This window comes from Methylobacterium sp. Leaf94, from assembly GCF_001426045.1.
Classification (GTDB): domain Bacteria; phylum Pseudomonadota; class Alphaproteobacteria; order Rhizobiales; family Beijerinckiaceae; genus Methylobacterium.
Genome location: NZ_LMRM01000004.1, coordinates 1 through 55441 on the forward strand (window position 1 = coordinate 1; position 55441 = coordinate 55441).

54 protein-coding genes and 1 tRNA gene (1 of these 55 cut by a window edge) are annotated in these 55441 nt (G+C 69.7%); 28 read left to right on the forward strand and 27 right to left on the reverse strand.

Going from position 1 to position 55441, the window contains the following annotated elements; genetic code table 11:
- Positions 1-461, forward strand: a 461-nt coding sequence (locus ASG63_RS03500; RefSeq protein ID WP_443189772.1) for an outer membrane protein, incomplete at its 5' end; no start/stop codon positions are given.
- Positions 462-659: 198 nt separating this feature from the next.
- Here the strand turns inward: ASG63_RS03500 and trxA are convergent.
- Entirely contained in the window at positions 660-980 is a 321-nt protein-coding gene (trxA, locus tag ASG63_RS03505; RefSeq protein ID WP_055956782.1) for a thioredoxin, read from the reverse strand.
- A gap of 331 nt (positions 981-1311) precedes the next feature.
- Here trxA and ASG63_RS03510 point away from each other — a divergent pair, with 331 nt between their 5' ends.
- Entirely contained in the window at positions 1312-2595 is a 1284-nt protein-coding gene (locus ASG63_RS03510; RefSeq protein ID WP_056212138.1) for a PQQ-dependent sugar dehydrogenase, read from the forward strand.
- A gap of 44 nt (positions 2596-2639) precedes the next feature.
- Here ASG63_RS03510 and ASG63_RS03515 read toward each other — a convergent pair whose 3' ends face one another.
- The 4 genes from ASG63_RS03515 to rpmB form a co-directional block, all read right to left on the reverse strand.
- Positions 2640-3203: a TetR/AcrR family transcriptional regulator gene (locus ASG63_RS03515; protein ID WP_056212140.1), complete on the reverse strand. Its 564-nt coding sequence runs from the start codon at positions 3201-3203 to the stop codon at positions 2640-2642.
- A gap of 10 nt (positions 3204-3213) precedes the next feature.
- The gene (locus ASG63_RS03520) at positions 3214-3687 is read right to left on the reverse strand and encodes a nuclear transport factor 2 family protein (RefSeq protein ID WP_056212347.1); all 474 of its coding nucleotides are present in this window, start codon (positions 3685-3687) and stop codon (positions 3214-3216) included.
- A 72-nt stretch (positions 3688-3759) separates the two neighbouring features.
- Positions 3760-4689: an AEC family transporter gene (locus tag ASG63_RS03525; protein WP_056212142.1), complete on the reverse strand. Its 930-nt coding sequence runs from the start codon at positions 4687-4689 to the stop codon at positions 3760-3762.
- A gap of 136 nt (positions 4690-4825) precedes the next feature.
- Positions 4826-5131 carry a 50S ribosomal protein L28 gene (rpmB, locus tag ASG63_RS03530; RefSeq protein WP_055956796.1) on the reverse strand — a complete coding sequence of 102 codons (306 nt, stop codon included), beginning with the start codon at positions 5129-5131 and terminating at the stop codon, positions 4826-4828.
- Between the two features lie 317 nt (positions 5132-5448).
- Between rpmB and ASG63_RS03535 the strand changes: the two genes are divergently transcribed.
- From ASG63_RS03535 to ASG63_RS03590, 12 genes are all read left to right on the forward strand, one after another.
- Entirely contained in the window at positions 5449-6366 is a 918-nt protein-coding gene (locus ASG63_RS03535) for a DUF3108 domain-containing protein (protein WP_056212144.1), read from the forward strand.
- A gap of 410 nt (positions 6367-6776) precedes the next feature.
- Positions 6777-10202 (forward strand): helicase-related protein, encoded by a 3426-nt coding sequence (locus ASG63_RS03540; RefSeq protein WP_056212146.1) that lies wholly within the window; start codon positions 6777-6779, stop codon positions 10200-10202.
- A 6-nt stretch (positions 10203-10208) separates the two neighbouring features.
- The gene (locus ASG63_RS03545; protein ID WP_056212148.1) at positions 10209-10484 is read left to right on the forward strand and encodes an RNA-binding S4 domain-containing protein; all 276 of its coding nucleotides are present in this window, start codon (positions 10209-10211) and stop codon (positions 10482-10484) included.
- A 234-nt stretch (positions 10485-10718) separates the two neighbouring features.
- The gene (fdxA, locus tag ASG63_RS03550) at positions 10719-11057 is read left to right on the forward strand and encodes a ferredoxin FdxA (RefSeq protein ID WP_056212150.1); all 339 of its coding nucleotides are present in this window, start codon (positions 10719-10721) and stop codon (positions 11055-11057) included.
- A 435-nt stretch (positions 11058-11492) separates the two neighbouring features.
- A complete protein-coding gene (locus ASG63_RS03555) occupies positions 11493-12083 on the forward strand; it encodes a CarD family transcriptional regulator (RefSeq protein WP_056212152.1) in 591 nt (196 codons plus the stop codon).
- A gap of 255 nt (positions 12084-12338) precedes the next feature.
- Positions 12339-13211 (forward strand): RNA polymerase factor sigma-32, encoded by an 873-nt coding sequence (locus ASG63_RS03560; RefSeq protein WP_055956812.1) that lies wholly within the window; start codon positions 12339-12341, stop codon positions 13209-13211.
- A gap of 51 nt (positions 13212-13262) precedes the next feature.
- Positions 13263-14132 carry a 4'-phosphopantetheinyl transferase family protein gene (locus ASG63_RS03565; protein ID WP_156394059.1) on the forward strand — a complete coding sequence of 290 codons (870 nt, stop codon included), beginning with the start codon at positions 13263-13265 and terminating at the stop codon, positions 14130-14132.
- A 97-nt stretch (positions 14133-14229) separates the two neighbouring features.
- Positions 14230-14306: transfer RNA gene (locus ASG63_RS03570), tRNA-Pro, on the forward strand.
- Between the two features lie 487 nt (positions 14307-14793).
- Positions 14794-16761: a glycosyltransferase gene (locus ASG63_RS03575; RefSeq protein WP_244479805.1), complete on the forward strand. Its 1968-nt coding sequence runs from the start codon at positions 14794-14796 to the stop codon at positions 16759-16761.
- On the forward strand, positions 16758-17864 hold the full coding sequence (locus ASG63_RS03580) for a glycosyltransferase (RefSeq protein WP_056212156.1): 1107 nt from the start codon (positions 16758-16760) through the stop codon (positions 17862-17864). Before ASG63_RS03575 ends, ASG63_RS03580 begins: the two co-directional genes overlap by 4 nt.
- A 313-nt stretch (positions 17865-18177) precedes the next feature.
- The gene (locus ASG63_RS03585; RefSeq protein WP_056212158.1) at positions 18178-19659 is read left to right on the forward strand and encodes a GumC family protein; all 1482 of its coding nucleotides are present in this window, start codon (positions 18178-18180) and stop codon (positions 19657-19659) included.
- A gap of 144 nt (positions 19660-19803) precedes the next feature.
- On the forward strand, positions 19804-20616 hold the full coding sequence (locus tag ASG63_RS03590; RefSeq protein WP_244479806.1) for a WecB/TagA/CpsF family glycosyltransferase: 813 nt from the start codon (positions 19804-19806) through the stop codon (positions 20614-20616).
- 15 nt (positions 20617-20631) lie between these two features.
- On the opposite strand, the gene ASG63_RS03595 is transcribed toward ASG63_RS03590, so the two are convergent.
- The 5 genes from ASG63_RS03595 to ASG63_RS03615 all read right to left on the reverse strand — a co-directional run bounded on the left by ASG63_RS03595 (position 20632) and on the right by ASG63_RS03615 (position 24496).
- Positions 20632-21204, reverse strand: a complete 573-nt coding sequence (locus ASG63_RS03595) for an NUDIX domain-containing protein (protein WP_056212160.1) — start codon at positions 21202-21204, stop codon at positions 20632-20634.
- Positions 21205-21275: 71 nt separating this feature from the next.
- Entirely contained in the window at positions 21276-21563 is a 288-nt protein-coding gene (locus ASG63_RS03600; RefSeq protein WP_056212162.1) for a sulfurtransferase TusA family protein, read from the reverse strand.
- Positions 21564-21705: 142 nt separating this feature from the next.
- On the reverse strand, positions 21706-22092 hold the full coding sequence (locus tag ASG63_RS03605) for a hypothetical protein (RefSeq protein WP_056212164.1): 387 nt from the start codon (positions 22090-22092) through the stop codon (positions 21706-21708).
- A gap of 155 nt (positions 22093-22247) precedes the next feature.
- On the reverse strand, positions 22248-23615 hold the full coding sequence (locus tag ASG63_RS03610; protein WP_056212166.1) for a glutamate--cysteine ligase: 1368 nt from the start codon (positions 23613-23615) through the stop codon (positions 22248-22250).
- Positions 23616-23743: 128 nt separating this feature from the next.
- On the reverse strand, positions 23744-24496 hold the full coding sequence (locus ASG63_RS03615) for a 16S rRNA (uracil(1498)-N(3))-methyltransferase (protein ID WP_056212168.1): 753 nt from the start codon (positions 24494-24496) through the stop codon (positions 23744-23746).
- A gap of 285 nt (positions 24497-24781) precedes the next feature.
- Here ASG63_RS03615 and ASG63_RS03620 point away from each other — a divergent pair, with 285 nt between their 5' ends.
- Positions 24782-25246 (forward strand): hypothetical protein, encoded by a 465-nt coding sequence (locus tag ASG63_RS03620; protein ID WP_056212170.1) that lies wholly within the window; start codon positions 24782-24784, stop codon positions 25244-25246.
- Between the two features lie 51 nt (positions 25247-25297).
- Positions 25298-26251 carry a 4-hydroxybenzoate octaprenyltransferase gene (gene ubiA, locus ASG63_RS03625; RefSeq protein ID WP_056212172.1) on the forward strand — a complete coding sequence of 318 codons (954 nt, stop codon included), beginning with the start codon at positions 25298-25300 and terminating at the stop codon, positions 26249-26251.
- 27 nt (positions 26252-26278) lie between these two features.
- Here the strand turns inward: ubiA and ASG63_RS03630 are convergent, their stop codons facing one another.
- Entirely contained in the window at positions 26279-26776 is a 498-nt protein-coding gene (locus tag ASG63_RS03630) for a DUF6101 family protein (RefSeq protein WP_443189773.1), read from the reverse strand.
- A gap of 316 nt (positions 26777-27092) precedes the next feature.
- On the opposite strand from ASG63_RS03630, the gene ASG63_RS03635 reads away from it, so the two are divergent.
- Positions 27093-27920, forward strand: coding sequence for a 3'(2'),5'-bisphosphate nucleotidase CysQ (locus ASG63_RS03635; protein WP_056212174.1), 828 nt, complete (start codon positions 27093-27095; stop codon positions 27918-27920).
- 132 nt (positions 27921-28052) lie between these two features.
- Here ASG63_RS03635 and ASG63_RS03640 read toward each other — a convergent pair whose 3' ends face one another.
- Both ASG63_RS03640 and ASG63_RS03645 read right to left on the reverse strand, forming a co-directional pair.
- The gene (locus tag ASG63_RS03640) at positions 28053-28283 is read right to left on the reverse strand and encodes a hypothetical protein (protein ID WP_056212176.1); all 231 of its coding nucleotides are present in this window, start codon (positions 28281-28283) and stop codon (positions 28053-28055) included.
- A gap of 208 nt (positions 28284-28491) precedes the next feature.
- Entirely contained in the window at positions 28492-28701 is a 210-nt protein-coding gene (locus ASG63_RS03645; protein WP_055956856.1) for a cold-shock protein, read from the reverse strand.
- A gap of 289 nt (positions 28702-28990) precedes the next feature.
- On the opposite strand from ASG63_RS03645, the gene ASG63_RS03650 reads away from it, so the two are divergent.
- Positions 28991-29380: a hypothetical protein gene (locus ASG63_RS03650; protein WP_056212179.1), complete on the forward strand. Its 390-nt coding sequence runs from the start codon at positions 28991-28993 to the stop codon at positions 29378-29380.
- A gap of 5 nt (positions 29381-29385) precedes the next feature.
- On the opposite strand, the gene ASG63_RS03655 is transcribed toward ASG63_RS03650, so the two are convergent.
- Entirely contained in the window at positions 29386-29604 is a 219-nt protein-coding gene (locus ASG63_RS03655) for a hypothetical protein (protein WP_055957152.1), read from the reverse strand.
- Positions 29605-29772: 168 nt separating this feature from the next.
- Between ASG63_RS03655 and ASG63_RS03660 the strand changes: the two genes are divergently transcribed.
- Positions 29773-30348, forward strand: a complete 576-nt coding sequence (locus ASG63_RS03660) for a type 1 glutamine amidotransferase domain-containing protein (RefSeq protein WP_056212181.1) — start codon at positions 29773-29775, stop codon at positions 30346-30348.
- 94 nt (positions 30349-30442) lie between these two features.
- Here ASG63_RS03660 and ASG63_RS03665 read toward each other — a convergent pair whose 3' ends face one another.
- The 6 genes from ASG63_RS03665 to ASG63_RS03690 all read right to left on the reverse strand — a co-directional run bounded on the left by ASG63_RS03665 (position 30443) and on the right by ASG63_RS03690 (position 36712).
- The gene (locus ASG63_RS03665) at positions 30443-30739 is read right to left on the reverse strand and encodes a hypothetical protein (RefSeq protein ID WP_056212182.1); all 297 of its coding nucleotides are present in this window, start codon (positions 30737-30739) and stop codon (positions 30443-30445) included.
- Positions 30740-31108: 369 nt separating this feature from the next.
- Complete coding sequence (locus ASG63_RS03670; protein ID WP_056212184.1) at positions 31109-31960, reverse strand: NAD(P)-dependent oxidoreductase; 852 nt, start codon at positions 31958-31960, stop codon at positions 31109-31111.
- A 113-nt stretch (positions 31961-32073) separates the two neighbouring features.
- Positions 32074-33276: a pyridoxal phosphate-dependent aminotransferase gene (locus ASG63_RS03675; protein WP_056212186.1), complete on the reverse strand. Its 1203-nt coding sequence runs from the start codon at positions 33274-33276 to the stop codon at positions 32074-32076.
- A gap of 253 nt (positions 33277-33529) precedes the next feature.
- Positions 33530-34930 carry a sulfate adenylyltransferase subunit CysN gene (cysN, locus tag ASG63_RS03680; protein ID WP_056212188.1) on the reverse strand — a complete coding sequence of 467 codons (1401 nt, stop codon included), beginning with the start codon at positions 34928-34930 and terminating at the stop codon, positions 33530-33532.
- 1 nt (position 34931) lies between these two features.
- Positions 34932-35888, reverse strand: coding sequence for a sulfate adenylyltransferase subunit CysD (gene cysD / locus ASG63_RS03685; RefSeq protein WP_056212190.1), 957 nt, complete (start codon positions 35886-35888; stop codon positions 34932-34934).
- Complete coding sequence (locus tag ASG63_RS03690; RefSeq protein ID WP_056212193.1) at positions 35885-36712, reverse strand: phosphoadenylyl-sulfate reductase; 828 nt, start codon at positions 36710-36712, stop codon at positions 35885-35887. The genes cysD and ASG63_RS03690 overlap by 4 nt, the downstream gene beginning before the upstream one ends.
- Before the next feature lie 266 nt (positions 36713-36978).
- Here ASG63_RS03690 and ASG63_RS03695 point away from each other — a divergent pair, with 266 nt between their 5' ends.
- The 5 genes from ASG63_RS03695 to ASG63_RS03715 all read left to right on the forward strand — a co-directional run bounded on the left by ASG63_RS03695 (position 36979) and on the right by ASG63_RS03715 (position 42487).
- Complete coding sequence (locus ASG63_RS03695; protein ID WP_056212195.1) at positions 36979-37485, forward strand: Lrp/AsnC family transcriptional regulator; 507 nt, start codon at positions 36979-36981, stop codon at positions 37483-37485.
- 109 nt (positions 37486-37594) lie between these two features.
- The gene (locus tag ASG63_RS03700) at positions 37595-39370 is read left to right on the forward strand and encodes a diflavin oxidoreductase (RefSeq protein ID WP_056212197.1); all 1776 of its coding nucleotides are present in this window, start codon (positions 37595-37597) and stop codon (positions 39368-39370) included.
- Between the two features lie 129 nt (positions 39371-39499).
- Positions 39500-41305: an NADPH-dependent assimilatory sulfite reductase hemoprotein subunit gene (locus ASG63_RS03705; RefSeq protein WP_056212199.1), complete on the forward strand. Its 1806-nt coding sequence runs from the start codon at positions 39500-39502 to the stop codon at positions 41303-41305.
- 218 nt (positions 41306-41523) lie between these two features.
- On the forward strand, positions 41524-41721 hold the full coding sequence (locus ASG63_RS03710) for a hypothetical protein (RefSeq protein ID WP_055956893.1): 198 nt from the start codon (positions 41524-41526) through the stop codon (positions 41719-41721).
- 142 nt (positions 41722-41863) lie between these two features.
- Positions 41864-42487, forward strand: a complete 624-nt coding sequence (locus ASG63_RS03715) for a TetR family transcriptional regulator (RefSeq protein WP_056212201.1) — start codon at positions 41864-41866, stop codon at positions 42485-42487.
- Between the two features lie 4 nt (positions 42488-42491).
- On the opposite strand, the gene pyrF is transcribed toward ASG63_RS03715, so the two are convergent.
- The 4 genes from pyrF to ASG63_RS03735 form a co-directional block, all read right to left on the reverse strand.
- Positions 42492-43187, reverse strand: a complete 696-nt coding sequence (pyrF, locus tag ASG63_RS03720) for an orotidine-5'-phosphate decarboxylase (RefSeq protein ID WP_056212203.1) — start codon at positions 43185-43187, stop codon at positions 42492-42494.
- A 79-nt stretch (positions 43188-43266) separates the two neighbouring features.
- Positions 43267-43911, reverse strand: a complete 645-nt coding sequence (locus ASG63_RS03725) for a uracil-DNA glycosylase family protein (protein ID WP_056212205.1) — start codon at positions 43909-43911, stop codon at positions 43267-43269.
- Between the two features lie 61 nt (positions 43912-43972).
- Positions 43973-46180 (reverse strand): xanthine dehydrogenase family protein molybdopterin-binding subunit, encoded by a 2208-nt coding sequence (locus ASG63_RS03730; protein ID WP_056212206.1) that lies wholly within the window; start codon positions 46178-46180, stop codon positions 43973-43975.
- Positions 46181-46247: 67 nt separating this feature from the next.
- Positions 46248-46703, reverse strand: coding sequence for a (2Fe-2S)-binding protein (locus ASG63_RS03735; protein WP_056212209.1), 456 nt, complete (start codon positions 46701-46703; stop codon positions 46248-46250).
- A gap of 292 nt (positions 46704-46995) precedes the next feature.
- Here ASG63_RS03735 and ASG63_RS03740 point away from each other — a divergent pair, with 292 nt between their 5' ends.
- Positions 46996-48531 carry a sensor histidine kinase gene (locus tag ASG63_RS03740; protein ID WP_056212210.1) on the forward strand — a complete coding sequence of 512 codons (1536 nt, stop codon included), beginning with the start codon at positions 46996-46998 and terminating at the stop codon, positions 48529-48531.
- A 5-nt stretch (positions 48532-48536) separates the two neighbouring features.
- On the opposite strand, the gene cobT is transcribed toward ASG63_RS03740, so the two are convergent.
- The gene (gene cobT / locus ASG63_RS03745; protein ID WP_056212212.1) at positions 48537-49574 is read right to left on the reverse strand and encodes a nicotinate-nucleotide--dimethylbenzimidazole phosphoribosyltransferase; all 1038 of its coding nucleotides are present in this window, start codon (positions 49572-49574) and stop codon (positions 48537-48539) included.
- Positions 49575-49676: 102 nt separating this feature from the next.
- On the opposite strand from cobT, the gene cobS reads away from it, so the two are divergent.
- From cobS to ASG63_RS03760, 3 genes are read left to right on the forward strand one after another with little or no spacing between them, the layout of a single operon-like run.
- The gene (cobS, locus tag ASG63_RS03750) at positions 49677-50495 is read left to right on the forward strand and encodes an adenosylcobinamide-GDP ribazoletransferase (RefSeq protein ID WP_056212214.1); all 819 of its coding nucleotides are present in this window, start codon (positions 49677-49679) and stop codon (positions 50493-50495) included.
- 51 nt (positions 50496-50546) lie between these two features.
- Complete coding sequence (locus ASG63_RS03755; protein ID WP_056212216.1) at positions 50547-50762, forward strand: DUF1289 domain-containing protein; 216 nt, start codon at positions 50547-50549, stop codon at positions 50760-50762.
- On the forward strand, positions 50759-51448 hold the full coding sequence (locus tag ASG63_RS03760; protein WP_056212218.1) for a retropepsin-like aspartic protease family protein: 690 nt from the start codon (positions 50759-50761) through the stop codon (positions 51446-51448). The genes ASG63_RS03755 and ASG63_RS03760 overlap by 4 nt, the downstream gene beginning before the upstream one ends.
- A gap of 78 nt (positions 51449-51526) precedes the next feature.
- Here ASG63_RS03760 and ASG63_RS03765 read toward each other — a convergent pair whose 3' ends face one another.
- A complete protein-coding gene (locus ASG63_RS03765) occupies positions 51527-54628 on the reverse strand; it encodes an autotransporter family protein (protein WP_244479807.1) in 3102 nt (1033 codons plus the stop codon).
- A gap of 305 nt (positions 54629-54933) precedes the next feature.
- On the reverse strand, positions 54934-55441 hold the 3' portion of the coding sequence (gene dusA / locus ASG63_RS03770; RefSeq protein WP_082501535.1) for a tRNA dihydrouridine(20/20a) synthase DusA. Its footprint extends 521 nt past the window's final position; 508 of the gene's 1029 nt are visible here — the last part of the coding sequence; the start codon falls outside the window, past its right edge; it ends in the stop codon at positions 54934-54936.

The following is a 55441-nucleotide window of genomic DNA, read 5'->3' on the forward strand; positions in this document are numbered from 1 at the left end:
TGGCCGCCCAGCAGGTSTTCAACCCGGCCGGCGTCTCGGGCCTCGACTACTTCGGCACCGTCCGCGGTCGCCTCGGCTACGCCTTCGACCGCACCCTCGTGTACGGCACCGGCGGCTTCGCCTACGGTTCGGGCGGCGGTCGCGACTTCGGTCTGACCAACCGCAGCCGTGACGACTTCCAGACCGGCTGGGCTGCCGGCGGCGGTATCGAGTACGCGCTCCCCACCGACTCGTTCCTGAACTTCTTCCGCTCTTCGGCCGTGACGCTGAAGATCGAAGGTCTGTACGTGAACCTCGACCAGGGCAACCGCAACAACGGTGTCTTCGCCGTCAACAATGCCGGCCAGGAAGTCAGCGTCACCAGCCCGGGCGTCGTGCTCGTCAGCAGCGGCCGCCAGGTGCGCGACACCGAGTTCGCCGTCGTCCGCGCCGGCCTGAACTACAAGTTCGGCTCGTACTAAGCCGACACTTCGGGTCTCGAGACGGAGAAGCCCGGCCGCAAGGCCGGGCTTCTTTCGTTTGGGGCTTCACCCTGTGAGGCGCTCGCGCGGATGCGGGACTCCCGCCCGCGAAACGAAAAAGCCCGGCTTCGCGCCGGGCCCTTTGCATTTCAGGACCACGCCGCAGCCGCCGAGTCGGCGACCAGGCGAGCCAAGGGCTCAGGCGCTGGCCTGGATCCAGCGGGACAGATCGCCCTTCGGTGCTGCGCCGACCTTCTGGCTCGCGAGCTGGCCGTCCTTGAAGATCAGCAGTGTCGGGATCGAGCGGATGCCGTACTGGGCGGCGATTCCCGGGTTCTCGTCGACGTTGACCTTCGCGATCTTCACTTTGCCCTGGAGATCCGCCGAGATCTCCTCAAGAGCCGGGCCGATCTGGCGGCAGGGGCCGCACCACTCGGCCCAGAAATCCACTACGACCGGCTCCGCGGACTGGAGAACGTCCTGCTCGAAGCTCGCGTCGGTCACTTTCACCGTCGCCATGGGGAAACTTCCTTTCCGGTTCCGCGCCTGCGGACCCACCTCTTCGCCGTCATCGCGCCGCGAGACTGTGCGCTGTCGACCAGACTTGGCGATGGCGCGGGGAACGGTCAAGGCATCCCGCACCGTAAGCAGGGCTGACCTCCATCCGGAACGGGGATTGTCCACGGCCCCCACGCCAGCCCACGCCCAAGCGATCCGCACCGTCCCAACCCTCGTCAAAGCGTGTCCGTCGCCCCATGTCCCTCTCGTCCCTGCCCCGGCGGGCCGATCGGCCGGCCGACGGGGCTCGATCCGAAGCCGGTCCCGGGACCGGCATGGAGGAACATCCGACGTGAAGCGCACCCCGTATCGCCTGCTCGCCACCGCAGCCCTCCTCAGCCTCGGCACAGCCGTCCATGGGCAGGAGCCGGCAGGGACCGAACCCAGGCAGCCCCGGGTGGGCGGCGATGCCTTTGCGGCACCCACCAGCCCGGCGACCGGCAACAGCCCGGCGGAGACGGAAGCACCGAACGCGCCTTACAAACCCCTCCTGCCGAACCAGACCCGGGCCCCGAAGCCCGAGGTCGCCACCAAGGTGAAGACCGAGGTGGTGGCCAAGGGCCTCGACAGCCCCTGGGCGATGGAGTTCCTACCGGACGGCCGGATGCTCGTGACCGAGAAGGCTGGCAAGCTGCGGATCGTCGCCAAGGACGGCACGCCCGGTCCGGCGATTCCGGGGGTGCCGAAGGTCGACGCGCGGGGTCAGGGCGGTCTGCTGGACGTCGCCCTCAGCCCGAGCTTCCCGGCCGACCGGCGGATCTATCTCAGCTATTCGGAGCCGCGTGAGAAGGGCAACGGCACCAGCGTGCTTCGCGCCAAGCTGATCGAGGAGAACGGCGTCGCCCGTCTCGACGAGGTCAAGGTGATCTTCCGGCAGATGCCGAGCTATGACGGCGACAAGCATTTCGGCTCGCGCCTCGTGTTCGCGCCCGACGGCAAGCTGTTCGTCACGGTGGGCGAGCGCTCCGACAAGGCCACCCGTGTCCAGGCGCAGGATCTCACCAGCGGGCTCGGCAAGGTGTTCCGCATCGACACCGACGGGAATGCGCCCAAGGACAACCCGTTCTCGGGCGGCGAGAAGGCCAAGCCCGAGATCTGGTCCTATGGACATCGGAACGTCCAGGCGGCCGCCCTCGACCCGCAGGGCCGGCTCTGGACCGCCGAGCATGGCCCGAAGGGCGGCGACGAGCTCAACCGGCCTCGCCCGGGCGTGAATTACGGCTGGCCCGAAGTCACCTACGGCCTGGAATACAGCGGCGAGAAGATCGGCGAGGGTAGGACTCAGGCAGGCGGGACCGCGCAACCGGTCTATTACTGGGATCCGGTGATCGGGCCCTCGGGGATGGCCCTCTATACCGGTGACGCCTTCCCGGACTGGAAGGATGCCTTCCTCATCGGTGGCCTCGTCAGCGAGGGCCTCGTCGTGGTGAAGCTCGACGGCGACAAGGTCGTGACCGAAGAGCGTATTCCCCTGCAGGCCCGCATTCGGGATGTCCGGGTCGGCAGCGAGGGTGCGGTCTACGCCGTCACCGAGGGAGCGGACGGCAAGATCCTGAAGCTGACTCCCGGCAGCTGAGCCCCCCATCTCAGCCCGGCGGCCCGGCGGCATGGCCGCCGGCCTCAAGGTGACGGGATCAGGCGGAACCGCACCCGCTCCAGGGTCCGCCCGAAAGCCGCGAACTCGTCCAGGGCGCGCGCCAGGACAAGCCCTCCTTGGATCGCCGCGATGGCCTCCTCGGCGAGGTCGGCCGCCGCCTCCGGGCCGTGTCCGCTCCGCCGCAACGCAGCGGCCAGGGCATCGCGCCAGGCCGCGAAGTATCCGGCGATGCGCGCGCCGAACCGATCCCGTCCCCCCGTCAGGGCGAAGGCCCCGACGAGGCAGGCCCGGCCGCCGGAGCGAAAATAGGTGTCGGTTTCCGACAGCATCCGGGTGATCGCCGCACGCGGATCGGCCTCTTCGCGCAGCGGCGCGTAGATCCGGGTCTCGAACCATGCCTCGATCGCCACAAGCACGGCCTCCGCCATCTCCGCCTTCCCCCCCGGGAAGGCGTGATAGAGGCTCCCCTTACCGAGACCGGTGCGTGCCCCGAGAAGCGCAAGGCTGGCGCCGTCGTAGCCGCGCTCCCGGAACACCTCGGCGAGGACCGGGATCGCGGCCGCCCGGGCGCCCTCCCCCTGTCCCATGCCGAGATCCCTAGAGACCAAGCTCTGTCAGGCCCGGGTGATCCTCCGGACGCGGCGCGGAGCGGTCCCACCGGAACTTGCGCTCGGATTCGGGGATGGCGAGATCGTTGATGCTGGCATGACGGTCGCGCATCAGGCCGTTCGCGTCGAAGGCCCAGTTCTCGTTGCCGTAGGCGCGGAACCATTGCCCGGACGCATCGCGGAATTCGTAAGCGAACCGCACCGCGATCCGATCGCCGCCGTGAGCCCAGATTTCCTTGATCAGGCGATAATCCAGTTCGCGTGCCCACTTGCGCTGGAGAAAGGCGACGATGGCGGGGCGACCGGAAAAGAACTCCGCCCGGTTCCGCCAGCGGCTGTCCGGCGTGTAGGCGAGCGCGACCCTCTCGGGGTCGCAGCCGTTCCAGCCGTTCTCGGCGGCACGCACCTTCTGGATTGCGGTTTCCCGGGTGAAGGGCGGCAGCGGCGGACGCGCTTCGGACATGACGGCATCTCCCTCGTCCATGATCGACGCCTCGGCATCTGTACCGATCGGTACAAACGCCTGCACGAATCGTCAAGCGTGTCCGAGGATCGTGAGCCAGACGATGGTCGTGACGATCGCCAGCAGGGTCGAGAGCATCACGGCGGCGGCGACCACGCCGGTCTCGGTCTTATAGCGCGAGGCCAGCAGATAGGCGTTGATCCCCACGGGCATGGCCGCGAACAGGGTCGCCACGCCGGCATAGGCCGGCGGCATGGTGAAGACATGGAAGGCCAGCACCCAGACCGCGAGGGGATGAATCACGAGCTTCAGCCCGGTGATGACCATGGCGCTGGGCAGGTCGTGCAGGACCCGGTAGCGCACGAGCCCGGCTCCGAGGGCGATGAGCGCGCAGGTCGAGGCTGTCCCCGCCAGGGCGTCGACCAGGGACTTGACCATTCCGGTGGGGGCGAGCCCGAGCCCCTTGAGGGCGAGTCCGGCGATGAGCGCCAGGAAGATCGGATTGCGCAGGAGAACCAGGGCGAGACCGCGCAGGCGCCTCAGGATCGAGGTCTGTCCGTCCGCCTCGATCAGAAAGGTCGCGCAGCCCATCATGAGGGGCAGGTGCACTGCCAGCAGCATGAAGAGTGGGAAAGCCCCCTCCTCGCCATAGGCCTGGAGGATCATGGGCACGCCGATGAAGACGGTGTTCGACTGGCTGGAGGCGAAGCCGTGCAGGATCGCGCCGCGCCGCTCCACGCCCTTGCGGCGCAGGCTGAGGAGGGAGCCGACCAACCAGGACAGCCCGGCGCCGCCGAAGTAGCTGACCCAGTAGGACGGCGTGATCTCGCCGGTCAGGCCCGGGCGCGTCAGCGTGGAGAGGATGAGGGCCGGAACGGCGATCGAAAAGACGTATTCCGACAGGCCGTCGCTGACCTTGTCGGACAGGAAGCCGGCAAGGGCCGCGATCCAGCCGATCAGGATCAGCCCGAAGATCGGGGCGACGAGCGACAGGATGGTCATCGAAGGCGAGCCGGTGCTCCAACGCGAACGGTCGCCGTACGCGCTGAGCGTGCGGCGACCGTTCGGGAACCTGGACGGAGGCGTTGTGGGGGACCGCCGGCGGTGCGCGCCGGAGTGATTCGATCCCGCCGAAGCCTCAGGCGGCGGCGGGGGTCTCGACTTCGGCGAGCTTCTTGTGCAGCTCGCGCTTGAGGAGGCGGGCCGTCTGCGACAGCTCGATCTCGCGGGCCTTGATCAGGAAGGCGTCGAGACCGCCACGGTGCTCGACCGAGCGCAGGGCGTGAGCGGTGACGCGCAGGCGCACCCGGCGCTTGAGCGCGTCCGACTGCAGCGTGACTTGGCACAGGTTCGGCAGGAACCGGCACTTGGTCTTGCGGTTCGAGTGGCTCACGAGGTGGCCGGTCTGCACGGCTTTGCCCGTGAGTTCGCAACGGCGCGACATTGTTCTATTTCCCGTCTCGTTCCGCATGTCCGACAGGCTGGCGGGAAACCAGAACCGCGTCGCGGCAAACGGCTTCTCGCACGCCAGGCCCGGTGGAGCGGCGTTCTCGTTGAAGGCGCGAGCCTATAGGGGACTGTGCCCCTTGGCGTCAAGGTCCGAGGCGATCTTTCGCGCCGTTCCGCGGACCGGCGGCCTGCGGCGTGCAAGCCTGGCTGTTCCGTGCCCAACGATGTGTTAACCATGAAGACGGACGATGCCGGCGAGATGTCTCCGGTCCGTTCTACCGGAGACCGACAGCCAACCCCGAGTCCCCAGCCATGTGCGGCACCCGCAAGCGCCCCGCCCCGCTCTCCCTCCTCGGCGCCAGCCTGCTGACGCTCGCGGCCCTGCTCGCCGCCCCGGCGGCGGAAGCCCGCGCCAAGGCCGGCCGGTCGGCCTCCAGGACGGCCGCCGCCGTCACCGTGGACTACGACATCGCTCTGGCCGGCCTCACCATCGGGAACGCCCAGGTGGCCGGCGCCTTCGAGGGGTCCGGCTACCGGATGGACGTCTCGGCGCGCCTCACGGGCCTCGCCGGCGTGGTTACGGGCGGCATGGGCTCGGCCCGCTCCAGCGGCGCCATCGCGGCGGCGCCGCAGCCCAATACCTTCGCGATCGCCACCAAGACCACGAATTCCGGAATCGCCGTGCGCATGGCGCTCGCCCGCGGCACTGTCACCCAGGCGGAGATCACCCCGCCCCTCATCGACATGGGCGACCGGGTTCCGATCACCCCCGCCAACAAGCGCGGCGTCATCGATCCGGCGAGCGCCCTGATGATGCCCGTGCAGGGGCGCGCCGACCCGATGGACCCGGCCAACTGCAACCGGACCCTGCCGATCTTCGACGGTGCGACCCGGTTCGACGTCGTGCTGAGCTACGGCGAGACCCGCAGCGTCGCCAAGCCCGGCTACAATGGTCCCGTCCTGGTCTGCAACGCGCGCTACACGCCCATCGCCGGCCACCGTCCGGATCGGCCGGGCGTGAAATTCATGGAGGACAACCGCGAGATGTCGGTCTGGCTCGCGCCGGTCGAGGGCACCCGCGTGCTCCTGCCCGTGCGCATCGCGGTCCGAACCACCGTCGGCACCAACATCATTGAGGCGACGCGCTGGACGCAGACCGGCGGACAGCAGGGTAGCACCACGGCGTCGGCGCCGGGCACTCCCGTCACGCAGGCCAGCCTGGCCCAGTGAGACGGCGTGCCGAATCGCGAATCGACCGGCCCTGCGCGCTGGTCGCGCTGCTTGTCCTGACGGGCGGCGGGGCCTTGGCGCAGGCGAGCCTGTCCACGGGCCCGGATTGCGGCGGCGATGCTTATTCGTCGGCCCAGGTGATCGAGAACCGCCCGCCCCGGCGCGGCCCCCTCACGGCGGTGCCCGACACCCTCTGCGCCGATGTCGCACCGCAGGGGGGCCAGCCCCCCGTCGAGATCGGAATCTACCCGAGTCTCGGCACACCCGGCATGCCGCCACGGGATGGCAGGCGGGGCGATGGCGACCCATATGAGGCGCTGCCGCCACGGCAGCGCCGACCCTGACGGCGCCGCGGCGGTCTCCCCCGTTCCTGAGCCTGCCGGCCTCGCCGAAGGGACCGCCCCCACCTCATGATCCGCCCCTCCCTCTCCCCGCAGGCCCGCGCACGCGGCGTCACGGCGGTGCTCGGGCCGACCAATACCGGCAAGACCCATCTGGCCATCGAGCGCATGCTCGCCCATCCGACCGGCATGATCGGCCTGCCCCTCAGGCTGCTCGCGCGGGAGGTCTACCTGCGGGTCGTCGCCAAGGTGGGGGTCGACAAGGTCGCCCTCGTCACCGGCGAGGAGAAGATCAAGCCGGACCGACCGCGCTACTGGATCTCCACCATCGAGGCGATGCCGCGCGACCTCGACGTCGCCTTCGTGGCGATCGACGAGATCCAACTCGCCGCCGACATGGACCGGGGCCATGTCTTCACCGACCGCCTGCTGCACCAGCGCGGGCGGGAGGAGACCCTGCTCATCGGATCGTCGACGATGCTGCCGCTGGTGCAGTCGTTGATCCCCGGCGTCCACACGACGACGCGACCGCGCCTGTCGCAGCTCACCTTCGCGGGCGAGAAGAAGCTCGGCCGACTGCCCCGCCGCTCGGCCATCGTCGCCTTCTCGGCCGAGGAGGTCTACGCCATCGCGGAGCTGATCCGGCGCCAGCGCGGCGGCGCGGCGGTGGTGCTCGGCGCGCTCTCGCCGCGGACCCGCAACGCGCAGGTGGAGCTCTATCAGTCCGGCGACGTCGACTACCTCATCGCCACCGACGCGGTCGGCATGGGCCTCAACCTCGACGTGGACCACGTCGCGTTCGCGGCGAACTGGAAATACGACGGCACCCGCTTCCGCAAGCTGACCCCGCCCGAGATGGGACAGATCGCCGGCCGCGCCGGGCGCCACCTCTCGGACGGCACCTTCGGCTCGACCGGCCGGTGTGCGCCCTTCGAGCCCGAGATGATCGAGGCGCTGGAGACCCACGACTTCGAGCCCCTGCGCGTCCTGCAATGGCGCAATCCCGACCTCGACTTCTCTTCCCTGAAGGCGCTGCAGGAAAGCCTGGACGAGCACCCGCGCGAGAAAGGTCTCACCCGCGCGCCCATGGGCGAGGACCAGTCGGCCCTCGAGATCCTGATGCGCGAGGACGACATCCGCGACCTCGCCAACAGCCCCGCCAACGTGCGCCGGCTCTGGGACGTCTGCGGCGTCCCGGACTACCGGAAGGTGCATCCGCAGACCCATGCCGACCTCGTCGCCCAGTTGTTCCGCTTCCTCATGCGCGGCATGGCGGGGCGCATCCCCGACGACTGGTTCGCCAAGCACGTCGCCATGATCGACCGCACCGACGGCGACATCGACGCGCTGTCCCAGCGCATCGCGCAGGGGCGGACATGGACCTTCGTGGCGAACCGTCCGGATTGGCTCGTTGATCCAGTGCATTGGCAGGGCGAGACGCGTCGGGTAGAGGACAGGCTGTCTGACGCCCTGCACGAGCGCCTTGCGAGCCGTTTCGTCGATCGGCGCACCAGCGTCCTGATGCGGCGCCTGAGAGAGAATACGATGTTGGAAGCTGAGATCACCGCCGGCGGGGACGTCACCGTCGAGGGCCAGCATGTCGGCCATCTGCATGGCTTCCAGTTCGTTCCGGATCCCGGTGCGGAAGGACATGAGGCCAAGACTCTGCGCAGCGCGGCCGAGAAGGCGCTCGGCGGCGAGATCGAGGCCCGCGCCGAGCGGTTCTCGTCGGCCGCGGACGCCTCCCTCGTGCTGAGCCACGACGGCGTCATTCGCTGGACCGGCGATCCGGTGGCCAAGCTGACGCCGGGCGACAAGCTGTTCGAGCCGCATGTCCGCCTGCTCGCCGACGAGCAGCTGACCGGCCCGGCCCGCGACAAAGTCGAAGCCCGGCTCGTCGCCTGGCTCAAGGCCACCGTGGTGCGCCTCCTCGGCCCGCTGATGGAGATCGAGACCGCAGCGGACCTCACCGGTCTCGCCAAGGGCATCGGCTTCCAGGTGGTGGAGTCCCTGGGCGTGCTGGAGCGTGCCAAGGTGATGCAGGAAATGCGCACCCTCGACCAGGACGGACGCGGAGCCTTGCGCCGCCACGGCGTCCGCTTCGGCGCCTACCACATCTTCCTGCCGGCCCTGCTCAAGCCGGCGCCCCGGACCCTGGCGGCCCAGCTCTGGGCCCTGAAGAACGGCGGCCTCGACCAGCGCGGCCTCGACGAGATCGCCCATCTGGCGAGCTCCGGCCGGACTTCGATCAAGGTCGATCCCGAGATCGCCAAGGGCCTGTACCGCGCAGCCGGCTTCCGGGTCTGCGGCGAGCGCGCCGTGCGCGTGGACATCCTCGAGCGCCTCGCCGACCTGATCCGGCCGGCCATCGCCTACCGCCCCGGCACAACGCCGGGCGACGCCCCGATGGGCGCGGCCGACGGCGACGCCTTCGTGGCGACGGTGGGCATGACCTCCCTGGTCGGCTGCTCCGGCGAGGATTTCGCCTCGATCCTCAAATCCCTCGGCTACGCACCCGAGACCCGTCCAGGCCCGGCGATCACCGTGCCGCTGCTCCCGGCGGCGGCGACCCAGCCCATCGTTCCTTCCGCCGCGACCGCCAGCACCGACCCTATCGGCCCCGAGACGGCAGCCGACGAGAATGCTCCGGCCGAGGCCGCGGGCGAGATGGCGCCCGAGAGTGGGACCGACACGGCTCCGGCCGGCGAGAGCGCGGCATCGGCCGAGATTGCCGAGCCCGAGATCGCCCCCGGCTCGACCGAGGATTCCGTTTCCGCCGACGCTCCCGAGGAGGCCGCCGGGGCCAGCCCGGCCCAGGAGATCCCGGCCCAGGAGATCCCGTCTCAGGACAGCCCGCCGCGGGACGATGCGGCCGACGCGGCCGCCGAATCTGCCGAAGACGCTGCGGCACAGCCCGTCGCCGACGCCGCGGCTGTCGCCGAGGCGACGGAACATCCGCCGGAGAACGCCGACTTCGCCCAGCCTGAGGACGCCTCCGCGGAGGCTCAGGCCGAGACGGCTGACGGCGAGATGCCGTCCGACGTTTCCGCGGCCGAGATCGCGACCGTCGAAGTCTGGCGGCTTCAGCGTCACCAGCGCCATGCCAACCCGCGTCAGAATCGTCCGCGTGGCCAGAGCCGCGACGGCGGCGCCCCGAACCGCGCCGCGGGCGAAGCGCGCCCCGACCATCGCCGTCCGGGCGGTGGAAGTGGCGAGGGCCGCGACCGTCCGCGCAGTGGCCCGCCTGGGGATCGGCCTGAGGGGGGACGCCGCGGCGGCCCCGGCGAGGGGCGTCCGGATGGGGGGCGGCCGCAGCGCCGCGAGCGCTTCGAGCCGGGCCGCACGCGACCCGAGCGTCGGGACGAACCACGGGCGGCGCCCCGCGACGAGCCGCGTCCGCAGCGGCGCGAGCGGGCTCCGGATCCGGATTCGCCGTTCGCCAAGCTCGCCGCCCTGAAGGCGCAGCTCGAGGCCGGGACCGACCGCAAGCGTTGAGGTGGAATGAAGCCGGGACGTCAGCGGCTCGACAAATGGCTGTGGTTCGCGCGATTCGCGCGAACCCGATCGCTCGCGGCACGCCTCGTCACCGATGGCTATGTCCGGGTGAATGGAAAGCGGGTCAATGCGTCCGCCACCGCCGTCGCCCTCGGCGATGTGGTGACGGTCGCGGCGGCGCACGCCACGGTGATCGCCCGGATCCTGGATCTCGGCGAGCGGCGCGGCCCGGCGCCGGAGGCCCAGCAGCTCTATAGGATCGTGGGGAGCGACCTCGAATAGGCCGCCCGCCCGTGTCGCCCGCGCGACACCGGAGACACGGTGGTGCAGCAGGCCCGCCGACGCGCTTGTCAGCCCCTCGGACAGGGTCTAGAGCCAGCGCGACTCCATCTTGCCCATGCGACCCCGCATCACCGCCACCCCGCATTAAGGCATCCGTGCAACGATCTGCGCGAGCGACCATGCATCGGCATCGGGACGCTCCCGGCGATGCCCGGATCAAGGACTGAAGGCCCCATGACCTACGTCGTCACCGACAACTGCATCAAGTGCAAGTACATGGACTGCGTCGAGGTCTGTCCGGTGGACTGCTTCTACGAAGGCGAGAACATGCTCGTCATCCACCCCGACGAGTGCATCGATTGCGGCGTCTGCGAACCGGAATGCCCCGCTGAGGCGATCAAGCCCGACACCGAGCCGAAGCTCGAGACCTGGCTGAAGGTGAACGCGGACTACGCGCGGACCTGGCCGAACATCACGCAGAAGAAGGACGCTCCGGCGGACGCCAAGACCTGGGACGGCGTTGCCGGCAAGTTCGAGGCGCATTTCTCGGCCAATCCCGGCACCGGCGACTGATCGCCGCGCGGGGGTTCGGTGCGGTCCGTCATGGACGACGCGCACCTGACGGAGCGTTCACGAAGAGGCTGTGGAGGGCTGGCCCGCGGTCGCCCATCCCATGGCCTAGCGCCGGCAATCCTTTGATTCGTCGGCTGGTTTGTGTTATCACAAATGCCTGCCGTCGTTCGTGCCCGACGTGCTGCCTCCAGCCATCACTTGATGGGTCTCACACTCAGCTGTGGACTGGGGTCGCATGCGATCGATCGCTGAAGGCTCAGGTGCTTTCGGCGAACGCTCTCTCGTTGCGCGATCATCGGCGTGCCCGGGAACCGGCGGCTGTGCGTCACTGATGCAGATCCTTCGGACAAGGGGCTGAAGCCGGGTGACCCACCCCGGATTACAGGGTTCGGCGCGGCGTTCAAGGCCGCGCAATGTTCTGGAGGCGCTTCTCGCATGACCACAGCCAAGAAGACGACGGCAGGCCGCCAAGGCTTCAAGACCGGCGAAGCGGTCGTGTACCCAGCCCATGGTGTCGGTCGCATCACCGCCATCGAGGAGCAAGAGATCGCCGGCTATAAACTTGAGCTGTTCGTTGTGTCCTTCGAGAAGGACAAGATGGTTCTGCGCGTCCCCACCGCCAAGGCCAACAGCGTCGGCATGCGCAAGCTCGCCGAGCCGGATCTCGTGAAGAAAGCCCTGGATCTCCTCACCGGCCGCGCCCGGGTCAAGCGGACCATGTGGTCGCGTCGCGCCCAGGAATACGAGGCCAAGATCAACTCTGGCGACCTCCTCTCGGTCACCGAAGTGGTGCGCGACCTCTATCGCTCCGAGGCTCAGCCCGAGCAGTCCTACAGCGAGCGTCAGCTCTATGAGTCGGCCCTCGACCGGGTCGTGCGCGAGATCTCGTCGGTGAACCGCATCACCGAGACCGAGGCCTTGAAGCTCATCGAGCAGAGCCTTGCCAAGTCCCCGCGCCGCGCCAAGGGCGAGGCCGAGGCGGAAGGCGAAGCCGAGGGCGACGACCTGCAGGAAGAGGCGGCCTGACCACCAGCCCCATCATCCCGGACGCGGTCCGGGACACCCCGTTTCCCGAAGCCCGGCGCGCACGCGCCGGGCTTTTTTCATGGTCGAGACGGCGACGCGTCGCACGCTCACGAGACCGTGTGAAGCAAGCCGCCTGCGGAACCATCCCGGCGACCTCGGGTTGTCGCGTTGCCAGGCACAGGTCCTCTGCCGGATTACCATCGGCGACGTCGACTTGTGGTCAGAAGCACACGTTTCATCGAGGCGGAGGCGGGAATGGCGGACATCGCAGGGATACGGCGGCAGTTCATACGCACGGCGATGGAGGCGCCCTTCCTTGCGCGGGATGAGGAACGGGGTCTCGCCGTCCGTTGGAAGGACGAGCGCGACGAGCGAGCCCTGCATGGGCTGATCTCGGCGCACATGCGTCTCGTCATCGCGATCGCCGGGCGCTTTCGGCACTACGGCCTTCCCATGGCCGACCTCGTCCAAGAGGGCCATGTGGGCCTGATGGAGGCGGCGGCCCGCTTCGAGCCCGAGCGCGAAGTTCGCTTCTCCACCTACGCCACGTGGTGGATTCGGGCCTCGATCCAGGACTACATCCTCCGCAACTGGTCCATCGTTCGTGGTGGCACGAGTTCCGCCCAGAAGGCGCTGTTCTTCAATCTGCGTCGCCTGCGCGCCCGCCTGATGCAGTCGACCGAAGAGCATGTCGGCGACGAGATCCACCGACGCATCGCGACGGCCATCGGCGTGTCCCGGGAGGACGTGGCCCTGATGGACGCCCGGCTCTCGGGCCCCGACATGTCCCTGAACGCGCCGGTTGGCGAGGAGAGCGAAGCCTCCTCCGAGCGCATGGACTTCCTCGTCGACGGAGCCGCGCTTCCGGATGAGACGGTCTCCGCGACGGTGGACGGCGAGCGCCGTCTGATCTGGCTGAACGAGGCCCTGACTGTTCTGTCCGAACGCGAGCTGCGCATCCTCAAGGAGCGCCGTCTCGCCGAGGACCAAGCGACCCTCGAGGCCCTTGGTCATCGGCTCGGCATCTCGAAGGAGCGGGTCCGTCAGATCGAGAATCGCGCTCTTGAGAAGTTGCGACGCGCCCTGGCCGAGCGCTTTCCCCAGACCGGTGGCAACGTCTACGCTTGAGACGTTGTCGGGGCTTCGCGAAGCCCCGCGAAACGTGGGCTTTCGCGGAATGTGCGGACCAGCTTAAAGCACTGTCCACGCTCACCATGCGGGCCTGACTGGGGCAATGACCGCAGTTGGATGGACCGGCTCATCGTGAACGATGCGGCGCACGGTGTCGCGGAGGCGGCGACGCCCGCCGCCCGGGATTGGAATAGTGCCGTGCCTTGCCCCGGTGCCGGTACGGCAGTCTGGCGGATCGACCTCGCGCTTCGCATGGCCCTTCCTCCCGAACAATCCGCTTGGCTCTCGCAGGAGGAGCAGGACCGCGCCGACCGTTTCCTGCGGGCCGAGGATCGTGCGCGCTTCGTCGAAAGCCACGCGGCGCTTCGCTTGATCCTCGCGGGATATGGGGATCGGCGGCCTCAGGACCTGATCTTCGCGCAGGAAGCCGGCGGACGGCCGGTCCTGGCGTCACATCCTCGGGCAGGCCTTCACTTCAACCTGTCGCATTCGGGATCTCTTGCACTGGTGGGCATCTCCACGGCTGCCCCGATCGGTGTCGACGTGGAGGCAATCAGGCCGGTTGGCGACCCTCTCACGATCGCGCGCGCCCATTTCCATCGGAACGAGATCGCGGCCCTGACACAGGTGCCGCAGTCCCGCCAGGGGCCGACGTTCTTTCGGCTCTGGACGCGGAAGGAGGCCGTGGTGAAGGCACTGGGCACCGGCCTGATGGGCGCGCTCGACGGCTTCGACGTCAGCGCCGGTGATCCTTCCGGCCCTGCCATCGCCTGGGAGGATATGGACCCCGTGGGCTCCGGATGGTCGCTCTCCGACCTCGACCTTGGACCGGAGGCGGCCGGTGCCGTCGCTATCCCGCTGCCCGACCAGTCCTGCCACCGATACCACCTCCCGAAGGACTGGGCCGCGCGGGCTTGAGAACGGCCTCGTCCGACAATTTCCCGCAAGGAAGCGCTTGCGGCCCGGAGGAGGGCTCGCTATACGTCCGCTCGCCGGCCCACCAAGCCGGCGTTGTCGGAGTGTAGCGCAGTCTGGTAGCGCACCACGTTCGGGACGTGGGGGTCGCAGGTTCAAATCCTGCCACTCCGACCAGTATCATCAAGACCCTGTCTTTCCCGAGATCATCGAACATCAGAAGCTTTCCGGCTTCTCGCGCGGATCATCCTGACGGAAGCGCCTCGCGACGTCACGATCTCGGCCGATCGACGTCCCTCTTCGCCTGAAAATTCGGCCCGCGCGTTCGCGTGACAGGCAAGCCCCTGTCCGCTCGGACTGTCCGTCTGGAGTGAGGCGATCGCACGTTGGGGGTACGTCGGGGTCGTCCGCCGGAATTCAGCTCCGCGCATACGGACGATTCAGATCTTCCCCCGCATCCTGTGCGGCGGCCCTCGGCATTCCCGACGGCGCCCAGGCAAGCAGTGGTCGGGCGAAGGGTGATCGGGCAAGCGTGACGGACTTATCGGACAGATCCGTCGCGCAGCCGACGGTCGATGGAGTCGCCGACCGCTTCGGACCCCGTGCGCATGGCATCGCGGCCTGGCCCTTCGGACCACCCCGTCCCGCTCTGGTCGTTCCGCCCTTGACGAATCGTGCCTGGCCTCGCCTGCGTGTCGTCACGCTGGTCCATGGCTCGTGCGACGGGCCGCTCGCCGCCACCCGGGCGTCCGTGGAGGCTCAGGGCTATCCGAACCTCCGCCACGACCTCATCCCGTTGGCAGAGGGCGCGGTGCAGTTGCCCGTCATCGTCGCGGACGAGGGGTGGGACGCTCTTCTGGTCCTTCGTCCGGGGGATCTTCTGGCCCCGGATGCGCTCGCGGCCCTCGGCCTGCAATTCCTTCTCAGTGGCGCCGATGTCGTCGTCGGCCTGCGAGTCGTCTTCGATACGGGACTACTCGGTCTCGACGCACCGGCGGCGGCGCCGGGGACGCTCGTCGATCCCGCGCCGCCGGACGGGCCGCTCGCTCCCTTCACCGGCGGCGAGGTTCTGCTTAAGCGCTCCTGCGTACAGGCCGCCGGCGGCCTCGACCCCGAGGCCGCGCATCCGGTAGCCGCCCTCTGGCCCCGCCTCGTCCGACAGGGCGCCGCACTTGCACGCGTGGGCCGACCGGTGCTCCTGCAGTATGCGCCGGGCAGCGTTGCGCCCGCGATGGCCTCCGGCCTCTCGGTGGCCAGCCTGACCGACCAGGGTCAGCTCGGCGGCGCCGGGATCGCCCACCGGCGCCTGTGCGATGCGCTTGCCCTTGCCGGCCACGCCGTCAGCGATCACTGCCTCGGGGCAGAATCGCCGCCGGCCGCGGCCGAGTGGGTCGAGCGGTTTCCGCAGACGGAGGATGCCCTGTCGCAGGGCGGCTACGATGTTGTCCTGGCGGGCAACCTTCATGGCGCGACCCGCCGCACCACGATCCTGGGGCGGCTCGCCCGCACCGTTCCGGTCGCCGCCGTTCTACACGATCTCTTCCCCGTCACCGGGCGCTGCGCCTCCCCGTCCGGCTGCCCGATCATCGCCGAGGGATGCGACGCCCGCTGCCCCTCGCCCAACGCCTATCCGCAGTTGCTGCCGCAGCGGATCGCCGGCGTTTATGCGGAAAAGCAGGCGATCCTCGCCGGACCCGAGGGACCCTTCCTGCTCGCGGCCTCCGACTGGTCGGAATCCGCGGCGCGCGCGCTGGCGCCGAAGGGGACACGCGTCGACCGCATCGACCTGGCTTTTCCGACGGGGGTGTTCCGGCCCGAATCGCGGGAAGCCCTGCGGAGCGAACTCGGCTTGCCGTCCGGTGACGTCCTCGTGATGTTCGCCGCCGTGATCGCGGACGCGCCCAGCAAGGGGACCGCCGAGCTGACCGCGATCCTGCGCCGGGTCGCCCGGCCGGGGCTCCGTTTCGTCGCGGTCGGGCGGCTCGACGATCCGGATTCCCTGGGAATCCCGGACTTGATCGCGGCGGGTCCCATCGGCGACGAGGCGACGCTAGCGGCCTGGTACGGTGCCTGCGATCTCGCCATCACGGCGAGCCGCCAGGAGACGTTCGGCCAAACCCCCGTCGAAGCCGGGCTGTGCGGAACTCCGACCGTCGCCTATCGCACGACCGGTCTCGCCACCGCCGTCCTGGACGGGGTCTCGGGCCGCCTCGTGCCACCGGACGGGGACGCCCTCGAGGACGCACTCCGAGCGCTGATCGCCGATGCTTCCGAGCGCAGACGCCTGGGAGCCCTGGGGCGGATTGCCCTCGAGAGCCGCAACAGCCACGCCGCCTGTGCGATGCGCCTGAACGACGTGTTCGTCGCGCGCGGGATCCTGCCGGCCTCGGCCGGGGCCGGACGTCTCCGCTTCGCGCCGGAGATGCTGTCGACCTTCGCGATGGCGTTGGACCGCGCGCCCGGACGTACGGGCCTGATCCCCGGCGACGCGTCGCGGGGAGTCCGCTTGGCTCGGCGGGCCAAGCACGCTCTCGTGGGACGCGACATGCCGCCGTGGCTGCGCCGGCTCCTCTACGCGGTCGCGACGCTTCGGAGAACGTTCCGGCCCGCTACCAGCGGAGAGGCGCGATGACCGTGCCGTCCGACCCGCGCCGCCTCTATCTCGATCACACCCATCTGCGCGGGCACGTCACCGGGATCGAGCGCGTCGCCCTCGACCTGTTCACGTCCGACACGCTCCATCCGCACCCTGTCACCAAGGTCCGGGCGCGCGGGATCGCCGGCATGATCGCGGCCCAGCATCTCGGCCTGCCCCTACGGGCCCTGCGCGATCCCTCGGCCCTGTTCCTCTTTCCAGGGTTCCCCCCGGGGCCGCTCTCGGTCCTGCGCCGTCGCCAATGCATCACGTATGTGCACGACACCTTTCTGCTGACGCGCCCAAACGACCTCAGCTGGAAGAGCCGCCGCTACATGGCGCCGAGCTTCGCCTTCGCGCTGCGCTTCGGGCGCACCTTCCTCGTCAACTCCCGCACCACCGGAGAGGCGGTAAGGACCTTCTGCGCCCGCGAGGCCCTGGTGGCCCTGCTGCGGCCCGCCGTGCGCGATGTATTCGGACTCACCGACCTGCCCGCAGGCCCGCCGCCCGCCCCCGGCATGCCGCTTCGGCTGCTCTGCATCGGGACCATCGAGCCGCGGAAGGACTACCCGTCCGCGCTCGCGATCGTCGCAGCCCTGAATGCGGGCGGGGTCGCGGCGGAACTCCATGTGGTCGGCCGGGTCGGCTGGGGACACCATGCGTTTCTCGCCGCACCGCCGCCGTTCCTCACCCTGCACGGCTATCTCGACGACGGGGCCCTGCGCGGCCTCGTCGCCCGGTGTCATCTCCTGCTCTCGACTTCGAAGGCCGAGGGGCTCGGGTTGCCGCTCCTCGAGGCTCAGCACGGCGGGCTTCCGGTCGTCTCACCGCACGGACCGGTCTTCTCCGAAGTCCTGGCCGGCTCCGGTTTGCAGATCGAACCCTCCGATCCGGAGGGTGCCGCGGCCGCGATCCTCGCTTGGGTCGAGAATCCCGCATTCGCAGCGGTCCCGGCGGCCGCCCGGGCCAACGTGGCACGCTGGAACCGCTTGGCCGCCGGGGACGCGGCGTGTTTCTCGACATTTCTAAAGGTCGGCCCATCCGCCTACGAGGTCGCGGAAGATCGGCTCGTACAGCCACCCAATCATGACCCAGCATGACGTCGGGCGCAGTTGTGCACAGGCAAATGACGAAGGTCCGGCGGACTACGTAGATCGCAACCTGTCATCAAGCCTGTTCTTGCCAATATCATCTCGATTCCCGGCTTGGACGAGAACATCGTGGGGTGCGGCCATCGCGACGCACAGCGCAGCAGCTCCCTTGGCATAGGTTCTGCGCAGACGACGTTGTTGAGGACGTTTCGGTGGGCGCCTGTTCTGTTTCGAAACAGACCGGCGACGAAACTGGAACAGAGTTGTTCGAGGCGGAAGACAAGAACCGCGCGAGCGGCGACCAGGTCGGGAGACGAGACAGATGTTCGACTTCGGAAGCCCGGTCCGTGGCGAGCCGGTGATCCTCGAGACCAGAGTACCGAGCGGGCTCGACAGCGGCCTGATCCTGCGTCGCCTGTGGCGCGGCACCGGCGTGATCCTGCTCGGCGGGCTCGCGGCCGTGATCCTCGCCGTGGTGCTGCTGAACGCCGTGACACCGACTTACACCGCCGTGACGCAGATCCTGGTCGATCCGGCCGATCTTCCGGTGATCCAGAACGACTTGAGCAACCGGCAGCCCCAGGCGGATAGCGGCGTCTCGATCGCCGAGAGCCAGACGCGGGTGATGCAGTCCGACAACGTCCTGCGGCGAGTCATCGACCGCCTCGATCTGACGCGGGACGAGGAGTTCGTTCCCGCAGCCTCGACAAATCCTCTGGTGCTGAGCCTCAAGGCGCTCCTCGGCATGGAGCCGCCGCCGGCGAGCCGCGAGCCGGTCAATCTCGCCCTCGACAACCTGCGCCTCAAGCTCGGCGTGCGTCGGGCCGAACGGACATTCGTCATCGACGTCTACGTCCAGACCCGGGACCCGGAGAAGTCGGCCCGGATCGCCAATGCCATCGCGGACGCGTATTTCGCGGAGGATGCGGCAGCGCGCACCGATGCGGCGCGCCGTGCCTCCGAGGCCCTGTCGGGCCGTTTGACGACGCTGCGCCAATCGGTCGAGGAGGCCGAGCGCAGGGTCCTGCAATATCGGGTGACGAACAAGCTGGTGACGTCGAGCGGGCGCCTCCTGAGCGACCAGCAGCTCAGCGACCTCAACCAACAGCTCGTCACCGCGACCCTGAAAATGGCCGAGGCCAAGGCCCGCCTCGATCAGGCGCGGCACATGCGCACCGGCGAAGCCGGGACCGCCCTGCCGGAGATGCTGCAATCCCTCGAGATGCAGAACCTGCGGCAGCAATACGCGACGCTCTCGCGCAACACCGCAGAACTCGCCCAGCGCCTCGGCGACCGCCACCCGGCCATGGCCGACCAGTATGCGCAGCAGCGCGATCTCCAACGCCTGATCCAGCGCGAGAAGGAGCGCATCATCGACACCTCGCAGAAGGACTACGACCGGGCCGTGGCGAGCGAGTCCGCCGTACGCCGGAGCCTGGAGCGGGCCAAGACCGAGACGGCGGGCAACGATCGCGCCAATGTCGGCCTGCGCGAACTCGAGCGCGAGCTCGATGCCCGGCGGTCGATCTACGAGGCATTCCTGCGCCGCTCACGGGAGACCAACGAACAGGAGCGCGTGAACAGCTCCAACGTGCGGGTCATCTCGACGGCGACGCCGCCGCGGAGCCGAGCCTGGCCACCCTCCCCCAAGCTGGTGCTGCCGCTCGCCCTGCTACTGGGCATGGGTCTCGGCGCCGCCGCCGCTCTCTGGCTCGGGGCCCGTCGCGACCGACGCGTGATGACCCGTCCGCCTCGGACGAGCGGGTCAACCGGGGCCCGCAGCTTCCGAGCTGTCGATGCCTGAACGCAGCGCCGTCCGCCACGCCCCCCACGATCGATCCCCTCAAACCTCCCCCGCGCCAGCCTCCCCCGAGGCGCGATGGATCAGCCCCGGGTTCCCGTCTCTCATCCTCGGGGTGCGCACGGGACAGGTCCCAAAGGCGATGACATGATCGTTCGCTTATTCGACATCACGTTCACGCCCGGATCGGCCTCCGACATCCTCGCGACCTCGGCCCGCCAGCCGGCGACTCGGCCGCGCATGATCGTCACCGCGAACCTCGATCACATCGTTACGCTGTCGGAGAACGCGGCGTTCCGGAAAGCGTATGAGGGCGCCGTCGCTCACACCCTCGACGGCATGCCCCTCGTCTGGCTCGCCCGGCTCCGCGGGGGCCGATCGGCACAGCGGGTCACGGGCCACGACCTGATCGCGGCCGCCTTCGCTGCGCCATGGCCTGCCGGCCAGCAGATTTTCCTCGTCTGCTCGACGGAGGCCGTCGGGCTCCACCTCACCGAGCGCCTGGTGGCGGAGGGGATCCCGCGCGCGTCGATCGCCTTCACGGTGCCGCCCTTCGGATTCGAGAACGATGAGACCTATGGGGCGCAACTCTGTGCGGCCGTGCGGGCGCACGGGACGACCCTCCTGGTCTTCGGCGTCGGTGCGCCGCGCTCGGAAATCTGGGTCGACCGCCAAGGAAATGCCCTCGGCGGTCCCGTGGTCCTGGCCGTCGGTGAAGCGCTGAACGTCGCGGCCGGGCTGGTGCCCCGCGCGCCCGCCCTGATGCAGCGCTTCGGGCTCGAGTGGTTCTTCCGGTTCTGGCACGCGCCGCACCGGCTATTCCGCCGCTACTTCGTCCGCTCCTGGGGGCTGATCGGAATTGCCCTGCGCCGATCGCTGCTCATGACATCCCGCCGGCGTCCCCATGCTGCCCGGCCGCGTCCGACCCCCAACGCGCGGCGCGCGCCCGATACGCCCTGAAGCGTCGAGGAGGTATCAGGCCGCGGCGAACAGGTGCGGATGCCGCAGGCGTAGGGTCAGGATCAATGCCAGGGTCTTGATGTCGGTGACCTCACCGCGATCCGTCATGGCCGCAAGCTCGCTCAGGGCCATCTCGCGAACGGTGATGTCCTCGTGCTCCCCGGCGAGCCCGCCACCGGGACCGACCCGGTCGGGCGCCTCGTACGGGGCCAGGAACAGGTCCATCTGCTCGGTCGAGATTCCCGGCATGCTCCAGCCGCAGGTCACCGGTTCGAGGGCACCGAGACGCAGGCCGGTCTCCTCGTAGGCCTCGCGCCGTGCGCCTTCCTCGGGCTCCGACTCGTCGAGGAGGCCGGCCGGGACCTCCAGCACGGAGGTGACCCCAGCCGCATAGAAGGCCGGGGTCCGGAACTGCTCGACCAGCAGGGCGACCCGCCGGGTCGGGTCGTAGGGCAGTACCGCTGTCGCCCGTCCGTGATCCTCGATCTCGCGCGCCAAGCGTGTGCCGTCGTCCATCGTCACCTCGGCGACGAGAAACCGGCTCCAGCCGTCGTGCACGATTCGGGTGCCGCGGATAATCGGCGCCATTCTGCTCTCCCCCGTCGGATCGCCGAGGCTGCGGCGACCGGATGGGAGGGCACTAACAGGGCGTTGGCGCATCAATGAGGCGTGAGGCGCGTGTTTTCGGCAACAATCTCGGGGATTGTGCGGCCTCTGCGGATCGTAAACGTCATCCGATCCGCGTCCCGCGCCTGCGCGAGGAGGGTGTCGCCCTCCTCCCTGACCAGATGCGGAATGTCGATCACCGCCATCGGATCGGTGCACGTCACCACCAGGACGGCGTCGGACGGCATCCGGCGCAGCGCTTTCCGGGTCCGCAGGGCCGGCAGGGGGCACTTCAAGCCGGTGAGGTCGAGATGCTCGGTCTCGCCGCCTCCGTCCGTCATTGGCAACGCATCCTAGCACGCACCTTTCCCGCTCACCGCTGCTCTACCCCCGAAGGAATGAAAAATCCCGCCGACGGCTTCAACCGTCGGCGGGATCATGGACGTCCGGTCCGGGCGCTAAGCGCACCCGGACGGCGAGACGTCAGTAACCGTAGCCGTAGCCATAACCGTAAGACGGGGCGGCATAGTAGCCATAGGCAGGCGCGCCGTAACCATAGCCGTAGCCCGTTCCGACGTAGCCGCGATCATAGTAGCCGTAGCGCGGGGCCTGACTGGCGGCGATGGCGCCACCGATGATGCCGAGGGCCGCACCGGCCGCGAGCGCGCCGCCGACTCCGGGCCCGCGACGGTAGCCACCGTGATAGCCCCGGCCATAGCCACGATAGCGCACGGTTTCGATGGCCGCGCCGCCACCGACCTGGGCGGCGCTGAGCGTCGGCATCGGGGCGGCCTGAGCGGCGGTGAAGGAACCGGCCGAGAGACCGATGGCAGTGGTGCCCGCGAGGGCGAAGGACAAGATGCGCGACATGCGAGCGTTCTCCGTCACAGGAAGAGTTAGTCCTGGAAACGGCAAAATTGGCGATCCGTTCCAGATACGCAACAGTCAAGCCAGGATAGCGGGTGTTTTCGAGCACCTTCGCGCTTTTGCCGGCGAATGTGCCCGGCTGCGACGGCGCGAGTCGTTCAGAAGACGCATTCGGTGAAGGTAGGCTCCACGGAGCGCTGCCAGCGGCCCTCGTAATCGACGAGGCGCTCCTCGGCGAGGGAGCGTCCGGCGGCGACGATGGCCTCCAGCGGCTGCAGGAAATGGGTCTCGTCCCGCCCTTGAGCGTCGCGTCGCGCCCGGGCGACAAGCCCGGCGCGGGCGATCGTCAGCGCCTCGGCCGCCACCGCCCCGAGGGATCGACCCGCGATGCGGGCGGCCAGACCGAGGCGGGGAACGGTGGCGCGCAGCCCCTCCCGGTCGCAGGCGTTCCAGTTCTTGGCGATGTCCCAGGCCGCCGCAAGCGAGGCTTCGTCGTAGAGCAACCCAACCCAGAAAGCAGCCTGCGCAGCGATCATCGACGGACCGCCCACATCGGATCCGCGCATCTCGATGAAGCGCTTGAGCCGGACCTCCGGGAAGGCGGTCGAAGCGTGGTTGGCCCAATCCGACACCGTCGCGCGCTCCCCCGGCAGCGTCGCGAGCCGGCCGGCCATCAAGTCGCGGAACGAGGCACCGGAGACGTCATGGTAGGTCTCGCCGCGCTTCACGAAGTACATCGGCATGTCGAGCAGCCAGTCGACGTAGGACTCGTAGCCGAAGCCGGGCTCGAAAGCCCGCGGCAGCATGCCAGTGCGGTCGCCATCGGTGTCGCGCCAGATCTCGGACCGGCGCGATAGGAAGCCGTTGGGACGCCCATCCGTGAAAGGCGAATTGGCGAAGAGGGCGGTTGCCACCGGCTGCAGCGCCAGGGCGACGCGCATCTTGGCCACCATGTCGGCCTCGGAGGCGAAATCGAGGTTCACCTGCACGGTGGCGGTACGCAGCATCATGTCCAGGCCGAGGCTGCCGACCTTGGGCATGTACGCCGCCATGATCTTGTAGCGGCTCTTCGGCATCACGGGGGTTTCCTCCCGCGTCCATTTCGGACTCATGCCGAGATCGAGGAAGCCGATGCCGAGACCGTCTGCAACCCGGGTCGTCGCCTCGAGATGCGTCCGCAACTCCGTGGCCGTCGCGTGCACGTCGGCCAGCGGTGCACCGGAGAGCTCGAACTGTCCGCCGGGCTCCAGGGAGATGGCGCCGCCCTCGGCACCGGCGAGACCGATCAGGTGGCCGGCATCCTCGATCGCCTCCCAGCCGGTCTCGCGGCCGAGCCCCTCCAGCAGCGCCCGGATGCCCTTCTCACCCGCATACGGGACCGGGCGGTGTCCGTCGCGGTAGAAGGGCACCTTCTCGTGTTCGGTGCCGATCGCGAAGCGCGCGCGCGGCTTCTCGCCCTCCGCGAACCAGGCGATGAGCTCGTCCCGCGTGGTCAGGGGCGTCGTATCGGACGTGTCGCGCGCCATGCGCTGCCTCTTCAGGAAGGTCGTTCAAAGGAGAGGCGCGCCGGACCGCAGCGGCGTGGCCCCTTACATCGGGTCAACGCGCCTCATAGGCCACGGGACCCGCGCGAACAACGCGGGCAAGCGACGCCTCAGCGAGCGTCGCCGAGCACCGCCTGAACCAGGGCCAGCACCGTCACCGCCGCCGTGTCGGCCCGCAGGATGCGCGGACCGAGGGAGAGGGCCACCGTGTTCGGACGTTCCAGGATCAGGGCGCGCTCGTCCGGTGAAAACCCGCCCTCGGGTCCGACCAGAACCGCGAGAGGCGGGGCGGCTGCGGGATCGGCGGCCTGCCGGAGAGCCAGGATCGGATCCGAAACCGGGGCGTCCTCGTCGCAGAACACGAGCAGACGCAAGGGGTTGAGGTCTGCGAGCGCCGCCGGGAGCTTGGCCGCCTCCTGGATCTCCGGCAGTTCGAGGATGCCGCATTGCTCGGCGGCCTCGATGGCGTTCGCGCGCAGGCGATCGACATTCAGCCGCTCGCTCTGGGTATAGCGAGTGTAGACAGGGCGAAGGGTACCGGCCCCCATCTCCACCGCCTTCTGGGCCAGGTAGTCGAGCCGGGCCGACTTCAACGGCGCAAACAGGTAGTGAAGGTCCGCGCGTGGCGGCTGCTGGCGTGTGCGCTCTCGCACGATCAGGTCCGCGCTCTTGCGCCCGGTCGGGGCGATCTCTGCGCGCCATTCGCCGTCGCGCCCGTTGAACAGGAGAACTGGATCGGAGGGCCCGCGCCGCAGGACGTTGAGGAGGTAGTTCGCCTGCGCCCGGTCGAGGGGCAGCGTCGCTCCGACGGAGAGGTCGGCCTCGACGAAGAGGCGTGGGGCGGTGAAGTCATAAGCAGCCATGCCCGGCGTGGTCGCGTGGGGTGGGTCGGCTGTCAACGGCGCGGTCCCGAACCGCAGCAGCTGATGCAAAGCCGCAACACGCGGCAACATTGCGCCGTAAATCCACGTTCGAATGCGACCCGGCGTTTGCGGCTCGAAAGACGCCACATTCCTATGCCGAAACGAAACCAAGACCGAAAGGCGCGAACTCTTGTGCGCTTCCGGGCACGCATCAGGCCATTCCGCATCCGGTCGCCGGGCTCACCCCCATCGGATCGCGGATGGGGGGAGAAAGGATCTCAAGGCATGTCGTTCAAGACCATCGCGACGCTGGCCGTCGCCCTCGCCGGCACGGCGCTCTTCAGCGAACAGGCCTTCGCGCAGTCCGCCGAGTGCGGCGAGATCCAGCAGACCCTCCAGGCCCGCAAGGACCTGATCGGCAAGGCGAACGCCGCGTCGAACTCGAAGAAGAAGATGACGCCGGCCGAGGCCTGCACCCTGTTCGGCAAGCTCCAGGCCAACGGCACCGCCGGCCTGAAGTGGATCACCGCCAACAAGGAGTGGTGCTCAATCCCGGATTCCTTCGCGGAAGGCTTCAAGGCCGACCACCTCAAGGTGTCGGGCATCAAGACCAAGGTCTGCACCGTCGCGGCCCAGGCCTCCAAGATGGAAGCCCAGGCCCGCGCGCAGGCCCAGAACGGCGGCGGCGGTGGCCTCCTCGGCGGCCCCGGACTCACGGGCAGCCTGAAGATGCCGCAGGGCGCCCTCTGATCCGGTGCTGAAACCTTTCCGGACGAGTCGGCCCGACGCGCCCGTGCGTCCATGGACGGCGTGAGCTCCCCGCATGCGGACCGCCGCGTCGCCGATGCGGTGGCGGGACATTGGGTTGACCGGATCGCGCCGCGCTGGTCCCGGCCCTACCTGCGCCTCGCCCGTATCGACCGGCCGATCGGCTGGTGGCTCCTGCTTCTGCCCTGCTGGTGGTCGGCCTCCCTCGCGGCCATCCGGTCCGGTGCCGCTTTCCCTGACCCGATCCATCTGGCCCTGTTCTTCGTCGGCGCCGTCGCCATGCGGGGTGCGGGCTCGACCTACAACGACATCGCCGATCGGGACCTCGACGCCCAGGTGGAGCGCACCCGCTCGCGCCCCCTGCCCTCGGGCCAGGTCCGGGCGCGCCAAGCCGCCGTTTTCCTCGTGCTGCAGGCCCTGATGGGCCTCGCGGTACTGCTCCAGTTCAACGGTCCGGCGATCGGCGTCGGCATCGCCTCGCTGGTCCCGGTGGCGATCTATCCCTTCATGAAGCGCGTCATGCCGGTGCCGCAGGCGGTCCTCGGCCTCGCCTTCGCGTGGGGCGCGCTGATGGGCTGGGTCGCGGTGTTCGCACGCCTCGATGCGCCGGCCCTGCTGCTCTACGCGGGCACCATCGCCTGGGTGATCGGATACGACACTATCTACGCTGTACAGGATATCGAGGACGACGAGATCGCGGGCATCCGCTCCTCGGCCCGCTTCTTCGGGCGCCGGATGCGGGGGGCAATCGGTCTGTGCTACGGCACCAGCGTCGGCTTCGTCGCGCTCGCTGCGGTCCTGGCGGGCGCAGGCCCCGTGGGCCTGCTCGGCGTCGCCCTGTTCGGCGCCCATCTCGGGCGACAGGTGCTGCGCCTCGACACACGCGACGGGCGCGGTGCCCTAATACTCTTCCGCTCCAATCGGGAAGCGGGACTGATCTTGTTTATCGGCCTCGCGGCGGATGCCGCCGTGACGCACATCCTCTGAGTCTCGCTCGGGATACGGCGACCCGGCTCAGCAGCGGGCGCCGGAGATGATCTCGTTCTCGCCGCGATGGATCAGGGGACGAACCGGCAGTGCGCCGGTCTTGCGGCGGACGAGGAAGCGCGGGCGGCGGCCGTTGAGGAGGCCGTGACGGCGGCGGGTCCGGGTCCGGCCCAGGGCCACCGGGCCGAGCTGGTTCGAGACGCTGGCGAGTTCGCCGTCCTCCTTGACGATCATCCGTGGCAGGCCCGACTTGGCGGCGACGTCACGCCAATGTGCCACGACCTCGTCCTCGCAGAACGGTCCGAGGCGGGTGACGACCCGGCCGGTGGCGTCGACGAGGAGGAGGTCGAAGCGGTCCTCGCCGCAAGCATCCGAATCATCCTCGGCGTAAGCGAGGGCCACGCCGGCGGGCCGCCCCGGGCCCAGGCGGTCGATCACCGGGAGACGCGACAGCGTCAGAACGGGGGCAGCGCCGACGAAGGTGGCATCCGCCGACATGTCGTTCATGTTCGCTAAAGTGTTCATGGCTCGTACACCCTGTTGGCGCCGGCAACCTCTATGGGCCACCCGTCTATGACAAGCAGATTTACGTCTAACCTCCTCAGGCCAGCTTAAGAGTGAGCGTTAAGCGAGTATGGACAAGGGTGAAGCACGTGGAATGCTCAACGCTTCCTTGCTTCGATCTAAGAGATTTGTCCGTATCGACATCTGCGTCGCTCTCCTTGTGACAACCCGCCCGGCATCCTACAACGAAGGAAGCACCGCCCTCCATGCATCCGTGCCGGGGCGACGGGCTCTTCAACAAGCGCCCAGCCTGACCTCCTGAACCGTATGGAGACGCATGTCCGATCCGATCCCCCCGGAAGCCGCACACGCCCTCGTCCCCGCCCTGCGCGAGACGATCCGCGAAGCGGCCGCCCTCGCGTTGCCGTTCTACAAGGCAGGCGGACAGACGGGGGCGCGGGTCTGGTCGAAGGCGGGCGGCTCGCCGGTGACGGAAGCCGACGTGGCGGTGGACACCTTCCTGAAGGTTCGCCTCAGCGCGATGCTGCCCCGAGCAGCCTGGCTCTCGGAGGAGACCAGCGACAATCCGGTGCGGCTCGATGCCGGCCTCGTCTGGATCGTCGATCCCATCGATGGGACCCGCGCCTTCATGTCCGGGCATCCCGATTGGTCGATCGCCGTGGCGCTGCTGTCGGCCGGGCAACCCGTCCTCGGCTTCGTCCACGCGCCCGTGACCGACACCTTCTATGAAGCCATCGCGGGAGCGGGAGCCACCCGCAACGGACAGACCATCACCGTCTCCGGCCAGCGCGCCGTCGAAGGGGCTCGCGTCACCGGTCCGAAGCCGATGATGGACCGCCTGGCCCGGGGCGCCGGGACGAACGGGCAACAGGCCGAGCTCGTCTACGTCGAGCGGGTTCCGTCCCTGGCCCTGCGCGTCGCGCGGGTTGCCGAGGGCTCCATCGATGTCGGATTGGTCTCGCCCCATGCGCGGGACTGGGATCTCGCAGGAGCCGACCTGATCCTGCGCGAGGCGGGCGGCACGGTCAGCGATCTTCAAGGCCGTCCCACGACCTACAACCGTCCGGACCCTGTGCACGGAGAACTCGTGGCCGTGTCCCAGACCTTGCGAAACGACGTCGTGGCGGCGCTGGCACCCCGCTGAAAACGCCGGCGGCGGCGGCGCCCGGGTGTCTCGAAACAGGAAAGCCCAGCACCTGGGCGCTGGGCTCGATCGTAACGTCAGCTCGATGACGAGGCGCGTGGTCCGCCCCGACAGGATCAGGGCGGCCTCGGATCAGTGATGCTCGCGGAGAGCGACCGCCTCTGGGGCCATGCCGAACCGCTCGGCCAGATGCCAGCGCAGTTCGCGGGGCGAATGGTAGTTGTAGGAGGTGTCGATCAGATGGCTGAGGTCGACGGTCTTTGCCTCATGAGCCATGGTTTGCTTCAGGTGACCCACCTTGAAGGTCGCCGCATCGGTGACGGGCGAACGGACGCCGCGGCGTCGGGTATATTCAAACAACATATTTTTCTTGTGTACTTTCAATAACGTGCAGGTTTTGCGTGCCGTGTCTCGGACGCATCGGGCCGGTTGAGCCGCGCGCGTCGTTGGTGTTGCGGGATATGCCGGATGCTAAACCCCTTCTCCCCAGAAGGGTGTCGGTCACCGGCGGCGGAGGCTTCGTGGGAAGCCCTTCAGGGTGACGCCAGCCCGGGGGCTGGCGCCGGGAGCATCAGGCCGCCTGGAGGTTACCAGCCGAGTCCTTGCCGCTGCGCTTGTCGGTCTGAATCTCGTAGGAGATCTTCTGACCCTCAATGAGGTTGCGCATGCCAGCGCGCTCGACTGCGGAGATGTGCACAAACACATCCTTGCCGCCGTCGTCAGGCTGAATGAAGCCGTAGCCCTTGGTCTCGTTGAACCACTTTACAGTGCCGGTATTCACGAAATAGATCCTCGTATCGTTCGTCGATCAACAGCCTGCGTCTGCTCGACACAAGCGGCAGATCCTCTTCGGTAGGCCTGACGGAATCAGCAGGACGTGAGACGCTTGCGGTACAAGATCCCAGCTCACCGATACCCGCTATCTCTCATGTAGTCCGATCATGCGGCGGCAACAAGGCGTTCTACCCGACGGAAACGACCCCGGTTCGGAGCGCCCCTAACGGCGTCCCCTGTGTTATTTGCGCGGCCCAGCGCATATAAGAGTTCCTGAGCAAGCGGTTAGGCGATTCATGGCGGGCATCTCGGTTTCCCTCGAAGGGGCGAACATCCAGCTTTCATTTCAGAAGGACGATCAGGCCACGGCCGTCGTGATGGATGCCCGGGCGGCTCGCGCCCTGGTGCGGGCGGTGGGCCAGCTTCTCACCGCCATCGACGAACCCGACGACAGCGATCTGCCCGAGGACATGTCCGACGAGGAGATCGCGATGCTCGACGTCACGTCGTCGGCGATCGAGATCGGTACGGACGAAAAAGGCCAGGCCGTTGTGGCCCTCCAGGCTGGCGCCCTGCCCCCGTTTCAGCTTCGCCTAACGGACGAAGAGGCCCGTCACGTGGCGACGAGCCTCTCCGAAATCCTGAGTGCACCGCGCGACGTGCGCGCGTCGCACGGGGACCACTGACCCCCCTACATCCGGACGCCGGGATCGGTCGGACCGCCCGGCAGATAATCCGGCTCCGAGCCCGGGCCGGCCGGCTCGTCGATCCCCGGATCGTTGACCGGATACGGCGTGCGCGGCCCCGTCGGTCCGATATCGGGCTGCTCGTCCGGCGGGGGCGGCGTCGGCAGATCGCCCGGAATTCCACCCGGCAGCGGCTCGGGAATCGGCAGGCCGGGATTGGCCATCTCGTGATTGGCCATGCGAAGCCTCCTGTCTGTCTGAGGGATGTGCGGACCAACACGGCCGAGCGCGGCCAGGTTCCCGCGCCCGAAGGGCCCGTCCGTTACCCGTGCGGAACCCGCATCTCACGGGACCTGTTCAGTGCCATATCTTTCGCATTCCGGAGAAAATCCATGTCTGACATCAGGCAGGCCAAGGTCTTAATCCTCGCCACCGATGGCTTCGAGGAGACCGAGCTCACCGTTCCGCAGAGCAGGCTCAAGGAGGTCGGCGCCACCGTGCACGTCGCGGCGCCGCAGTCTCGCACGGCGAAGGAATCCATTCGCGGGTGGGACAAGACCGATTGGGGCAAGAACGTCGCGGTCGACAAGGATCTCGAGTCCGTGTCACCGCAGGACTACGATGCCCTCGTCCTCCCGGGCGGCCAGATCAACCCGGACAAGCTGCGCCTGGAGCCGAAGGCCCTCGCGGTGATCCGCAACTTCGTGGATTCCGGCAAGGTGGTCGCTGCCATCTGCCACGCGCCTTGGCTGCTGATCGAGGTCGGCGCCGCGAAGGGACGCCGGATGACCTCATTCGAATCGATCCGGACGGATGTGGTGAATGCGGGCGCGGACTGGACGGACGAGCCCGTCGTGTCGGACCGGGGCCTGATCACGAGCCGCAACCCTGGCGACCTCGACGCCTTCTGCGCCAAGATCATCGCGGAGATCCAGGACGGCAATCACGCCAGCCGCGCCGCCGCCTGACCGATCCACGATCCCGTCGTCGACGGTCGCACGCCCCGGATTCGGGCGTGCGGTCCGTGGCATGGCCGTCTGACGGGCAGTCGGGACTTTGGTCCTAGCGCTTGACGGCCGTCTTCTGCACCTTCGCCTTCTCGGGCGCCGCACCGGCGAAGAGTTCGGAAAGGTGGCGCTGGTCGAGGGTCTTGGCAAAATCCGCAGCCGGCTCCGCCAGGACGGCAGGCTCTGCGTGCCGCGGCGTGATCGATCCGGTGGTGATCGGGTCGGGAAGCTCCGCCTGAGCGCGGAGCGGAAGGGTCGGCTCGCGCTGCAGGCGCAAGGTCCAGTGAGCGGCGGTGGAGAGCGCAGCGACCGCGAGGATCGCCTTGATGCCGCCCGTCAGGAGGCGTCTCATAGTGGTCTGGCCCGAAACTACGCAGTGGCACACGACCGGTTCCCCGGCCGATCCCTACACTTGCCGAGGATCCTTAACGACCGGGACCGGGATACTGCTGAAGACCGTCCCGGGATGAGACGGGGCCGATGAGGTGGGCCTTGCGCCAAGGCTGCGGTTCCTGTTCCCCGCGTCCCTGACACGCCTGTCGCCACCCGGCCCACTAGGCCTCACAGGAACCATGCAGAGAACTGGTCCGCACCGCCCCGTCACGACAAGCCCCGCTGCCATGCCAAGCCCGAGAGGGTTCGCGAAACCATCGAGCGCCTCGGCAGCAGGGACCGCCGATGTAGGCGGCGCCGATGAAGCCGGCAACCGGCTTCCCCCGCGTCATGACGGCTGCGACGATCCGCACGCCGCCGCGAAGGCTCGCAGGCGGGCGCTGTCACCCGCCTCGTCCGCGCCGGACAGACGCGCATAGAGGTCGGCCGCGCCGGCGAAGACCTGGCGCCCGGCGGCATCGTCACCGAGGAAATCGGCGATCTCGTGCATCTCGGCGACCCAGCGCTGGGCTTTGGGAAGCATGTCGGGCAGGCCGCGGGCGAAGCGCGCGAGGAGAGCCGGCTCGGTTTCGGCGAGCTCCGCCCGCAGGGCTTCGCCGGCGCCCGCCCGTTCGGCCCCCAGCACCATGAGGGCGGCCAGAGCGGTGAGGCCCTTGTTGATGCCCGCATAGGCCATCTTCAGGCCCGAGGCCGCGCCGATACCACCGGTATTCACCCTGAGGTCGACACCGAGGTCGCGAAGAGGTCGCGCGGATTCGGCGGCATCGCCCGACACGTGAAGGCGCGGACCGGGGGTGCCGGGTTTCGGCGGCAGGCCGATGATCGCACCGTCGAGGAAGGCCGCCCCGGTCGGCGCGACGATCCCGGCGATGCGTCGGACCGTCACGACGTTCACCGCGTTGCAATCGACGTAGACGGGCTTGTGCGCCGCCGCCGCGAGGATCGGCGCCAGAGTGATGGCGAGGGCCTCGGCATCGGCCGGCGGGACGATGGAGAGCAGCAGGTCGGCCCGCATCAGGCCGGGCAGGTCGGTGTCGGTCATGCCGGCGGCGAGCGCCCGCGCCCGGGTCCCCGGGCTGCGTCCGTCGAGGACGGTCAGGACTTCGGCGCCGTTCCCGGTGAGGCGCGCTGCGAGCGCGCTCCCCATCGCGCCGGCGGCCAGGATGGCGATCGTCGTCATGGGCACGGACCTCCGAAAACGAGAACGACCGCGCCGCGGCTCTCGGCCGGGGCGCGGTCGTTCGAGGGACGCAAGATCCGGGCGAGGCCCGCGGGCCGCGCCGGACGCCGCCTTCAGCTCAGGGAGCCGCAGAAGCGCTGGATCCGGGTGCAGGCCTCTTCGAGGGCCGCGTTGGAGGTGGCGTAGGAGATGCGCAGGTTGGGGCCGAGGCCGAAGGCCGAGCCGTGGACCGCCGCGACGCCCTCCGCCTGGAGCAGCTCCACCACGAAGTCCTCGTCGGTCGCGATGGTCTTGCCCGCCGGAGTCTTGCGCCCGATGGTCTCGGCACAGGACGGATAGACGTAGAACGCGCCCTCGGGCGTCGGGCACTTGAGGCCCTTGGTCTGGTTCAGCATCGACACCACGAGGTCGCGGCGGGTGTGGAAGGCCTTGCGGAACTCGGCGAGGTGGGCCTGCGTCCCCTCGAGGGCCGCCACCGCGGCCCATTGCGAGATCGTCGAGGCGCCGGAGGTCTGCTGGCCCTGGACGAAGTCCATCGCCTTGATCAGGTGCTCGGGGCCGGCGGCGTAGCCGATGCGCCACCCGGTCATGGCGTAGGCCTTGGAGACGCCGTTCATCGTCAGCGTGCGCTCGTAGAGGCCGGGCTCGATCTGGGCCGGGGTGACGAATTCGAAGTCGCCGTAGGTCAGGTGCTCGTACATGTCGTCGGTGAGCACCCAGACCTGCGGGTGGCGCATCAGCACGTCGGTGATCTTCTTCAGCTCGTCGCGGGCATAGGCCGCGCCGGAGGGGTTCGAGGGCGAGTTGAGGATGATCCACTTGGTCTTGGGGGTGATCACCCGCTCCAGCTCCTCGGGCTGCAGCTTGAAGTCATGGGCCATGTCGGTCTCGGCAAAGACCGGGGTGCCGCCGCACAGCACCACCATCTCCGGGTAGGAGACCCAGTACGGACGCGGGATCACCACCTCGTCGCCGGGGTTCAGGGTGGCGAGGAGGGCGTTGTAGATGACGTGCTTGCCGCCGGTGCCGACGATGGTCTGGGACGGCTTGTAGTCGAGCCCGTTCTCGCGCTTGAACTTCTTGGCGATGGCCTCGCGCAGGGGCACGATGCCGGAGACGGGCGGGTACTTGGTCTCGCCGCGCCGGATCGCCTCGATGGCCGCATCCTTGATGTGCTGGGGGGTGTCGAAATCCGGCTCTCCGACGGAGAGGCTGATCACGTCCATGCCCTGCGCTTTCAGCTCGCGCGCCTTCTGCGTCATCGCGATGGTCGCGGACGGCTTCACGCGGGACAAGGCGTCGGCCAGAAAGCCCATGGGTGGTCACTCCCGTCTGTTTTCGAAGGTCGGATCGAGCGGCGCGGACCCTAGTCGCGCCGTCGCGCACGGGCAAGGGAGATGGGCAAGGGAGATGGGCGAGGGAGATGACCCTCGCCGCATCGATCCCCCCTTGCAAACGGCACCGGCGCGCAGCGAACGCAAACCGCCGCGGCTCCGGGAGGAGCCGCGGCGGTTACGCCGTCGGGGGTGGTCCCGCGGGCCCGGCGCTGCCGGGCCGGGTCCGGACCCGTCAGATCCCGCCGAAGACCCAGCGCAGCTTTGACAGGAAGCCGCCGCCGGAGCGCGTCTCGCGCACCTCCGCGGGCTCGTCCTTGACCGGGGTCGCCGCCGCATCGGCCTGGATCAGGCCGAGGGCCGCCGTGTCGGTGGTCTCGCGGTCGATCAGGATGAAGCCGCCGGTGTCGCGGTTGGCCATATAGGCGTCCACCGCCACCGCCCGGTCGAGGGTCAGGGTCACGTCGGCGATGTCGTTGGCGGTCAGGCGCGCGGCCGGCTCGGGGTTGCCGGTCTCGGGATCGATCCGGGTCCGGATCGTGGTGACGACGGCGTTCACCGTCACGGTCCCGATCTTGGCGAGCAGGGTGGCGCCGGGCAGCAGCTCGGTCTCGGCCGCCCAGAACAGGCGGGCGTCGAGGCTGTCCGTCACCCGCATCGGGGCGTCCGCGGTGACGATCACCGAGCCGCGCGAGGCGTCGATCTCGTCGGCGAGCACCAGGGTCACCGACTGGCCCTCCACCGCATGCGGCAGGTCGCCGTCGGCGGTGACGATGCGGGCGATGGTCGAGGTCCGGCCCGAGGGCTCGACGATGACGGCGTCGCCCGGGGCCACGCGGCCGCTGGCGATCAGACCGGCGAAGCCCCGGAAATCGGAGTTCGGCCGGTTCACCCACTGCACCGCCATGCGGAACGGGGCGGCCTGCTCCTCGACGCGGACCGGGACCTCTTCGAGGTACTGGAGCAGCGGGGTGCCGGTGTACCAGGGTGCGGCGGCGCCCGGCAGCACCACGTTGTCGCCGTTCTTGGCCGAGAGCGGGATCGCCCGGATCTCGCTGAAGCCGAGGGGGCCTGCGAAGGCGTTGAAGGCCGACAGGAGCTCCTCGAACCGGGTCTGCGACCAGCCGACGAGGTCCATCTTGTTCACGGCCAGCGCCACGCGCTTGATCCCCAGCAGGGAGACCAGGAGCGCGTGCCGCCGGGTCTGCCGGGTGAGACCCTGGCGGGCATCCACCAGGATCACGGCCACGTCCGCCGTGGAGGCGCCGGTGGCCATGTTGCGGGTGTACTGCTCGTGGCCGGGGGTGTCCGCCACGATGAAGGAACGCTTGTCGGTGGAGAAGAAGCGGTAGGCGACGTCGATGGTGATGCCCTGCTCGCGCTCGGCCTGGAGGCCGTCCACGAGGAGCGCCAGGTCGATCTCGGCGCCCTGCGTGCCGTGCTTGCGCGAGTCGCGCTGCAGGGCCGTCACCTGGTCGTCGAAGATCTGCTTGGTGTCGTGCAGCAGGCGGCCGATCAGGGTCGACTTGCCGTCGTCGACGGAGCCGCAGGTGATGAAGCGCAGGACTTCCTTGTTCTGGTGGGCGGACAGGAACGCGTCGTAGCCGAAGGCTTCGGGTGACTGGTGGATCGTCATCTTAGAAATAGCCCTCCTGCTTCTTCCGCTCCATGGCGCCCGCGCCGTCCTTGTCGATGACCCGGCCCTGGCGCTCCGAGGTGCGGGCGGCCAGGGTCTCGCCGATGATCTCCGGCAGGGTCGCGGCGCCGCTCTCGACGGCACCGGTCAGGGGATAATCGCCCAGCGTCCGGAAACGGACCGACACCTCCTGGGGCGTCTCGCCGGGGTTCAGCGGCAGCCGGTCGTCGTCGACCATGATGAGCTGGCCCTCGCGCTCCACCACCGGGCGGGGCTTGGCGAAGTAGAGCGGCACGATCGGGATCTGCTCCTGCTCGATGTAGAGCCAGACGTCGAGCTCGGTCCAATTCGAGAGCGGGAACACGCGCAGCGACTCACCGCGCTTCTTGCGCATGTTGTAGAGGTGCCAGGGCTCGGCGCGCTGGCGCTTCGGGTCCCAGCGGTGCTGCGCCGTGCGCAGGGAAACGATGCGCTCCTTGGCGCGCGAGGCCTCCTCGTCGCGCCGCGCGCCGCCGAAGGCCGCGTCGAACTTGTGCTTGTCCAGGGCCTGGCGCAGGGCCTGGGTCTTCATCACGTCGGTGTGCACCTCCGAGCCGTGGCTCACCGGACCGATGCCGCGGGCGAGACCGTCCTGGTTGGTGTGCACGATGAGGTCGAGGCCGAGTTCCTTCGCGCGCTGGTCGCGGAAGGCGATCATCTCCTTGAACTTCCAGGTGGTGTCGATGTGCATCAGCGGGAACGGCAGGCGCCCCGGCGCGAAGGCCTTCAGCGCCAGGTGCAGCAGCACCGAGGAATCCTTGCCGATGGAATAGAGCATCACCGGGTTCTCGGTCTCGGCGACCGTCTCCCGCATGATGTGGATGCTCTCGGCCTCCAGGCGCTGCAGGTGGGTGAGCCGGGCGGACCGGCTCGCCCCTTGGGCGGTGGCCGCGTGGGTGGTGAGGGGGGCGGCGCTCATCGGGCCATCTCCAGGGCGTTCGAGGTTCGGGTCGTTTCGAAGGCGGCCGCTTCCTGGCCGGGCGCGACATTCCGTTCGGGCGATCGCTCGTCGGGTGGCTGCTCTTCGGGGGCGTGGACGTGCAAGCCGCATTCCTTCTTGGACGCCTGTTCCCACCACCAGCGGCCGGCGCGCTCGTCCTCGCCGACGCGGATCGCCCGGGTGCAGGGCGCGCAGCCGATGGAGGGAAAGCCGCGATCGTGCAGCACGTTGTAGGGCACGTAATTGTCCGCGACGAAGCGCTCGACGTCGGCGCGGGACCAGTCGGCCAGGGGGTTGATCTTCAGGAGGCCGCGGCCCTCGTCGGCCTCGGCCAGGGGCGTGTCGGCCCGGTTGGCCGACTGCCCGGCCCGCAGGCCCGTGAGCCAGCCGGCGGCCCCTGCGAGGGCCCGGCCCAGGGGCTCGACCTTGCGGAAGCCGCAACAGGCCTGCCGGGCGGCGACCGAGTGGCGGAACCCGTTGATGCCGGACTCGGCCACGAAGCGCTCCTCGGCCTCGCGCTCGGGCGCATAGGCGCGGATGCGGATGCCATAGGCCGATTCGGTCTCGGTCCAGGTGTCGTAGGTCTCGGGGTAGAGCCGCCCGGTGTCGAGGGTGACGATCTCGGTCCGGCCCTTGTGCATCGCGACCGCGTGCGTGAGCGCCTGGTCCTCGATGCCGAGGCTGGTGGTGAACACGAGCCGGCCCGGCACCGTCGCCTCGATCAAGGCGATCCGGGCCTTCAGGTCGCGGCCCGCCATCGCGGACGCGAGGTCCCGCGCCGCGTGTTCCAGTTGAGAGCTCATGAGAGACTTCGCGATGTACCGTGGTGGAGGTGGCTTGATGGCGAATGTGGCGATGTGACTTGTCTGGCACCTGAAATGTTCGCTATAACGAACGCTGTCAAGGCATGGCGGCCATCGATACCGGGCAACTCCCCGGTGCCGCGCCCCCATTGCCGAAACGGGCCGCAGGGGCATTCTGTTGCTCGACGAAGGAAATTCCTTCTCATTATGCGGCCACGATGTGCCGACCAGCACGTCGCCGCGTCTCACGAACCCGCGAGGCCAGCTTGGATTCGATCGACCTGAAGATCCTGGCGCTGCTGCAGCAGGACGCCACCCTGTCCATCGCCACCATCGGCGAGAAGGTCGGCCTGTCGCAGACGCCCTGCTGGAAGCGCATCCAGCGGCTGGAGGCGGACGGCGTCATCGATCGGCGCGTCGCCGTGCTCGATCCGGTGAAGCTCGGCCTGGGCCTCACCGTCTTCGTCTCCATCGAGACGGCGGATCACTCGCGCGAATGGCTGGAACGCTTCGCCGAGACCGTCTCGGCCATGCCGGAGGTGCTCGAGTTCTATCGCATGGCCGGCGACGTGGATTACATGCTCCGCGTCGTCGTCGCCGATATGCGCGCCTACGATACGTTCTATAAGCACCTCATCGCGACTCTGCCCCTCAAGAACGTGACCTCCCGGTTCGCGATGGAAAAGGTCAAGTCCACCACCGCCCTGCCCCTTCCGGCCCCGCCCGCCAACGGACGCTTCACGCCGACGCTGTCGGTGGTGGCCGGGGAATAAAATTCTCTTTCGCCCTGCACACGCAGGCAGCTCCTTCTACCGTGACGTCGTTCTGTAAAACGGACAACCCCGTTGACAGCCGGCCTCTCAGGACGACATGGCTTCCCACATGGCACGACACGCGATCATTCCCCGCACGGCTCCCTTCGGCGACACCGAACGCGCGAGCCTCGACGCCGTCCTCGGCGCCGCCTCCCCGATTCAGCGGGCTTGGCTCGCGGGCTTCCTCGCCGGCCTCGACGCCAGCGGTGCGCCGCAGGCCGCCACCGTCCCGGCCGCGCCGCCCAAGGCCGCCGAGCCGCTGACCATCCTGTTCGCGAGCGAGTCGGGCAACTCCGAGAAGCTCGCCGGCGACATGGCCAAGCTCGCCCGCAAGAACGGCTTCAAGCCGAAGGTCCTCGACTTCGCCGAGCTCGAGATCGCCAGCCTCGCCAAGGAGAAGCGCATCGTCGCCATCGCGGCGACCTGGGGCGAAGGCGAGCCGCCGGCCCGGGCCGTGCGCGCCTACAACGAACTGATGGCCGACGGTGCGCCGCGCCTCGACGGCGTGTCCTTCGGCGTGCTGTCCCTCGGCGACACCTCCTACGCGGAGTTCTGCGCCATCGGGAAGGCGCTCGATGCCCGCTTCGAGGCCCTGGGGGGCACCCGGGCCCATGACCGCGCCGACCTCGACCTCGATTTCGAGACGCCGGCCGCCGCCTGGATCAAGGATACCCTCAAGGCACTGGCGCCGCCCCCGAGCGCCGACAACGTCGTGGCGGTGGACTTCGCCGCGCGCGCTGCCGGCGACGAGGAAGAGGAGGCCGAGCCGAGCCGCGAGCCCCGGGTCGTGGAGGTCATCGACCACGTCAACCTGAACTCGTCGCGCTCCGACAAGGAGACGATCCACCTCGCCCTCGAATTCGAGGACGGCGCCCCCGCCTACGAGCCCGGCGATTCCCTGGAGATCTATCCGGAGAACGACCCGGCCCTGGTGGACGAGATCCTGGCGGCCACCGGCCTGTCCGGCGACGCGGCCCTGCGCCAGGCCCTGCTGGCCGAGCGCGACATCACCACCCTGTCGGCCACCACCGTCGAGCGCTTCGTCAAGGCGACGGGCCATGCCGAGGCGCAGAAACTCATCGACAGCGGCGAGGCCAAGGCCTGGATCGAGGGGCGCCACCTCATCGACCTCATCCAGAGCTTCCCGGCCACCGTCACGGCCGAGCACCTCACCACCATCACCCGGCCCCTGCCGCCGCGGGCCTATTCCATCGCGTCCTCGCGCAAGGAGGTGGGCGACGAGGTCCACCTCGTGATCGCGGCGGTGCGCTACGAGACCCACGGCCGGGCGCGCAGCGGCGTCGCCTCGACCCACGTGGCCGACCGGATCCGCAACGGCGCCAAGCTGCGGGTGAAGCTGAAGCCCAACCGGCACTTCCGCCTGCCGCAGGACCCGGCCACCGACATCATCATGGTCGGCCCCGGCACCGGTGTCGCGCCGTTCCGCGCCTTCGTGCAGGAGCGCCGCGCCGTCGAAGCGCCCGGCCGCTCGTGGCTGTTCTTCGGCGACCGGCACTTCACCCACGACTTCCTGTACCAGCTCGAGTGGCAGGAGGCCCTGGAGGACGGGTCGCTGTCGCAGATCGACGTGGCCTTCTCGCGCGACCAGCCCGAGAAGGTCTACGTGCAGGACCGGATCGCCCAGCACGCCAAGGAGGTCGTCGCCTGGCTCGACGGCGGCGCCAGCTTCTACGTCTGCGGCGATGCCACCCGGATGGCCAAGGACGTGCGCAACGCCGTGGTGAAGGCCTTCCAGGACGTGAAGGCCCTCAGCCCCGCCGAGGCCGAGGCCGCCGTCGCCGCCCTGGAGCGCGCCCACCGCTACCAGCAGGACGTCTACTGAGACCCCTCCCTCCCCCTTGTGGGGAGGGACCAAGGTGGGGGTGGTGCAGGATCGAGCGCTCGCGGTGCCTCCTGCACCACCCCCACCTCCAACTCCTCCCCACAGGGGGGAGGAGAGTTCCCGAACCGGATGCCCGCCATGGCCGACAAGACCACCACCCGCACCTACGAGACCCCGCCCACCGACCGCCCGATCTCGGAAGCGGAAGCGGCGCGCGCCGCGGGCCTGGCCGCCAACGAACACATCAAGATCGCCAGCGGCTACCTGCGCGGCACCCTGACGGACGGCCTCCTCAAGCACGCCACCGGCGCCATCTCCGAGGATGACGGTCAGCTCGTGAAGTTCCACGGGATGTACCTGCAGGACGACCGCGACATCCGGGCCGAGCGCACCAAGAAGAAGCTCGAGAAGGCCTACAGCTTCATGATCCGCCTGCGCATCGCCGGCGGCGTCGTCACCCCGAAGCAGTGGCTGGCGCTGGACGAGATCGCCACGACCTATGCGGGCGGGGCGCTCCGGGCGACCACGCGCCAGACCTTCCAGTACCACGGCGTCATCAAGTCGAACCTGAAGCGCACGATGGCGGCCATCGACGCGACGCTCCTCGACACCATCGCCGCCTGCGGCGACGTCAACCGCAACGTGATGGCGGCGACCAACCCGGCCCAGACCGGCGCTCACAAGGCCGCCTACCAGCTCGCCAAGGACATCTCGGACTCGCTCCTGCCCAAGACCAGCGCCTGGCGCGAGATCTGGCTCGACGGCGAGCGCGTGGTCGGCGGCGAGGACGCGGCGGAGATCGAGCCGATCTACGGCAAGACCTACCTGCCCCGGAAGTTCAAGACCGTGGTCGCCGTGCCGCCCTCCAACGAGGTCGACATCTTCGCCCACGATCTCGGCTTCATCGCCATCCTCGACGAGAAGGGCGGGGTGACGGGCTGGAACGTCACGGTGGGCGGCGGCATGGGCATGACCCACGGCGAGACCGACACCTTTCCGCGCACCGCCGACGTGATGTGCTTCGTGGCGCCGGAGGATGCCCTGAAGGTGGCGGAAGCCGTGATGACGGTGCAGCGCGACTGGGGCAACCGCAAGGTCCGCAAGAACGCCCGCCTGAAGTACACCATCGAGCGCTACGGGCTCGCCGCGTTCCGGGCCGAGGTGGAGACGCGCGTCGGCAAGCCGCTCGCCGACCCGAAGCCCTTCGCCTTCACGGCCAACGGCGACCGCTACGGCTGGACCGAGGGTGACGACGGGCGCCACCACCTCACGCTCTACGTCGCCTCGGGCCGGATCAAGGACTACGAGAACGGCCCGCAGCTGCTCACCGGCCTGCGCCGGATCGCCGAGATCCACGAAGGCGACTTCCGCCTCACCGGCAACCAGAACGTCATCATCGCCAACGTGCCGTCCGAGAAGCGGGCGGAGATCGAGGCCCTGGTGGACCAGTACGGCATGCTGAAGGGCGCCAGCGCCCTGCGCCGCAACTCCATGGCCTGCGTCGCCCTGCCGACCTGCGGCCTGGCCCTGGCCGAGAGCGAGCGCTACCTGCCGAGCCTGATGGGCGAGCTGGAGGCGAGCCTCGCCTCCCACGGCCTGCAGGACGACGAGATCACCATCCGGATGACCGGCTGCCCCAACGGCTGCGCCCGGCCGTTCATCGCCGAGATCGGCCTCGTCGGCCGCGGGCCCGAGCGCTACCACCTCTATCTCGGGGCGGCCTTCGACGGCTCGCGCCTCGGCAAGCTCTTCGCCGAGGATGTCACCGCCTCCGAGATCAAGACCCTCCTCGACCCGCTCTTCGCCGCCTATGCCCGGAACAAGCAGGCCGGCGAACGGTTCGGCGATTACCTGATCCGCGACGGCTACGTGACCCGGACGACCAACGGCCCGGATTTCCACGACAGCACGGGCGCGCTGAAGAGCGCCGCCTGATCCCGGAGCGCCCGGGCTCCGTGACGCCGGGAGGCCATCCCCCCCGCGGCCACGGACCCGGCGGCAATCTCCGCAAGACCAGGATAGTTGCGGCGCACCATCGAACAGTGCGGCGCGGGGACGCCCAAAGCTAACGGTCAAGCTCGAACTTCGTTAACCGGGAGCGCAACCGTTCCCGTGCCGGCCCGTTGTCTGGTGAGACAGCCGGGGAGGCCCTCATGGCCAAGCATGAGATCTTGAATTTCTTCGAACATCGGCGCGACGGCGCCTGGGTCTGCGTGAAGCCCTTCACGTTGACGACCAAGAGCAGCAGCGTCGACATCCGCCAGGGCATGCGCTTCGACTACGGCAAGCGGATCGGCGGCGTCGATCTGGCCGAGTACCTGGAACAGCTGGGCTCGCAGTTCGGATCCTGATCCGTTCCGATCCAGTTCCAACCCGAAACTGTCCGGCGTCGCGCGGTGCCGGGCCGCGTCGTGCGTCGGCAGGCCATCGGCGAGGGACGGTAGGGCGCGGCGTATTTTTGACGCCAGCGTGGCAACAGCCTAGTTAAACGCCATGACCCGTACAGCGGCCCTCGTCCGCGACATCCCCGACGAAGCGGCCCCCACCACGCGCTGCCGCATTCTCGCGACGGCGGAAGAGGCGTTCCGGCTCGTCGGCTACCAGAAGACCACCGTCGCCGACATCGCCAAGACGCTGCGGATGAGCCCGGCCAACGTGTACCGCTTCTTCGAGTCGAAGAAGGCGATCCACGAGGCCGTCATCAAGCGCCTGATGGACGACACGGAGCAGCGGGTGGCCCAGGCCGCCGCCGCGCCGGACCGGACCGCCGCCGCGCGGATCGCCGGGGTCGTCACGGTCATGCACCAGGCCTGCGTCGAGCGTTGCGAAGCGAACCCGCGCCTCCACGAGATGGTGGAAGCGGCCATCACCGAGAGTTGGGACGTCTGCCGCGCCCATGTGGACCAGATCGGCTCGGTCCTGCGCGAACTCGTCCAGGCGGGGGTGGCGGCCGGCGAGTTCGACGTCGCCGATCCGTCGACCGCGGCGGCCTGCATCCATACCGCCGTCATCCGCTACTGCCATCCCGCCCTGGTCAGCCATTACCCGGACGCGGGTGCCCCGCCCCTCGACGCGATGATCGTATTCCTGCTGGGAAGCCTGCGCGCCAGGAGCTGAACCCCTATCGCATCTCCGCGACGATGCCCTGCGCCACCGCGCGGGGGTCCGCCGCCTGGGTGATGGGACGCCCCACCACGACGTGATCGATCCCGATCCGGCGCGCCTCGCCGGGCGTCATGACGCGCTTCTGGTCGCCCGCCTCGGCGCCCGCCGGCCGGATGCCGGGGGTGACGATGGCGCGGTCCGCCCCGATCCGGGCGCGCACCGCCGGGGCCTCGGCGGCGCTGCAGACGATGCCGTCGATCCCGGCCTCCGCCGCCTGGCCGGCGCGCCGGGCCACGAGGTCCGCCACCGGCAGGGCATAGCCCGCCTCCACCGCATCGGCGTCGTCGTAGGAGGTCAGCACCGTGACGGCGAGGATCCGGGGGCCGTTCGCACCCCGGCCCCGGATCGCCGCCCGCATGGTCTGCGGATAGGCGTGGACGGTGAGGAAGGTGGCGCCGAGGTCGGTGAGGGCCCGGACCCCCTCCTCCACGGTGTTGCCGATGTCATGGAGCTTGAGGTCGAGGAAGACCTTGTGGCCGGCGGCGGCGAGGCGCGGCACCAGAGCGAGCCCGCCCGCATAGGCCAGCCGGTAGCCGATCTTGTAGAAGGTCGCCGCATCGCCGATCCGGTCGACCAGACGTTCGGCCTCGTCCACGGTGACCACGTCGAGGGCGACGATCAGGCGGTCGCGCGGGTCCAGCAATGCGGTCATGGAGCTCTCCAGTTTCGCCGCGAGCGATCCCGCGCAGGGCCGTTCCTGTCAACGGGCGATCCCCCCGGGGGGAACGCCGTCAACGGGGCGCCATCGCCCGCGCCACCTCCGCCTTGAGGACCGGCAGCAGCTCGGCCTCGTACCAGGGATTGGCCTTGAGCCAGCCGCTGTTGCGCCAGGAGGGATGGGGCAGCGGCAGAACCCGCGGCGTGCCGGGGCTCGCCAGGATCTCGCGCCAGCGCCGGACCGTGTCGGTGAGCCCGGCCTTGGAGCGGCCGAGATGCCAAGCCTGCGCGTATTGCCCGATCACCAGGATGAGTTCGAGGTTCGGCAGGCCGGCGAACAGCTCGTCCCGCCAGCGCTCGGCGCATTCCCGGCGCGGGGGTTTGTCGCCCCCCTTCGCGTCGTAGCCGGGAAAGCAGGCCCCCATGGGTACGATGGCAAGGCGGCGCGCGTCGTAGAAGGCCGCTTCGTCGAGGCCGAGCCAGTCCCGCAGGCGGGTGCCCGAGGGATCCATGAAGGGGATGCCGCTCTTGTCGGCCCGGTTGCCGGGTGCCTGGCTCGCGACGCAGAGCCGGGCCGAGGCCAGGCCCTGGACGATGGGGCGCGGCTCCTGCGGCAGGGGCGCGCCGTAGTGCGGCGCATCCCGGCAGATCCGGCAGGCGCGCAGGCGCGCCACGGTGGCGTCGAAGGGCGTCTCGGTGGGCTTGATCTCGGAGAGCATGATGCCCTCCGAGATAGGCGGCGCCGGAGCCGCGGGCGAGAGCCCGTGTCGTCGCGCCGGCTCAGGCCCCCTTCAGGCCGCTGAGGTCGAGGGGCAGCGAACGCAGGCGCTGGCCGGTGGCGGCGAAGATCGCATTCGAGATCGCCGGGGCGATGACGGGCACGCCGGGCTCGCCGATGCCGGTGGGCGCCGCGGTGGAGGGCACGATGTGGACCTCGACCACCGGCATCTCGCTCATCCGGGTCGGCTCGTAGGCGTCGAAGTTCTTCTCCTGCACCACGCCGTCCTTGAGCGTGATCTTGTTGCGCAGGACCGAGGACAGGGCGAAGCCCACGGCGCCCTCGACCTGGGCGCGGATCACGTCCGGGTTGACCGCGATGCCGACATCCACCGACGCCACGATGCGGTTCACCTTCACCTTGGCGTCCTCGGCCGTCACGTCCGCCACCATGGCCACGTAGGAGCCGAAGGATTCGTGCGCCGCGACCCCGAGGCCGCGATTCTTGTCGGCGCCCTTCTTCGGATCCCAGCCGGCCTTCTCGGCGGCGAGCTTCAGGGTGGCGGAGAGGCGCGGCGCGCCCCCCAGCAGCCCGAGGCGGTAGGCGACGGGATCGGCGCCGGCCGCGTGGGCGAGCTCGTCGATGAACACCTCCATCGCCTGGGCGGTGTGGGTGTGGCCCACGGAGCGCCACCACAGCACCGGCACGCCCTCGCGGGCGTTGTGGACCTCGAAGCGGTAGGCGGGCAGCGCGTAGGGGGTGTCCGAGGCGCCCTCCACCGTGGTCGCGTCGACGCCGTCCTTCACGATCATGGTCTCGAAGGCGGTGCCGATCATGATCGACTTGCCGATGGTCCGGTGCTCCCAGCCCGTGATCCCGCCCTTGGCGTCGAGGCCGGCGCGGAGGCGGTGGACCACCATCGGCCGGTAGAAGCCGCCGGCCATGTCGTCCTCGCGGGTCCAGACGAGGTGGACGGGAGCCTTGCCGCCGGTGGCGCGGACGATGGAGGCGGTCTCGGCGAAGTAGTCGGCGCCCGGGGTCGCGCGCCGGCCGAAGGAGCCGCCGGCCCATTGCGTGTGCAGCCGGACCTTGTCGGTGGTCACCCCGAGCGTGGCCGCCACCACGGCCTGCTCGATCGTCTGGAGCTGGCAGCCGGCGAAGACGTCGTAGGTGCCGTCCGAGGCCTTCTCGATGGTGGCGTTCAGGGGCTCCATCGCCGCGTGGGCGAGGTAGGGGAAGGTGAACTCGGCCTCCAGCACCTTGGCCGAGCCGGCGATCGCGCCAGCGGCGTCGCCCTTCTTCGAGGCGACGAGGCCGGGCGTCTCCAGGCGCTTGCGGTGATCAGCCAGGATCGCGTCGGACGAGCGGGTCTCGGCCGCGCTGTCGTCCCAGGTGATCTTGAGCGCCTCGCGGCCCTTCATGGCCGACCAAGTGTCACGCGCCAGCACCGCGACGCCGGTGGGGATCGTGAGCACGTCGACCACGCCCGCCACCGCGCGGGCGGCCTTGTCGTCGACGGTCTTCACGGTGCCGCCGAAGCGGGGCGCATGGGCCACCACCGCGGTCAGCTGCCCGGGGCGGCGGATGTCGAGGGAGTAGATCGCCGTGCCGTCGGTCTTGGCCACCGAATCGGTCCGCGGCACCTTCTTGCCGATGAGGGTGAACTGGCTCGCCTCCTTGAGGCGCGGTTCCTTCGGCACCGGCTGAGCCGCGGCGGCTTCCGCGAGTTCGCCGAACCGGGCCTGCCGGTTCGAGGCCGCGTGGCGCACCGTGCCGGATTCGACCGTGATCTCGGAGGCCGGGACCGTCCAGCGCTCGGCGGCCGCCGCCACCAGCATGGCGCGGGCGGCCGCCCCCGCCTTGCGCAGCTGGACCCAGGAATTGGCGATGGCGGTGGAGCCGCCGGTGCCCTGGACGGGGCCGAAGGCGAAGTTGTTGTAGAGCGTGGCGTCGGCCGGCGCGAAGGTGGTGCGGATGGTGGCCCAGTCCGCATCGAGCTCGTCGGCCAGGATGGTGGCGAGGCCGGTGGTGTTGCCCTGGCCCATGTCGAGGTGCTTGATCACCACCGTCACGGTGTCATCGGCGGCGATCCGCACGAAGGCGTTCGGCATCGGCGGCAGGGCCGAGAGGTCGGGGCCGGGGGCGGCCTGGGCGAACTTCGCCGGGTCGAGGGTGAAGCCGATGACGAGGGCCCCGGCGGCCACGGCGCCTCCGCCCAGGAAGGCGCGGCGGGACGGCACGGGCGGGGCGGCCTGACGGACCTTCAGCATGGGGGGCTCCAGTTCAGACGCGAGAGTCGGAAAGATCGGGAATTCGGGGTCGCGGCGGGCCTGAGGCTCAGGCGAGGGTTCGCGCCGCCTCGTGGATCGCCGCGCGGATGCGCTGGTAGGTGCCGCAGCGGCAGACGTTGCCATCCATGGCCCCGTCGATGTCGGCATCGGTGGGCTTCGGGTTCCCGGACAGGAGGCCGATCGCCGACATGATCTGGCCGGACTGGCAGTAGCCGCACTGGACCACGTCGAGGCCGCGCCAGGCGGTGCGCACCGCTTCGGCGACCTTGCCGGAGACGCCCTCGATGGTGGTGATCTGGGCCGCCCCCACATCGCCGATGCGGGTCTGGCAGGCGCGGACGGGCTGGCCGTCGAGATGGACCGTGCAGGCGCCGCACTGGGCGATGCCGCAGCCGTACTTGGTGCCGGTCTGGTTGAGGTGGTCGCGCAGCGCCCAGAGGAGCGGCATCTCCGGGTCGGCATCGACCTCGTGGGAGACCCCGTTGACGGTGAGTTTCAGCATCTCGGCCTCCCGATCGCAGTTTGGAATGAGGCTAAGCGTTGCTTGATCGTAACCATGTGCGGCAGCACACCCCGCCAGACCGCATTCCATCGCCGCGCCGTGGCCGCGCGCCCCTGAAATCCTTGCCGGAATCCTGTTCACAGGCCGCCGCCGCGGTGCGGATTCCGACAATCCGCCCGGTTCCGGCAGGCGCTTCTTAACATATCCGGCGCAGGTTCCGAGCGGTTGTATCCCGGCCTCTCCGCGGTCCCGATCTCGACCGCGACGCCCCCTCCGACTCCTCGCGACGGTGATGACCGACCTGACTGCCGAGATGATTCAGCGCGGCCGCGGCCCCTCCGCCCAGGAGGCGGCCCGTCGACGCGAGGTCGCGCGCGACATGCGATCGGCGCGGGAGAAGCTCACCTCGACGAGCGGGCTGGAACGTGCCTTCGACTACGAGCTGATCCGGGTCTACGCGCAGTACCGATCGGGCGCGGTCATCCCCCTGGCGCTGCTCGGCCTCGCGGTGGCGGGGATCGCGGCGGTCTGGACCCCGCCGGCCCTCGCGGCGGGCTGGGGGCTGTGCCTCCTGGCGACGGTGACGGTCTCCAAGCTGCTCACGCGCCGCTTCCTGGCCCAGGACCCGGACCTGGTCTCGGTGCGGAGCTGGCGCCGCACCTTCATGGCCGCGGAGTTCCTCCAGAGCACGGCCTGGGCGATGATGGTGCTGGTCGGCGCCTCCGGGGCGCGGACCTTCGTGCTGTTCGGCCTCGTCATCGTGGCCGCCATGGCGACGATGCTGGCCGCGACCCTGCCGGCCGCCGCCGGGGCCGCCCTGGTGCCCCTGTGCATCGCCGCCCTCTCGCTCCTGGCGGTGTCCCAGGACATGAACACGATGATGCTGGTCACCATGGTGGTCGGCGCGCAGCTGTTCTTCCTCGGCCTCGGGCGCCGCGTCTACGCCTCCACGGTGGAGGCATTGCAATCCCAGGCGGAGAAGGATTCTATCTTCGGCGAGCTCGAGCAGGCCAAGGCCAATTCCGACGAGGCCCGCCGCCGCGCCGAGGAGGCCAACCTCGCCAAGTCCCGCTTCCTGGCCACCATGAGCCACGAGCTGCGCACGCCGCTCAACGCCATCCTGGGCTTCTCCGAGGTGATGAAGAACGAGGTGTTCGGCGTCCACGTCGCGCCCTCGTACAAGGAATACGCCTCCGACATCCACGACAGCGGAATGCACCTTCTCAACCTGATCAACGAGATCCTCGACCTCTCGCGCATCGAGGCCGGGCGCTACGAGCTCAACGAGGAGGCGGTTCAGCTCGGGCACGCCGTGGAGGAGTGTCGCCACATGATGAGCCTGCGCGCCCGCGGCAAGAACCAGGTCGTCCACGAGTTCATCGACGGCAGCCTGCCCCGGCTCTGGGCCGACGAGCGGGCCCTGCGCCAGATCGTGCTGAACCTCCTCTCGAACGCGGTGAAGTTCACGCCGCCGGGGGGCGAGATCACCATCAAGGTCGGCTGGACCTCGTCCGGGGGCCAGTACGTCAGCGTCAAGGACAGCGGCCCCGGCATCCCCGAGGACGAGATCGGCACCGTGATGTCGTCCTTTGGACGCGGGTCGCTGGCGATCAAGACGGCCGAGCAGGGCTCGGGTCTCGGCCTGCCCATCGTGAAGGGCCTCGTCGACCTGCACGGCGGCAATTTCCAGCTGAAGTCGAAGCCCCGCGAGGGCACCGAGGTCGTGGTGATCTTCCCCGCGAGCCGCGTGATGGAGACCCTGCCGGCGCTGGAAGTACCGGGGGAATCCCAGGCCGCCCCCGCCGAGAAGCGTGCCCGGGCCGCCTGAGGGCGTCAGCCCGCGCTGCGCTCCGAGACCCCGGCCTGGGCGAAGGTCGCCATGTCCCGGTGGCAGGCGAGCGCGCCTTTGAGGAGGCCCAGGGCCAGGGCCGCGCCGGAGGCCTCGCCGAGGCGCATCCCGAGGGCCAGCAGCGGCACGAGGCCCAGGCGCTCCAGCACGTCAGCATGGGCCCCCTCCGCCGAGACGTGCCCGGCGAGGCAATGGTCGAGGAGCGTCGGGTCGAGCCGGTGCAGGAGCGCGGCGGCGGCGGTCGCCACATAGCCGTCGAGCACCACCGGCACCCGCTGCAGGCGGGCCGCCAGGATCGCCCCCGCCATGGCGGCAATCTCGCGGCCGCCGAGGCGCGCCAGGATCTCCAGGGGATCGTCGAGGTGGCCGGCATGCTGGGCGAGGGCCGCCTCCACGGCCGCGACCTTGCGGGCGAGCCCCGCCGCGTCGACGCCGGTTCCGCGCCCGACCCAATGGGCGGCCTCTCCCCCGTAGAGGGCCGCGTAAATCGCCGCCGCCACGGTGGTGTTGCCGATGCCCATCTCGCCCAGCGCCAGGCAGTCGGTCCCGGCGGCCACCGCCTCCATCCCGAAAGCCATGGTGGCGACGCAGGCCTTCTCGTCGAAGGCCGGCCCGACCGTGATGTCGCCCGTGGGCATGTCGATGGCGAGGTCGAACACCTTGAAGCCCAGGCCGTAGGCGGCGCAGATCTGGTTGATCGCCCCGCCGCCGGCCGCGAAGTTGTCGAGCATCTGGCGGTTCACCGCATCCGGGAAGGCCGAGACGCCCCGGGCGGTGACGCCGTGGCTGCCGGCGAAGACGCAGACGAGGGGACGGTCGAGGCTCGGCTGGCCCTTGCCCTGCCAAGCGGCGAGCCAGGAGACGAGATGTTCCAGGCGCCCCAGGGAGCCGGCGGGCTTGGTCAGGGTGGCGTCGCGCTCGGCCACCATCGCCACCGCGTCCCGGTCCGGCCCCGGCAGGGATTCGACGAGGCGGCGGATGTCGCCGAAGGGGCTCTCGGGGGCGGTCGTCTCGGAGGTCATGGAGCGATTCCGGTGGCCGGCCCCGGTGCCAGGATGGCGGGCCGCCCGTCGCGGGAGCTATAACGCTCCGGGCACGGGTGGTGAAGGCGAGGCAGGGTCGCGATGAACGAGGAGGCCGAACCCGCCTTTCCGGGGGCCCGCCTGGCCTACGACCTGGCGGGCTGCCTGCGCTTCTACTCCCGCCTGCCCGTGCCGGCGCTGCCCGGCGAGGGCGACCCGCACGCGGTCCCGGACTTCCGCACCCTCCCCCGGATGCTGCCCCTGGCGGGCTTCCTCCTCGGCCTGCCCGGAGCCGGGGTGCTGCTCGCCGCCTGGGGCCTCGGCCTCGGGCCCTTCCTCGCCGCCGCCCTCGCGGTGACGGCGGGCGTCCTGGTGACGGGGGCCCTGCACGAGGACGGCCTCGCCGACGTCGCCGACGGATTCGGCGGCGGGACCACGCCCGCCCGGCGCCTGGAGATCATGCGCGACAGCCGCATCGGCGCCTATGGCGGCGTCGCCCTGATGCTGTCCCTGGCCCTGCGGATCGGCGCCCTGGCGACGCTCCTCGACCGGGTCGAGCTCCTGGCGGCGCCGGCCCTGCTGCTGGCCGCCGCGCTCTCGCGCAGCGCCGCCCTGGCGCCCCTCGCCCTGCTGCCGCCCGCCCGTGCGGACGGCGCCGGCGCCGCCGTGGGACGTCCGAGCCGGCGGACCCTGGCCACCGCCGGGGCCCTCACCCTCCTCGTCGCCCTGGTGGCCCTGGTCCTCGGCCTTCCGGTGCCCGGCCTCGTCCTGATGCTCGGCCTCGGCCTCGGCGCGTCCCTCGCGGTCACCGCCCTGGCGCGACGGATGATCGGCGGGCAGAGCGGCGACGTGGTCGGTGCCGCCCAGCAGGCGGCCGAGATCGCCGCCCTCATCGGTCTCCTGGCGGCGGTCCCCGCCTGATCCGCGGCCGGACTTGATCCGGACGCCATGGCCCTGGCATGGACAGGGGCGATGACCCAGCTCCGCCCCAAACCCTCCAGCCCCTGCACGAAGCTCTGCCTCCTCGATGCGGCCACCGGCCTGTGCGAGGGCTGCGGCCGGACCCGCGACGAGATCGCCCTCTGGGGCTCGATGTCGGAGCCCCAGCGCCGGGCGGTGATGGCCACGCTGGACGCACGCCTGCGGAACGCCTTCCCGACCCGGGCCCCGGCCCCGGCGGCGTCATGATCCTGGTCGGACTGCTCATCCTGGGCGGCGCCCTGGCGGTGCTGCTCCTGTCCGATGACACCCAGCGCATCGCCGGGATGGAGCCGGACCAGTTTGCCCAGCTCGCCATGAGCGCCGGCCTCCTCGCCGTGGTGGCGGCGGGATTCTGGCACCAGTTCCGGGGCCGCATGAGCGCGAACCTGACGGCCCTGCTGCTCTGGGGCGCCCTTGGGGCCGCCCTGGTGGCCGGCTACGCCTACCGCGACGACGCCCGGATCATCGGCGACCGGATGCTCGGGGCCTTGCGCCCCGGCAGCGCGGTAACGGGGTCGGACGGCACGGTGACGATCACCCGGCGCAGCGACGGCAACTTCCACGTCCGGGCCGAGGTGAACGGCCAGCCCCAAGGCTTCCAGTTCGACACCGGCGCCAGCTCCGTGGTGCTCACCGCCGAGAGCGCGGCCGCCCTCGGCATCCGCCCGGCGGAGTCCGAATTCAGCGTCCGGGTCTCCACCGCCAACGGCGTCACCGTGGCGGCCCCGGCCTTCCTCGACAGCCTCCGGGTCGGGGGTATCGTCGCGCGGCGGGTCCCGGCCCTGGTGAGCCGGCCGGGCGCCCTGCGCGAAAACCTCCTCGGCATGAGCTTCCTCGACCGCCTCGCTTCCTTCGAGGTCCGCGGGGACCGGCTGGTGCTGCGCGGCCGCTGAGGTTCTTCGCCGAAGGAGACGCCGCCCGGCCGACGGGGCGGGCGGCGTCTTCGCGTCTCCGACCCGGCCGGTCGCGTCTCAGAACCGGTAGGTGAAGCTGCCCTTCACCGCGTGGTCCTGGCCGCGTTCGCCGACCTGGCCGGTATAGGCCACGCCCAGGGTGGTGGCGCGGTCCACCCGCACGTCGAGGCCGGCCTCGGCCACCAGCGCGTCCCGGCCGATCGGCGTGCCGGCCACGAGGAAGCTCGGACCGGTGCCGAAGCCGAGGAGCGCCTTTGGCACCACGTCGCCATAGGCCCGGCGATAGCCCATCAGACCGTGCAGGGACACCGGCGCCCCGGAGCCCAGGCCCAGGTCCAGGCTGGTCTGGCCGCGCACGCCCACCGTGGAGGTCGCCACCTCGGTGGTCTGCGCCGCGCCCGTCAGGGCGGCGAGCCCCCCGGTCTCGGCGAAGCGGTCGCGCCCGATCGACACGTAGGCCCCGCCCACGAAGGGCTCGAGGTAGGTCGGCTGCAGGGCGGACGCCTGGAGCGCGAGCGCCGGCGCCGCACCCAGCACGATCCGGTATCCGATTTCGCCGAAGCCCTGCAGGGTGGAGCCGCCGATGCGGGCCGTGTCGCTGTCGGAGACGCCCGCGAAGGTCACCGCCCGGCGCAGGCGGCTCGCCTGGTCGGCATAGACCGCGCCGAGGCGCAGAGCGAAGGCCCCCCGCGCGAAGCCGCCATAGATGCCGCCGAAGCCGCTCTCGATCGTGCCGGACGCGAGCCGTCCGGCGCTGTCGAGGCTGGTCAGCGTGTAGCCGCCCGTGAACCCGAGGCGGAAGCCGGCTTCGAGGCGCAGATCGGCGCCGAGCACGAAGCCGGAGGTCTGGCGCGCCAGGGACGCGGCGTTGCCGTCACCGCGGGCCTGGCCGAAGCTGCCGAAGCCCTGACCCCAGAGCCCGAACACCTGCGGATCGAGCACCCGCATGGGCACGGGCACCACCGGGGCGGCCCGGCCCGGCAGGTCGGCGGTGTAGGTCGCCGGAAGGGCGCCGTAGTCGGCGGCCTCGCCTGCGCCCCAGCGCAGGCGGTCGAGGATCGCTTCGCGCACGAAGAAGGCGGTCTCGAACTGGGCGCCGGCCGCGCTGGCGTGGATGTCGCCGGTAAGCGCCCCGAAGGCGGCGCGGGCCTCGGGCGTGCTCAGCCCGACGGTGCGGCCGTAGAGGGCGGCGCCCGCCCCGGCCGCCTGGATAGCGTCGGCGACGCTGCCCTGGTTGCGGGTCTGGGCGATGGTGGAGAAGGCGACGTCGTTGCGGGTCAGGGTCAGGTCGACCGCGTTCGCGCCATAGCCCAGGGTGGGCGTCAGGAAGGCGAAGTTGGCGGTGACGCCGGAGAACTGGCCCTGCACGCCGCCGCCGGCGGTCAGGACGGTGTAGCGGGTGCGCGGATCGTAGGCGCCGTCGGCCGCCAGCACCTGGACGGTGCCGCCCGACAGCGTCGCGGTCCCCGTCACGGCGAGGCGGTCGGCCTGGCCGGCGGCGTTGGCCTCAACCCGGAGGGTGGTGCCGGCGGCGAAGGCGGCGTTGCCGGCCACGTTCAGGGTGCCGATGGAATTGCCCGGCGCCACCACGGCCCCGGACTGGGCCACGAGCCCGCCCATCGTGCCGGTGCCGCCGAGAAGACCGCCCGTGCCCACCGTGACGGTCCCCGCGATGGTGCCGTTGGCATAGAGGGCCCCGGTCTGGCCGATGGTGACGTCGGTGGCGACACGGTCGCTCGCGGCCATCGACAGCGTGCCGACGACGTTCCGGAAGTAGCCGGCGGCGCTGTAGAGGTCGATGCGCGCCCAGTAGCTCAGCGGCATGCCGTAGAAGGCGCTGAGCGCGTTCGTCTCGGTGTTGACGATGATCTGATTGATCGTGCTGTCCTGGAGCGCGCCATAGAGGCCGCCTTTCGGCGCGATCTGCGCGGCCGCGCTGCTGCTACCGCCATACAGAGGCGCAAGCAGAATGGCGGCATCCGGCCCGCCGGCAGGTGCGGCTTCGCGCGGCGCCTCGGCGAAGGTGAGGACCGGCAAACCATAGGTCAGGCGCGACTGGTACAAGGCCTGATTGGCGGCGGACGGGAGATAGGGGTTGCCCCCCGTGTTGGCCGCGCTCGTGGCGCAGGTCGCGACGGCGGCGCCGCAGCCGGCCGACAGGTAGCTCTGGAGTTCGCCCTGGGCCTGGGTGAAGAGCGAGGTCAGGTTGATGGCCGTGCCGGTGGTGGCGGCATTGTCGATATAGGCCGGGTTGGTGAAGGCCTGCGCGAGATTATAAGCCGAGAAGGCGCGACTTCCGATGATGTCGAGCGGATAATGGACGCCGAGCACGATGCGGCTGTCGCCGAATTCCGAGCCGCGCATGAGCATGCTCTGGTAGAGCGACGGCGTCAGCATGCCGAGCAGAATCGAATCGGTAATCCCGTAATTGGTGTGGCCGCTGGGGAACGAAGGGTTGGTGGTCAGGCCATTGATCGAGGTCGGATCGAACGGGTCGATGCCGTTCGGACGGACCTGGACCGGGCGCGAACTCCCGTAGACGTCCTGTCCGGCTTGCGTGTTGGTCACGCCGGCGGCGATATCGAGGACGCTCGTCGTCGTGTTGGGCAGCCCGTTGAAGCGGGGCAGCGTGTATCCGGCAGGCGCGACGGCGGGAACCGGGACATAGCCGGCCGGCATCACGCTCGGATTGTTGGCCGCACCGTTGGCGAAGTAGTTCTTCGCGACGCCCAGATCGGAGCTGGTGAACTTGTAGGCCCGGTTCAGGAAATCAAAAGTCCGGGCCAGCGGTCCCGTCGTGTCCGTGCTGGCGCGGATGCCCTGCTGATAGAGCGGACCCAGCACCGGGCCGTAACCACCCACCGGCTGGATCGGGTTGATCGTGCCCGGCATTCCCGGATTGCTCTGGATGGCCTGGAGCGGGAGGCCGCCGGCCAGATTGTCGGCCGGTCCGAGCTTCACCACCGATCCGTCGACCAGGGTGATCGAGCCGAGGAAGGGGGTGCCGCCCGGCAGGGCCTTGCCGCTGATGGCGAGGGCGCGCTGGTCCGGCGTCGATTGGTTGTTGATGGCGATGGCTTGCGAGAGGTTGCCTTGCAGCGTCGCCTGGCCAATCTCACTCGCGTTCAGGGACAGTAACGGTGCGAGCAGGTTCAGCACATTGGCATTGGACGGCGTGATAGTCGCGGTCTGTGCCTGCGCCGAGGCTATACCCGATGCCGCGAGAATGATGGCCGCACTCGAAACACTGTATTGGAATCGCATCGTTCGCCCCATCGAATCCGCTGGTCGGATCGATGGTTGAAATACCGAAAACTACAGCCGCAAATTGTTCATAATGATGTCACAATCTAAGCTGTGATCTTGCGTGCCATATCAGCAACAACCCCAATGCACTTCCTGAATATTGCGCCAGCAAACAAGAAGACGCCCGCTTCTAGTTATAAAGGCCCGGACGGGAAGGCTCAGGCGGCATCCTGTGCCCCGTCCCTGTCCGGAATGGCCGGATCGGAAGCCTGACCGCCGCGGGAGACCCGATTCACCGCCTCCCGCAGGGTCGCGAGGCCGGCCTCGGGCTGGAGGCCGAAGGTGGAGAGATGCCGGCGATAGGCGCGCGCGCCCGGGCGGCCGTTGAACAGGCCGAGCATGTGTCGGGTCACCGCGTGCAGGCGCACGCCCTCCTGCAGCATTCCGGCGAGGACGGGCTCGAAGGCCGCGATCGCGGCGAACGGGTCGGCCGCCGGGGCGGGCTCGCCGAACAGGACCGGATCGACGTCGAGGAGGATCGCCGGGTCGCTGTAGGCGGCCCTGCCGATCATGACGCCGTCGACCTCCGCCAGACGGGCGACCGCGTCAGCGAGGGTGGCGATGCCGCCGTTGATGGCGATGGGCAGCGTGGGATGGGCCCGCTTCAGCCGGGCCACCCGCGGATAGTCGAGGGGCGGCACGTCGCGGTTCTCCTTGGGCGACAGG

Coding starts and splice junctions, on each gene's coding strand:
- ASG63_RS03605 (WP_056212164.1), bottom strand. CDS start 22,092: ATGTCGCGCATCTTGTCCTTCGCCCTCGCGGGCACCACTGCCATCGGT.
- ASG63_RS03715 (WP_056212201.1), top strand. CDS start 41,864: ATGACCCGTACAGCGGCCCTCGTCCGCGACATCCCCGACGAAGCGGCC.
- ASG63_RS03540 (WP_056212146.1), top strand. CDS start 6,777: ATGATCCGCCCCTCCCTCTCCCCGCAGGCCCGCGCACGCGGCGTCACG.
- rpmB (WP_055956796.1), bottom strand. CDS start 5,131: ATGTCGCGCCGTTGCGAACTCACGGGCAAAGCCGTGCAGACCGGCCAC.
- trxA (WP_055956782.1), bottom strand. CDS start 980: ATGGCGACGGTGAAAGTGACCGACGCGAGCTTCGAGCAGGACGTTCTC.
- ASG63_RS03705 (WP_056212199.1), top strand. CDS start 39,500: ATGCCCGCCATGGCCGACAAGACCACCACCCGCACCTACGAGACCCCG.
- pyrF (WP_056212203.1), bottom strand. CDS start 43,187: ATGACCGCATTGCTGGACCCGCGCGACCGCCTGATCGTCGCCCTCGAC.
- ASG63_RS03545 (WP_056212148.1), top strand. CDS start 10,209: ATGAAGCCGGGACGTCAGCGGCTCGACAAATGGCTGTGGTTCGCGCGA.
- ASG63_RS03755 (WP_056212216.1), top strand. CDS start 50,547: ATGACCCAGCTCCGCCCCAAACCCTCCAGCCCCTGCACGAAGCTCTGC.
- ASG63_RS03585 (WP_056212158.1), top strand. CDS start 18,178: ATGTTCGACTTCGGAAGCCCGGTCCGTGGCGAGCCGGTGATCCTCGAG.
- ASG63_RS03595 (WP_056212160.1), bottom strand. CDS start 21,204: ATGGCGCCGATTATCCGCGGCACCCGAATCGTGCACGACGGCTGGAGC.
- ASG63_RS03655 (WP_055957152.1), bottom strand. CDS start 29,604: ATGGCCAATCCCGGCCTGCCGATTCCCGAGCCGCTGCCGGGTGGAATT.
- ASG63_RS03675 (WP_056212186.1), bottom strand. CDS start 33,276: ATGGGCTTTCTGGCCGACGCCTTGTCCCGCGTGAAGCCGTCCGCGACC.
- cobT (WP_056212212.1), bottom strand. CDS start 49,574: ATGACCTCCGAGACGACCGCCCCCGAGAGCCCCTTCGGCGACATCCGC.
- ASG63_RS03740 (WP_056212210.1), top strand. CDS start 46,996: ATGACCGACCTGACTGCCGAGATGATTCAGCGCGGCCGCGGCCCCTCC.
- ASG63_RS03700 (WP_056212197.1), top strand. CDS start 37,595: ATGGCACGACACGCGATCATTCCCCGCACGGCTCCCTTCGGCGACACC.
- ASG63_RS03600 (WP_056212162.1), bottom strand. CDS start 21,563: ATGACGGACGGAGGCGGCGAGACCGAGCATCTCGACCTCACCGGCTTG.
- cysN (WP_056212188.1), bottom strand. CDS start 34,930: ATGACGATCCACCAGTCACCCGAAGCCTTCGGCTACGACGCGTTCCTG.
- ASG63_RS03735 (WP_056212209.1), bottom strand. CDS start 46,703: ATGCTGAAACTCACCGTCAACGGGGTCTCCCACGAGGTCGATGCCGAC.
- ASG63_RS03690 (WP_056212193.1), bottom strand. CDS start 36,712: ATGAGCTCTCAACTGGAACACGCGGCGCGGGACCTCGCGTCCGCGATG.
- ASG63_RS03590 (WP_244479806.1), top strand. CDS start 19,804: ATGATCGTTCGCTTATTCGACATCACGTTCACGCCCGGATCGGCCTCC.
- ASG63_RS03760 (WP_056212218.1), top strand. CDS start 50,759: ATGATCCTGGTCGGACTGCTCATCCTGGGCGGCGCCCTGGCGGTGCTG.
- ASG63_RS03620 (WP_056212170.1), top strand. CDS start 24,782: ATGTCGTTCAAGACCATCGCGACGCTGGCCGTCGCCCTCGCCGGCACG.
- ASG63_RS03650 (WP_056212179.1), top strand. CDS start 28,991: ATGGCGGGCATCTCGGTTTCCCTCGAAGGGGCGAACATCCAGCTTTCA.
- ASG63_RS03615 (WP_056212168.1), bottom strand. CDS start 24,496: ATGGCTGCTTATGACTTCACCGCCCCACGCCTCTTCGTCGAGGCCGAC.
- cysD (WP_056212190.1), bottom strand. CDS start 35,888: ATGAGCGCCGCCCCCCTCACCACCCACGCGGCCACCGCCCAAGGGGCG.
- ASG63_RS03665 (WP_056212182.1), bottom strand. CDS start 30,739: ATGAGACGCCTCCTGACGGGCGGCATCAAGGCGATCCTCGCGGTCGCT.
- ubiA (WP_056212172.1), top strand. CDS start 25,298: ATGGACGGCGTGAGCTCCCCGCATGCGGACCGCCGCGTCGCCGATGCG.
- ASG63_RS03730 (WP_056212206.1), bottom strand. CDS start 46,180: ATGCTGAAGGTCCGTCAGGCCGCCCCGCCCGTGCCGTCCCGCCGCGCC.
- ASG63_RS03580 (WP_056212156.1), top strand. CDS start 16,758: ATGACCGTGCCGTCCGACCCGCGCCGCCTCTATCTCGATCACACCCAT.
- ASG63_RS03670 (WP_056212184.1), bottom strand. CDS start 31,960: ATGACGACGATCGCCATCCTGGCCGCCGGCGCGATGGGGAGCGCGCTC.
- ASG63_RS03520 (WP_056212347.1), bottom strand. CDS start 3,687: ATGTCCGAAGCGCGTCCGCCGCTGCCGCCCTTCACCCGGGAAACCGCA.
- ASG63_RS03635 (WP_056212174.1), top strand. CDS start 27,093: ATGTCCGATCCGATCCCCCCGGAAGCCGCACACGCCCTCGTCCCCGCC.
- ASG63_RS03535 (WP_056212144.1), top strand. CDS start 5,449: ATGTGCGGCACCCGCAAGCGCCCCGCCCCGCTCTCCCTCCTCGGCGCC.
- fdxA (WP_056212150.1), top strand. CDS start 10,719: ATGACCTACGTCGTCACCGACAACTGCATCAAGTGCAAGTACATGGAC.
- ASG63_RS03630 (WP_443189773.1), bottom strand. CDS start 26,776: ATGAACACTTTAGCGAACATGAACGACATGTCGGCGGATGCCACCTTC.
- ASG63_RS03525 (WP_056212142.1), bottom strand. CDS start 4,689: ATGACCATCCTGTCGCTCGTCGCCCCGATCTTCGGGCTGATCCTGATC.
- ASG63_RS03515 (WP_056212140.1), bottom strand. CDS start 3,203: ATGGGACAGGGGGAGGGCGCCCGGGCGGCCGCGATCCCGGTCCTCGCC.
- ASG63_RS03560 (WP_055956812.1), top strand. CDS start 12,339: ATGGCGGACATCGCAGGGATACGGCGGCAGTTCATACGCACGGCGATG.
- cobS (WP_056212214.1), top strand. CDS start 49,677: ATGAACGAGGAGGCCGAACCCGCCTTTCCGGGGGCCCGCCTGGCCTAC.
- ASG63_RS03725 (WP_056212205.1), bottom strand. CDS start 43,911: ATGCTCTCCGAGATCAAGCCCACCGAGACGCCCTTCGACGCCACCGTG.
- ASG63_RS03555 (WP_056212152.1), top strand. CDS start 11,493: ATGACCACAGCCAAGAAGACGACGGCAGGCCGCCAAGGCTTCAAGACC.
- ASG63_RS03610 (WP_056212166.1), bottom strand. CDS start 23,615: ATGGCGCGCGACACGTCCGATACGACGCCCCTGACCACGCGGGACGAG.
- ASG63_RS03660 (WP_056212181.1), top strand. CDS start 29,773: ATGTCTGACATCAGGCAGGCCAAGGTCTTAATCCTCGCCACCGATGGC.
- ASG63_RS03710 (WP_055956893.1), top strand. CDS start 41,524: ATGGCCAAGCATGAGATCTTGAATTTCTTCGAACATCGGCGCGACGGC.
- ASG63_RS03640 (WP_056212176.1), bottom strand. CDS start 28,283: ATGTTGTTTGAATATACCCGACGCCGCGGCGTCCGTTCGCCCGTCACC.